Source organism: Thiemannella venezuelensis, assembly GCF_014203605.1.
Classification (GTDB): domain Bacteria; phylum Actinomycetota; class Actinomycetes; order Streptosporangiales; family Streptosporangiaceae; genus Planomonospora_A; species Planomonospora_A venezuelensis.
In genome coordinates this window covers 56,175-113,349 of record NZ_JACHJJ010000016.1, presented here as the reverse complement: position 1 = coordinate 113,349, position 57,175 = coordinate 56,175, and the positions used below count along the sequence as shown (strand labels likewise).

The window sequence follows — 57,175 nt, the reverse complement described above, 5'->3', positions numbered from 1 at the left end:
GGCTCGCGGAGCACGGCTCCCCGATCAGGCTCGGCCTGATCGCCGACACCCCGGACCTGCCCTCCGCCGAGGACCTCGACGGCCTGGAGGTCGAGCTGGTCGAGATCCCGGGCGCCCGGTTCGCGACGCCGGCCGGGCGCGTCGAAGTGCCCGCCGCGCCGCCCGGCCTGAAGGCCCGCCGGTTCGTCGAGGTCACCGCGGGGCAGCTCCCCGTCCACCTGCCCGAGGGGACCGGGCTGAAGGTCAGGTGCGGCGGCCTCACCGCCGAGTCCTTCCCCGGCGCCCACGACCTGGGCGCCTTCATCGCGTACTGCGCGGCCGAGGGCGTGCCGTTCAAGGCCACCGCCGGGCTGCACCACGCCGTCCGGCACTTCGATCCGGCGCTCGGCGCCGACCGGCACGGCTTCCTCAACCTGGTCCTCGCGGTCTGCGAGGCGGTCGGGGGCCGCGATCCGGTGCCGGTGCTGAAGCTCACCGACGTGGGCGAGCTGGTACGGCTGGCGCGGGCCGTACCCGAGGAGACCGCGCGGCGGGCCAGGGAGCTGCTGGTCTCCTACGGCTCGTGCAGCACGAGCGCCCCGGTCGAGGACCTGCGCGCCCTCGGCCTGACCGAAGAACCGCTCGAAGAGGAGAACGTGTGATGGCGGCGAGCCCCTGGGGCATCGACAACCTCCCCTACGGGGTCTTCTCCCGGTCCGCCGGCGAGACCCCGCGCGTCGGCGTCCGGTACGGCGACCACGTGCTCGACCTGGCCGGGGCGCTGCACGACGAGGTCTTCGCCACCGGCTCGCTCAACGCCTTCATGGCGCGGGGCGCGGCGGCGTGGCGGGACACCCGCGCGCTGATCCGCAACAAGCTGGGCACCGACCCGTCCGCCGTCGAGCCGCACCTGGTCCCGCTCGGCCGGGTCACGATGCACCTGCCGATCGAGGTGGGCGACTACGTCGACTTCTACTGCTCGCTGGAGCACGCCTCCAACCTCGGCCGGATCCTCCGCCCCGGCGACGAGCCGCTGAAGCCGAACTGGCGGCACCTGCCGGTGGGCTACCACGGCAGGGCCGGGACGGTCGTCGCCTCCGGCACCCCGATCGTGCGCCCGTGCGGGCAGCGCGGCGCCGGGGTCTTCGGCCCCTCCGCCAAGCTGGACATCGAGGCGGAGCTCGGCTTCGTGGTCGGCGCCCCGACCGAGCTGGGCTCGCGCGCCGGCCGGTTCGCCGACCACGTGTTCGGCGTGACGCTGGTCAACGACTGGAGCGCGCGGGACATCCAGGGGTGGGAGTACGTCCCGCTCGGGCCTTTTCTCGGTAAATCATTCGCGACCTCGATCTCGCCGTGGATCACCCCGCTGGAGGCGCTCGGCGCCGCCCGCGTGCCGGGCCGGGCGCAGGACCCCGAGCCCCTGGAGTACCTGCGGCGCGACGAGCCGTGGGGGCTCGACCTGACCCTGGAGGTCGCGCTGAACGGCGAGGTCGTCTCGCGCCCGCCGTACCGGGAGATGTACTGGACGCCCGACCAGATGCTCGCCCACATGACCGTCAACGGCGCGTCCCTGCGGACCGGCGACCTGTTCGCCAGCGGTACGGTCTCCGGCTCCGAGGCGGACCGGCGGGGCTCCCTCATGGAGCTGACCTGGAACGGGGCCGAGCCGGTCAAGCTCTCCGACGGGTCGGTGCGGGGCTTCCTGGAGGACGGCGACACCGTCACGATCACCGCGACCGCGCCGGGTCCCGGCGGGGGCGTGATCGCCCTCGGAGAGGTGTCCGGAACCGTCCAGCCCGCCCGTTAGGTCCGTGATGCGGCTCAGCGTGCTTTGGTGACTACACAGCGCTACCATTTGCAGCCGACCGTTCGCGAACCTCACGAAGGCGGGAACCGATGCGGCGCGCCGCGGGCCCTCTCACGATCCTTCTCCTCCTGCTCGCCCTCGCGGGCTGCTCCCCGGCCGGTGACGACCGGGGGGCGGGGACGGCCGCGCCCGTGCTCCGGATCGAGCCGCGACCCGGGACGGAGCAGGCCCCGACCGGCCAGGGGCTGACCGTGCGGGCCGGGTCGGGCGTGCTGACCGGGGTGGTCGCCTACGCGGGCGACGCCCCGGTGCCGGGCCGCTTCGACGCCACCCGGACCGTATGGCGCTCCGACCGGCCGCTGGCCCCCGGGCGGGACTACTCCGTGAGCGCCACCGCCACCAACGCGGACGGCGTCCGGGCGAGCACCACCGGCCGGTTCCGCACCTTCACCCCCGAGCAGACCTTCCGGATCGTGTCCGTCACCCCGGAGCCCGGCGAGACCGTGGGCGTCGGCATGCCGATCATCGTCGACTTCGACGTGCCGGTGCGCGACCGGGCCGCCGTCGAGAAGGCCCTGGAGGTCCGCTCCTCCAGCGCGGTCGAGGGCGCCTGGCGCTGGGTGGGCGAGACCCGGGCGATCTACCGCCCCCGCCACCACTGGCCGGCCGGGGAGAAGGTCGGCTTCACCGCGTACCTGTCCGGCGTCCGCGCCGCCAAGGACGTGTACGGCACCGCCGACCACGCCGTGCGCTTCACCGTCGGGCGCGCGCAGATCAGCACCATCGACACCCGGACCCACCGGATGACGGTCAGCCGGGACGGCAAGGTCGTCCAGCGCATGGCCATCAGCGCGGGCATGGCCACCACCAGGGAGTACACGACCACGAGCGGCGCCCACCTGACCATGGACAAGGCCAACCCGGTCCGCATGGTCTCCCCGAACCGCCGCGAGGGCGACCCCGGCTACTACGACGTGATGATCGACCACGCCGTGCGGATCTCCGACAGCGGCGAGTACATCCACGCCAAGGACAACGTCTGGGCGCAGGGCCGCACCAACGTCAGCCACGGCTGCATCAACGCCCGCCCCGACCAGGCCGCCTGGTTCTACACGAACGCGCTGCGCGGCGACCCGGTGATCATCCGGGGCACCGACCGCCAGCTGGAGTGGGACAACGGCTGGGGCTACTGGCAGCTGTCCTGGGCCGACTGGCTCAAGGGCAGCGCCCTGCACTCCGGGTCCGCCGACTCCTGACCCGCGGGCCCGCGCCCCCTCCGGAAGGCGCCCCAGGCCCGCGTCCGGCCCCTGACAGGTACGGCGACGGCGACATACCGTGGAGATGGGAACCTTCGCGGACGCCGGGCCCGTTACACGGATAGGAGGGCCGGAGCATGGATGATTGGGTCATCTGGCTGATTCTCGCCGTGGCACTGGGAGTCGCCGAGCTCTTCACGCTGACCACCGCCCTCGGCCTGCTCGGCGGTGCGGCGCTGTTCGCCTCCCTCGCCGCCCTGGTCGGCCTGCCCGTCCCGCTCCAGCTCATCGTCTTCGCCGGCTCGCTCGCCGCCGGGATCGTCGTGGTCAGGCCCATCGCCAGGCGGCACCTCCGGCCGCCCCCGCCGGGCCAGCGCTTCGGCGTGCAGGCCCTCGTCGGGAAGACCGCCTACGTGACGAGCGAGGTCACCGGGCGGGACGGCCGGATCAAGCTCGGCGGCGAGGAGTGGTCGGCCAGGGCCTACGACGAGACGCTGGTCATCCCGGCCGGGGCGGCCGTCGACGTCATCGAGATCGAGGGCGCGACCGCCCTCGTCTATCCCAGGGAGTAGCCCATGGACCCGCTGTTGATCGTCGGGGTGCTCATCGTCCTGTTCGCCGTGTTCACGGTCATGAAATCGGTGCGGATCGTGCCCCAGGCGCGGGCCAGGAACGTCGAGCGGCTCGGCCGGTACCACACCACGCTCAAACCCGGCCTCAACTTCGTGATCCCCTACATCGACCGGGTCTACCCCATGATCGACCTGCGCGAGCAGGTCGTCTCCTTCCGCCCCCAGCCGGTGATCACCGAGGACAACCTCGTCGTCGAGATCGACACCGTGCTCTACTTCCAGGTCACCGACCCGCGCGCGGCGGCCTACGAGATCGCCAACTACATCCAGGCGATCGAGCAGCTCACGGTCACCACCCTGCGCAACGTCATCGGCTCCATGGACCTGGAGATGACGCTCACCTCGCGTGACACGATCAACAGCCAGCTCCGGGGCGTGCTCGACGAGGCGACCGGCAAGTGGGGCATCCGGGTCAACCGGGTCGAGATCAAGGCCATCGACCCGCCGAAGAGCATCAAGGACGCGATGGAGAAGCAGATGCGCGCCGAGCGGGACAAGCGCGCCTCGATCCTCAACGCCGAGGGTCAGCGCCAGTCGCAGATCCTCACCGCCGAGGGCGACAAGCAGAGCGCCATCCTGCGCGCCGAGGGAGAGCGCAGCGCCGCCATCCTCAAGGCCCAGGGCCAGTCCCAGGCCATCGACGAGGTCTTCCAGGCCGTGCACCGCAACGACCCCGACCCCAAGCTCCTGGCCTACCAGTACCTCCAGGTCCTTCCCGAACTCGCCAAGGGCCAGGGCAACACCTTCTGGGTCATCCCCAGCGAGGTCACCTCCGCCCTCCAGGGCGTCTCCAAGGCCTTCACCGAGTCCCTGCCCCAGTCCCCGGCCACCCGCGAACTCTCCCGGGAGGAGCACTCCTCCGCCGCCAAGGAGGCCGCCGAGGCCCAGCAGGCCGCCGCCGAGGCGGTCGCCGAGGCCGCCGAAGCCGACCCCACCACCGGCCCTCGCCAGCTCGGCCCCGGCGCCGTGACCCCCGACGCCCTCGCCCACCTCCAGGAAGAGCACCTCCGGCAGGAGCAGCGGAACCCCGCCCCCTGACCGCCCGCCGGTCCGCCTTCCCGCCCCGCCGTCCACCGTACGGCGGGGCGGTTCTCTTCCCCGGTCCCGTACCGCCCCGCCCGGCCGCGCCCGCGATGAAACTTTCATCCGCGCCGGCGGCGGCCCGCCGTACCGGGAGACCGCGCGTGAGCAGGGACAAGAGCGGGCTCGGCGGATCCTCCGCCGCCGGATCGGCAATCGGCCATATCCATTCAAATGCTGCTCGTGGCTATCGAACTGGTAGAAACCCCTCCGAACTTTGCAGCGCTCGGGGGCCTCCCACGGCCCCTGCCCATACGGTCCGCGAGGGGCGGTGCGCCCGGGAAACCATGGCGCGGTCCCTCCTCGCCGGGGCCGGACCAGAACACGAAAGGCCACCGTCGTGAAACCTCTCGCGCGTCCGCGCCGCGGACTGCTGGGGATCGGCACCACCGTCGCGCTCGCCCTGGGCTCGCTGGCGGCCATGCCGGCCGGGAACGCCATGGCCACCGCCGCCGGCTGCGCGGTCACCTACACCACCAGCAGCTGGCAGGGCGGCTTCAGCGCCAACATCGCCATCAAGAACCTCGGCGCCCCCGTCAACGGCTGGAAGCTCGGCTTCTCCTTCCCGAGCTCCGGCCAGAAGGTCGGGAACGGCTGGTCGGCGGTCTACGAGCAGAACGGCACCGCCGTCACCGCCGCCAACGTCGGCTACAACAAGTCGCTGGCCACCGGGGAGTCGGCGCACATCGGGTTCATCGGAAGCACGACCGGCGGCAACCCGATCCCGGCGACGTTCACCCTCAACGGCGTCACCTGCAGCGACACGGCCACCAGGCCGCCCGCGCCGCCCACCCCCACGCCCACCCCCACCCGGACGGCCACGCCGACGCCCAGCCCCACCGCGACCCGGACGGCCACGCCCACCCCCACGCCCACCCGGACGGCCACCCCGACACCGACGCCGACCGCCACGAAGCCCCCCGCCACCGGTACCCCCGTCGGGATCAACGGCAAGCTGCACGTCTGCGGCGTCCACCTGTGCAACCGGTACAACCGCCCGATCCAGCTGCGCGGCATGAGCACCCACGGCATCCAGTGGTTCGCCAAGTGCTACAACGACGCCTCGCTGGACGCGCTGGCCGGCGACTGGAAGGCCGACCTCTTCCGGATCTCGATGTACGTGCAGGAGGGCGGGTACGAGACCAACCCGGCCGCCTTCACCGAGCAGGTGAACAAGTACGTCGACATGGCCACCGCGCGCGGCCTGTACTCGATCATCGACTTCCACACGCTGACGCCGGGCGACCCCAACCACAACCTGGCCCGCGCGAAGACCTTCTTCGCCTCGGTCGCCGCCCGCAACGCGGGTAAGGACAACGTCATCTACGAGATCGCCAACGAGCCCAACGGGGTGAGCTGGGCGTCGATCAAGAGCTACGCCGAGCAGGTCATCCCGGTGATCCGGGCGGCGGACCCGGACGCCGTGATCATCGTCGGCACCCGGGCCTGGTCGTCGCTGGGCGTCTCGGAGGGCTCCAACGAGACCGAGATCGTCAACAACCCGGTCAAGGCCGAGAACATCATGTACGCCTTCCACTTCTACGCCGCCTCGCACAAGGACAACTACCGGCACGTGGTGAGCCGGGCGGCCGAGAAGCTGCCGCTGTTCGTCTCCGAGTTCGGCACGGTGACCGCCAGCGGGAACGGCGAGGTCGACCTCGCCGGCACCGCCGCCTGGCTCGACATGCTGGACCAGCTGAAGATCGGTTACGCCAACTGGACCTACTCCGACGCCGGTGAGAGCAGCGCCGCCTTCAAGCCCGGCACCTGCTCGGGCGGCACCTACGCCGGCACCGGGGTGCTCAACCAGTCCGGCGTCTACATCCGCGACCGCATCCGCACCGCGGACGTCTTCCCCACGAGCTGACCCTCCCCCACCGGCCCACCCCCTCTTCCCCCCACCGGCCGGTCCGGCCCTCCGGGCCGCTTCACAGAGAAGGCCCCTCCCCCGGGAGGGGCCTTCGTGCTTCCCGTCGATCCCCCGCAGACCGCGGGCGGCCGGAGCCCGTCCTACGCGCGCCGGCTCGATCTCGCCGCGAGCATGGTGGCCGCCCCCCGGATCCTCTTCCTCGCCGACCGCATCGCGGTGATCCACGGCGGCCGGGTCGTCGCCGACGACACCCCGGCCGCGCTCAAGCGCCAGGTGGGCGCCGACCGGCTGGAGCTGCGCCTGGCCCGGTCCGAGGACGTGCCCCGCGCCGGCGCCGCCCTGTCCGCGAGCGCGGAGGGCGGGAGCGGGATCCGCCACGAGGTACGCACCCCCGACGCCCTCATCGTGAACATCGCCCTGCCAATGATCATCATCATCCTGTTCCTCTACGTCTTCGGCGGTGCGATCACCATCGGGTCCAGCGGACTGGACTACATCGACTTCGTCGTCCCGGCCGTGCTGCTCATGGCCGTACGGCACGGCCGCCGCCCCGGCGTGAAGCCAGGCTGTCGCCCGGGTTAAGAAAACCGCGATGGACACCTTCGGAGATGACCGGGCACAGTGCGTAAGGTCGTATCCGAGGGGGGATTTCCGATGAAGGCGCTGGTCAAGGAGAGGGCCGAACCCGGCCTGTGGCTGACGGACGTGCCGGAGCCGCGGCCGGAGCCGGGCGAGGTGCTGATCAGGGTGCTGCGCACCGGGATCTGCGGCACCGACCTGCACATCCGGAACTTCGACGCGTGGGCCCGGCAGACCCTGGAGCTCCCGCTCATCGTGGGGCACGAGTTCTGCGGCGAGGTCGTGGAGGTGCCCCCGGGGGTCGAGGACATCGCGGTCGGCGACCTGGTCAGCGGGGAGGGGCACATCGTCTGCGGCAAGTGCCGCAACTGCATGGCCGGGCGGCGGCACCTGTGCCGCAACACGATCGGTCTCGGCGTGAACCGCGACGGCGCCTTCGCCGAGTACGTGACGCTGCCCGCCTCCAACGTCTGGGTGCACCGGGCGCCGGTGGACCCGGACATCGCGGCGGTCTTCGACCCGTTCGGCAACGCCGTGCACACCGCCCTGTCGTTCCCGATGGTCGGCGAGGACGTCCTGATCACCGGCGCCGGGCCGATCGGGCTGATGGCCGCGGCCGTCGCCGCCCACGTCGGCGCGCGCAACGTGGTCGTAACCGACCTCAGCCCCGAGCGCCTGGCCATCGCCGGCAAGCTCGGGGTCAGCCTGGCGCTGAACGTGGCGGAGACCACCATCGCCGACGGCATGGCGCGGCTCGGCATGCGCGAGGGCTTCGACGTGGGCCTGGAGATGTCCGGGCACCCGCAGGCGCTCCGCGACATGATCGCGAGCATGACGCACGGCGGGAAGATCGCCATGCTGGGACTGCCCGCCGAGGAGTTCGCGGTCGACTTCGCGACGATCGTGACCTCGATGATCACCATCAAGGGGATCTACGGGCGGGAGATGTTCGAGACGTGGTACGCCATGTCGGTCCTGCTGGAGAAGGGTCTCGACCTCTCCCCCGTCATCACCGACCGCTTCTCCTACCGTGACTTCGACGCGGCCTTCGACACCGCGGCGAGCGGCAGGACCGGAAAGATCATTATGGATTGGACCGCCTGATGTTCGACAACGTCCGCGACGACCTGCGCGCCGCCCTCGGTGAGATCGCCTCGGCCGGCCTGCTCAAGCCCGAGCGGGTCATCACCACCCCGCAGCGCGCCGGCATCGCCGTCTCCGCCGCGGGCGGGCCCCGCGAGGTGCTGAACTTCTGCGCCAACAACTACCTGGGCCTGGCCGACCACCCCGAGGTGCTGGCCGCCGCCCGGGAGGCGCTGGACCGCTGGGGCTACGGCATGGCCTCGGTCCGGTTCATCTGCGGCACCCAGGAGGTGCACAAGGAGCTGGAGGCGCGGCTGTCGGCCTTCCTCGGCCAGGAGGACACCGTCCTGTACAGCTCCTGCTTCGACGCCAACGGCGGGGTGTTCGAGACGCTGCTCGACGACCGCGACGCGGTGATCTCCGACGCGCTCAACCACGCGAGCATCATCGACGGCATCCGGCTGTGCAAGGCCCGCCGCCTGCGCTACGCCAACCGCGACATGGCCGAACTGGAGGCCCGGCTCAAGGAGGCCGACGGCGCCCGGCGCAAGCTGGTCGTCACCGACGGCGTGTTCTCCATGGACGGCCACCTCGCCCCGCTGGACGAGATCTGCGACCTGGCCGAGCGCTACGGCGCCATGGTCATGGTCGACGACTCGCACGCGGTCGGCTTCGTCGGCGAGGGCGGCGCGGGCACCCCCGAGCTGTACGGCGTGCGCGACCGGGTGGACATCATCACCGGCACGCTCGGCAAGGCGCTCGGCGGGGCGAGCGGCGGCTACACCGCGGCCCGCAGGGAGATCTGCGAGCTGCTCCGCCAGCGCTCGCGCCCCTACCTGTTCTCCAACTCGCTCGCCCCGGTGATCGCCGCCGCCTCGCTGCGCGTCCTGGACCTGGTCAGCGGGTCCGGCGAGGCCCGCGAACGGCTGCGCGCCAACACCGCGCGGTTCCGCACGAGGATGACCGAGGCGGGCTTCGACATCCTGCCCGGCGACCACCCCATCGTCCCGGTGATGATCGGCGACGCGGCGGAGGCGGGCGCGATGGCCGAGCGCCTGCTCGAACAGGGCATCTACGTGATCGGCTTCTCCTACCCGGTGGTCCCGCACGGCCAGGCCCGCATCCGCGTGCAGCTCTCGGCCGCGCACTCCACCGAGGACGTCGACCGCGCGGTGGAGGCCTTCGTCTCCGCCCGGGGCTGAGCCGCCGGCCCGTGGAGCCGCGCGGGGGCGGCCCGGGCCCCGGAAGGACGAGGCGCGCAGGGCGGCCCTGCACGGCTCGGCAGGGCCGCCCTGCGCGGATCAGGACAGGAGCCCGGCGAGGGCGCGGGAGCGGGAGGGGTGCCGGAGCTTGCGCATGCCCGCGGACTCGATCTGGCGGATGCGCTCGCGGGTCACGCCGAACCTCCTGCCGATCTCGTCGAGGGTCTTGGTCTCGCCGTCCTCCAGGCCGAACCTGAGTGAGATCACACCCGCCTCCCGCTCCGTCAGGGTCCGCAGCACCGCGTCCAGCTGACCGCCGAGCAGCGAGGCGGCGACCGCGTCGGCCGGGTCCGGCGCGTCGTCCTCGATGAGGTCGCCCAGCTCGGTGCCGCCGTCGTCCCCGATCCCGACGTGCAGCGAGACCGGCTCGCGGGCGTGGCTCAGCACCTGCTCCACCTTCTCGGGGGTCAGACCGAGCTCGGCGGCCAGTTCCTCCGGGGTGGCGTCCCGGCCCAGCGTCTGCAGCATCGCCCGCTGGGCGCGGGTCACCCGGTTGAGGACCTCGACCACGTGCGAGGGGAGGCGGACCGTCCGGCTCTGGTCGGCCAGCGCGCGGCCGACCGCCTGCTTGATCCACCAGGTGGCGTAGGTGGAGAACTTCAGCCCGCGCCGGTGGTCGAACTTCTCCACCGCGCGCATCATGCCGATGGTGCCCTCCTGGACGAGGTCCAGCAGCGGCATCCCGCCGGAGGCGGCGTATCTCCTGGCGATCGAGACGACCAGCCGCAGGTTGGCCTCGACCATGTGCTCCCTGGCCCGGCGGCCGTCGGCGGCCAGCCGCTCCAGCTCGCGCCGCTCCGCCGGGGTGAGCGGGCCGCCCCCGGCGTCGAGGCGCTCCCGGGCGAGTCTCCCGGCCTCGATGCGCTCCCCCAGCTCCACTTCCTGCTCGGCGGTCAGCAGCGGGGTGCGCCCGATCTGCCTGAGGTAGTCCTTCACCTGGTCGGCGTCGACGGCTCCGTTCACGTGGCGGGAGGGGCGGGAGACGAGGGCGGTGGCGCTCAAAGGCAGGTCCTTTCACCGGATACGGGTTGGCGGGAACGCCGGGAGGCGGAGTTCGATTCCCGGCGCCGGGGACGGTCAGCCGCGGCCGGGCACGCGGCGGGGGCGGTGCGCCGGGACGGGGTTCCCCCGCCGCGTGCCCGTGAGGCGGTGGTCGCGCCCGCCCGCCGCACGGGCGGAGCGGTTTCCGGGCTGCGGCGCGGCGGCGGGCACCCGCGCGGACGGGAGCGCGGCGGGCCTGGCCTCGGGTCGCAGGGCGTCCGGTCCGAGGCCGACGGCCCGGCGGATCTGCTCCGCGACGCGGGCGGTGCTGGTGGTGCTGGTGGTGCGCTCGGCCATGTCGGCGGTCCCTTCGGTCACTGCTCGTTTGTCTGACCTAAATTTAGGTCAAACCTAGAATCATGTCAACACTAAATTTAGGTCGATTCGATGTAAGGTGGGGCCATGAGCACGCAGACGACGGGTCTCAGAGAGCTGAAGAAGCAGCAGACCAGGGAGAACATCTCCCACCAGGCCACCCGGCTGTTCCTTGAGCGCGGATTCGACAGGGTGACGATCGCCGACGTGGCGGCGGCCGCGCAGGTGGCCAAGATGACGGTCACCAACTACTTCCCCCGCAAGGAGGACCTCGCCCTCGACCTGAGCGAGGTGTTCGTGCGGTCCCTGGCCGGGACCGTCCGCGCAAGAGGGGCCGGCGAGTCGGCGCTGGCCGCGCTGCGCCGCGCCTACCTCGCCGCGGTCGCCGAGCACAGCCCGGTCATCGGCTTCTCCGGCCCCGAGTTCGCCCGCATGATCGTCGGCAGTCCCGCGCTGACCGCCCGGCTGCGGGAGTTCCACGACGAGCGCGAGAAGGCGCTGGCCGACGTGCTCGCCGAGGAGACGGCGGCCGGACCCGGCGACATCCTGCCCAGGGTGGCCGCCGCCCAGCTGGGCGGCGTCCACCGGCTGCTGTTCGACGAGACGCTCCGGCGCACCGTCGGAGGGCAGCGCAACGAGGAGATAGCGGCGGCTCTCACCGGCTACATCGGCACCGCCTTCGACGCCCTGGAGCCCTCGCTCGGGGACTACGCCGTCCGCCCGGCCGGATGACGCCCGGCGGGGACGGTCCGTACGCCCCGCCGGGCGGCGCGGGGCCGGTGGGGGAGCGCGTCCCGGCGGCCCCTCCTACGTGCCGAGGTAGGCCAGGACCGCCGCCACGCGCCGGTGGGTGTCGGGGCTGTTCTCCAGCTCCAGCTTCATGAAGATCGAGTTGACGTTCTTCTCCACGGCCGAGACCGACAGGTGGAGCGCCCGCGCGATGCCGCCGTTGGACCTGCCGCGGGCCATCTCCCGCAGCACGTCGCGCTCCCGCGGGGTCAGCTCCTCTCCCCGGCCGCCCCGTACGGCGCGGCGGGCCAGCAGGCCCTCCACGACCTTGGGGTCGATGACCGAGCCGCCCCCGGCCACCGCCCGCACGGCGCCGAGCAGCTCCTCCAGATCGCCGACGCGGTCCTTCAGCAGGTAGGCGAAGCCCTCGGTGCCGTGTTTGAACACCTCGAAGGCGTAGAGCGCGTCGGAGAACTGGGAGAGCACCACGACGCCGACCGCCGGGTGCTCGGCGCGGATCCGGTGGGCCGCGTCGATGCCCTCGAAGCCCGGCCGGAAGGAGCCCCCCGGCATGCGGATATCGGTGATGACCACCTCCGGCCGGAGCCTGCGCACGGCGTCCAGCAGCTCGTCGCCGGTGCCCACCGCTCCGGCGACGACGGCCTGCCCGGACGTCTCCAGCAACCGCCGGACGCCCTCGCGGACGAGGTAGTGGTCGTCCGCGACGACCACGCGCGGAAACCTCTGCGGCTGCTCCGGTGACGGCCGCGCCTCCGGCGGCGTGCCCGGCTCAGTCATGGACCGGCACCCAGGCTCGCACCCGCGTCCCCTTCCCCTCGCCGCTCACCACGTCCAGCCCGCCGCCGAGGGCGGCCATCCGGTCGGCGAGGGCCACGAGCCCCCGCCGGACGGCCGTCGCCGGGTCGAACCCCGCCCCGTCGTCGGCGACCTCGACCTGCAGCCGCCCGCCGGCGAGCGCGAGCCGTACGTCCAGGGCGGAGGCCCGGGCGTGCTTGAGCGCGTTGGCGACCGCCTCGCTCACCGTGAAGTACACCGCCCCTTCGACCTCGTCGGGAAAGCGTCTCACACGCACCTCCGGATCGACGTGCACCGTCGAGGCCACCGGCAGGCGCGAGCAGCGCTCCTCCAGCGCCTCGGCCAGCCCGCCCTGGCTGAGCACCGACGGATGGATGCCCGCCGCCAGCTCCCTCAGGTCGTCCAGGGTCTGCCGGGCCTGGTCCCGCAGGAGCGCCAGCATCGCGGAGTCCCCGCCGGTGGCCCGGGCCAGCTCCAGGCCCGCGATGAGCGCGACGATCTCCTGCTGCACCCCGTCGTGGATGTTGCGCTCGATCCGCCGTCGCTCGGCCTCCTGCGCGTTGACCAGCCGCGCGGCCAGGCCCGCGCTCTGGATCGCCAGCCCGACCGGTACGGCCAGCGCGCGCAGCAGCCGCCGGTCGTCGCCGGTGAACCGTCCGGCTCCCTTCGGACCGCACGCGATGCGCCCCTGCCCGGCGGGGACGGTCAGCTCCGCCGCGCCCTCCTCCGATCCGGCCACGACCCGGGTGCCGTCCGCCAGCGTGACGGCCGCCCACCTGGCGTCCAGGGCCGTCCGCACGGCTCCCGCCAGCCGCCCGAGCTGCTCGCCGGGCTCCGCCTCCTCCAGGCCCGGCGCCAGCTCCGACAGCAGCTCGTCGACCGTGGGCCGCAGGTCGAAGACGAGGAAGAACCGCGAGCCCCGGATGCCCACCCGGATGTCGAGCAGGTTGTGCCGGAACACGGCCGCCGCGATCGCGGCGGGCATCGCGCCGAGCAGCGTCACGAGGCCGAGCCAGAGCGCCGCCGAGTCCACGATGAGGAAGACCGAGGTGAGCAGGAACCCGCCGAGGGTGCCGGCGAGCCCGGCGGTCATCCAGCGGAGCTGGCGGCGCTCGGCCCCGGTGCTCCGCCGGGTGCGCGCGACGAGGGAGCCCAGCACCACCAGCGCCACGGCGAAGGTGGCGAGCTGGCCCAGCCCGCCCAGCCCGGCCACGACCAGCTCGCCCGGACCGGTGATCCCGAGGGGGCCGCCGATCGGCGAGATGACGTAGACCTCGTCCGAGGCCAGCAGCACCCCCAGCCAGTGCATGGTGATCGCCACCCCCGCGGTCCACGCCGCCACGCGCCAGCGGCGTGAGGGAAGCCGCCCGTCCGGGAAGAACAGCGGGACGAACACCCAGGAGAGCCCGTAGAAGGGGACGAAAAGAGAGGCGAGCAGGACACCGAGAACGGTCACCGGGACGGGCCGTCCGGAATCCGACACGATCAGGAGGCCGACGCCGAGGGCGCCCAGGCCCAGGCAGTCCGCGGTCGCCAGGAGCAGCCAGCCGTACAGGTTGCCGGGCCGCCGGTCGGCGACGAGCCAGCCCAGCGCGGGCAGGAGCAGGGCCAGGGCGGTGAACGCCCACTGACCGGGCGGCATCGGGAACCCGGTCTCCATCGCCGCCCCGGCGGCGGCCCCGAGGACCGCCACCGCCGCCATGGACGCGGCGAGGAAGCGGGCCGAGGTGGGGGAGATCACGGAAGGCAGTGTGTCCCCCTCGGTGGCCGGCGTCTATGAGGTTGACCGCACATCCGGGGAGGACGGCCGCACCCGGGAACGCGGCGGCCCTCCGCATACCCCGTCACCGGCGCCCTCCCTAGCGTGGAGATCGAGGCCGCCGCCGTGCAGGTGGCGGCGTACCGCAGCTCGCAGAGGAGATTCTCGTGCACCTTCGGCCCCGGATGACACGCGCTCTGGCACTGGCGACCCTCGCCGTGACCGCCCCCCTGGCGGTGGGCGCGGGCGGCGCGCTCCCGGCCGCCGCCCAGACCGCCCAGACCACTCAGGCCGCCCTGGGGGCCTCCGCCGCTCCCGAGATCCCCGACAGCCCGGCCGGGCGGCAGCTCCGCTGGTTCCTGGAGGCCTCCGGACGGGCGCCGCTCGCCGCGAGCGAGATCGAGGAGCACCTGAGCGCGGAGTTCCTCAAGCACGTGACCGTCGACGGCTTCAACGGCTTCCTCAAGCAGACGGCCGGGCTCAAGCTCGACACGCTGACCCAGGTCACCCCCACCTCCCTGACCGGCACGGCGACCCTCGCCGGGCAGAAGTTCGACCTCCAGCTCGCCGTGGACGCCGACGGGAGGATCGCAGGGGTGGGGGTGGCACCGGCGATCCCGTCCGCGCCCACCAGCTGGGCCAAGCTCGACGCCCGGCTCGGCAAGGTCGCCCGCACGACCGGTTTCCTCGCCGCCGAGATCGACGCGCGGGGCCGCTGCGAGACCGTCCACGCGGTCAAGGCGGACACCCCCCGGCCGCTGGGCTCGATCTTCAAGCTCTACGTGCTGGGCGCGGTGGCCGAGAAGGTCCGCGCGGGCAAGCTGAGCTGGGGCACCAAGCTCACCGTCACGCCCGAGGTGAAGCTGCCCGCCCAGGACGGCCTGGGCGTCCGCCCGGACAACAGCACCGTCACGGTCCACGAGGCGGCCAAGCTGATGATCTCCATCAGCGACAACACCGCCACCGACCTCCTCATCCAGACGGTCGGGCGCAAGGCCGTGGAGAAGAAGGTCCGCCAGTGGTCGGACCACGCCGAGCGGAACATCCCCTTCCTCACCACCCGTGAGTGGTTCCTGCTGAAGACCGTCGACTACCCCCGGCACGCCCGCGCCTACCTGGCGCGCGGCACCGAGGGCCGCCGCGCCTACCTCAAGGGCACCGTCGCCGGGCTCCCGCTCTCGGAGGCCGACTACTCGACGTGGAAGGGCCCCCGGAAGATCGACAGCATCGAGTGGTTCGGCTCCCCGCGCGACGTCTGCCGCGCCTACGCCGGCCTGCTCAAGCTGAACAGCGACAAGCTCCACGACGTGATGTCGGCCAACGACGCCGGGCTCCGCCTCGACCCCGGCGCCTGGCCGTCCGTCTGGTACAAGGGCGGCTCCGAGGCGGGCGTGCTCGCCATGGCCTTCCTGGGGCGCACCGCCAAGGGGCGGACGTACGTCGTCACCACGCTGGCGAGCGACAGCCGCGCCCCCCTCGACGAGACCGCCGCCGCCGCCGAGATGATCTCCCTCAGCAGGGGCGGGTTCGGCCTGGTCCGCTGACCGGCCCGCCGTCCGGGCGGCACGGCCTCCGCGGTCCGGGCGCCGGAAGACGGTGAACGGGAAGACGGTGAACTGGAAGACAATGAAGAGGTGATTGACACGCGGCGGCTGAGGACACTGCGCGCGGTGGCCGACCACCGGACGGTCACCGCCGCGGCCGCCGCGCTGCACCTCACCCCCTCCGCCGTCTCCCAGCAGCTCCTCGCCCTGGAGCACGAGGTCGGCCACAAGCTGCTGGAGCGCGACGCCCGGGGCGTCCGGCTCACCGCCGTGGGCCGCATCCTGCTCGGCCACGCCAACGAGGTCCTGGCCCAGCTCGAACGGGCCGGGGCCGACATCGCCGCCTACACGACCGGTACGGCGGGCGAGGTGAAGGCCGCCTCGTTCGCCACCGCGATCGGCCTGGTGGTGGCCCCGGCGGTGGCAGGGCTCCGGGAGAAGGAGCCGGGCATCCAGGTGCGGGTGCTGGACGCCGAGGGCGACCAGAGCCTCACCATGGTGCTGGACGGCGAGGTGGACGTCGCCGTCGCCGTCGAATACCGCGGCGCCCCGGCCGAGGACGACCGCCGCCTGTCCCGCATCCCGCTCTACGCCGAGCCGTTCGACGTCGTCCTCCCTCGCGGGCACCGCCTGGTGGACGGCGAGATCGCCGTCGCGGACCTGGCGGGCGAGACGTGGATCGGCCCCTACCCCGGCAACCCCTGCCATGACGTGATCGCCCTGGCCTGCGAGCACGCGGGGTTCACCCCGGAGTTCGCGCACTCCTCCGACGACTTCAGCGCGGTGGTCGCGCTGGCCGCGGCGGGAGCGGGCGTGGCCATGGTGCCGCGCCTGGCGCTGCGCGGGACGGACCTGTCCGGCGTGGTGGTCTGCCCGGTCGCGGGCCCCCAGCGCCGGGTCTTCGCCGCGGTACGGCGCGGCGCCGAGCGCCACCCCCTGCTCGTCCCCCTGCTGGACGCCCTCCGCGCGGCCGCCGCGGAGCTGCGCCGGCCCCCGCCGCCGTGACGGGAGCCGCCGTCCCGTCCCGCGGGGCGCCCGGCGATGCGGCGCGTCGCGGCGGCCCCGGGGAAGGTCACCGCGCCGCGCTGGGGGTGAGCTCGTCGGCCACCCGCCTGGTGGCCATCCGGCCGATCAGCGCGACGAGCTTGCGCGGCCGCCTCGGCATCAGGTGGGCCACCGCGAAGTTGCTCCGGCCGGGCACCACGTAGCCGCGGTCGCGGTCGAGCGCGCGCAGCGCCGAGGTGACGACCTTCTCGGGCGTGTTCATCTTCGCCCCGATCGCCGCCTTCCGCGTGCCGATCCTGTCGAAGAACGCCGTCTCGACCGGGCCGGGCGCGACGGCCAGCACCTTCACCCCGGTGCCGCGCAACTCGCTCCACAGGGCCAGGCTGAAGTTCAGGACGAAGGCCTTGGAGGCTCCGTACGTCGCGAAGTAGGGCGCGATGTTGAAGCCCGCGGTGGAGCCCACGTTCACCACCGCGCCGGAACCGCGTGCGAGCATGCCGGGCACGAACGCGTGGGTCAGCCCCACCAGGGCCACGACGTTGACCATGAGCTCCTCGTGCTCGCGCTCCGGCGCGATGCTCTCGAACCGCCCCGCCGTGCCGAACCCCGCGTTGTTGACCAGCAGGTCGACGGTGATCCCCCGCGCGGCGAGCGTCTCGGCGACCCGTGCGGCGGCGTCGGGCGCGGACAGGTCCTGGACCACGACCTCGGCCCGCACCCCGTGGGCGCTCCGCACCTCTGCGGCCAGCGCTTCCAGGGCGGCCGACGAGCGGGCGACCAGCACGAGGTGGCATCCGCGGGCGGCCAGCCGGCGGGCGAACTCGGCGCCGATGCCGGAGGAGGCACCGGTCACCAGGGCTGTGGTGTTCTGCAGCTTCATGAGACTGACAGTATCAAATCAATCGATATATGCAACATAAAGTCTCAATTATTCGCGAAGCCGCACCACCGTGTAACGTTCCCGTATGGGCACCCCGACCGGCAGACCACTGCGGGCAGACGCGGAACGCAGCATCAAGGCGATCATGAAAGCGGCCGAGGACCTGCTCGGCGCCAACCCGGCGGCCACCATGGAGCAGATCGCCGAGGCGGCCGGCGTGGCGCGGGCCACCGTCCACCGCAGGTTCGCCAGCCGCGAAGCACTGATCGAGGCGATGGAGGTCGCCGCCTGGCGTGAGCTCGAGCAGGCCGTCGAGGCCGCCCGCCCGCACACCGCGCCCCCTCTGGTCGCCCTCCACCAGGCCACCGCGAACATCCTGCAGATCAAGCCGGGATGGCGCTTCACCCTGGCCCGCCCGGTCCCGCTCAGCCCGCAGGCGCAGGCCGTCCACGCCGGGGTGATGGCCGCCTGCGAGACGGTCTTCGCCCGGGCCAAGGAGTCCGGGCTGCTCGGTCCGGACGCCGACACGACCTGGGCCAGGCAGGCGTACCTCGCCCTGCTGTCCGAGGCCGCGCACGGCGCCGCCCGGGACTCCGGTCCCGGCCCCGACGCGCTGGCCACCCGCGTGATCGACACGCTGATGCACGGCATAGCCGCACCGCCCGCGGACCGGGACCGCCGCAGGGCGTAGGACGAGGCGGCGGGAGGAGCGGGCCCGGCGCAAGAAGTGACACGGGTGGACCACCGGATTCAACACTTCCGCCCCTGAACCCGTCTGGGAGGTGACGGAACTCAGGAAGGCGGAGGTAGTGGACGACGACTCCCGCTTCGCGGACTTCGTCGCCGAGCGGGCCGACGCGCTGCTGCGCTACGGCTACGTGCTCAGCGGCAACCCGCACGACGCGGCGGACCTCACCCAGGAGACGCTGATCCGGCTGCACCGCGCCTGGCCGCGGGTGCACCGCAAGCACGATCCGGAGAGCTACGCCCGGACGACGATGGCCCGGCTGCACGTCAGCGCCTGGCGGCTGCGCCGCCGTGAGCGGCTCGTCTGGGACCTGCCGGAGGGCTCCCACCTGGACACGCTCCCCTCCGGCGTCGAACAGGAGCTCTGGCAGGCCCTCGGGGCCCTGCCCCGCAAGCAGCGGGCCGTGCTCGTCCTGCGCTACTACGAGCAGCTCACCGACGAGGAGATCGCCGGGGTGCTCGGCGTCTCCCGGGGCACCGTCCGCAGCCACGCGTCCCTCGGACTGGGCAGGCTCCGCTCGGCCGTACCGGACCCGGCCGGGACCGGCACGGCGGGCCCTGCCGGTCCCGGCCCGGCGGGCTCGACCGGCCCCGGCGCACCGAATCCGACAACCACCGGCGGGAGGACCCGATGAACGACCACCTGGAAGACCACCTCCGCACGGCCCTCGGCCACGCCGCCGAACACGCTCCGCGGGCCCCGGGCACTCTGTCGGCGCGCGTCGTGACCCGCTCCCGGCGACGCAGGGTGCACGCGCAGGCCCTGGTCGCCGCCGCCGTCGTCGTGCTGGTGGCGGGCGGGGCCGGGATCGCCGTGCGCGGCACCGGCACCGTGGATCCCGCGGCGAACCCGCCCCCGGCGCCGAGCGCCGAGAGCACCCCCGGGACGCCGTCCCCCTCCGACGAACCGGTGGCCGAGGTGCCCGATCCGGTGGAGAAGGTCTGGCCGGAGGCGCTCTGGAAAATCCCGGCCGAGCTGCCCGGCGGGCGGAAGTTCCAGCCGCAGGCGTTCATCGACGACCACACGCTGCTCCTGGAGGCCTGGAAGAGCTTCGAGAAGGCCAACGCGATCTACTCCTACGACCTGGAGAGCCACCGGGTCCGCAAGCTCGCCGACATCCGCACGCCGAAGGGGGTGTTCGCCTCCAAGTACACGGTGGGTGACGGGCTGATCGTCTGGCAGACGATCGACGAGGCCGACGGCGACGAGAACACGGCGCCCAGGACCACGAAGTTCTGGTCGATCCCGGTCGGAGGCGGCGAGCCCACGGCCATCCGCATGGACCGCACCCTGAAGGGAGGCGCCGACCGGCTCGTCGTGACCGGCGGCAAGCTGGCCTTCTCCCTTGAGCGGGGCGGCGTCTTCACGGTTCCTCTCGGGGGCGGGACCATGGAGCCGGTGCAGGGGGCCGACCGCCACCACATCGTGCGCTGGCCCTGGGTGGGCACGCCGGGCAGGTACGCGCCGGACGGCGCGGCCGTGTTCAGGGAGTTGTTCAACGCCGAGAACGGCGACATGGACGAGGCGGTCGTCCGGCCCGGCGAGCGCAACGTGAGATGCGGCGTGACGACGTGCATCGGCACGAGGCCCGACGGCAGGTCCACCTTCTTCCGGCTGCGCGACGGCTCCCGGGAACGCGAGATCCCCGGTCAGCCGTTCCTCGAAGGACTGGCCGCCGACCGCTTCCACGCCGTGCACCTCCCCCGGCCGCCCGGCGGCCAGTACCTCCTCGACCTGGCCACCGGCAGGTCCGGCGACCTGGGACTGCGGCCCGACGCCGACGGCGGGATGATCAGCGTGATCCCCGGTGCGACCGACGGCCGCCTGGTGGCCTACCCGGTCGAGGACGAGTACGTGATCATCGACCTCGCGAGGATCGATGAGTGACGTTCCCCGGAGGACCGCTTTACGTACGGCGAACGCCATGAGATATCGGGAGGTACGCCCATAGGAACTCCGACACTCCATGAGGCGGACCGCTCCGCAGGCTCGGAAGCGGTGCGGGGCCGGGCCCCTGACGAGGCCCCGGCCCCGCCGTCCGGCGGGGCGCACAAGGAGGAGGCACCGACATGCGGATCGATCTGCTGGAGGACACCTGGGCCCGGGAGGTCCCGCACGACCAGTTCGCGTATCTGCGCCGCGAGGCGCCGGTCCACTGGCACGACGTGCCCGACGACACGGGCTTCTGGGCCGTCACGCGCTACCACGACGTCCGCGCGGTCAGCCGCGACCAGCACACCTGGTCGACCGAGGCGGGGAGCACCTTCATCCGCACGCCGGCGCCGGAGGAACTGGCGGTCGCGCGGCTGATGCTGCTCAACATGGACCCGCCCCGGCAGACCCGCTACCGCAGGCTGGTCAGCTCCGGGTTCACCCCCCGCATGATCGGGAAGCTCGGGGAGGGCATCCGGGCCCGCGCCGCGCGGATCGCCGACGCCGTGGCGGACAAGGGCGGGGAGGTCGAGTTCGTCACCGACGTGGCCCAGCACCTCCCGCTCCAGACGATCTGCGAGATGGTCGGCGTGCCCGAGTCCGACCGGCAGCAGGTCTTCGACTGGTCCAACCAGATGATCGGCTTCCAGGACCCCGACTTCCCCGCCGCCCCCGGCGACGGCGACATCGCCGGAGGGGAGATGTTCCTCTACTGCGACAAGCTGGTCGAGCAGCGGCGCGCGCACCCCCGCGACGACATCCTCACCCTGCTGGTCCAGGCCGAGATCGACGGCGACCGGCTCACCCGGGAGGAGATCGACGCCTTCTTCGTCATGCTGACCGTGGCCGGGAACGAGACCACCCGCAACCTGATCGCGCACGCCGTACTGGCGCTGATCGAACGCCCGGACGTCTACCGCGAGCTGGCCGCGAACCCCGGCGACGACGACCTGTGGCGCTCGGCCACCGAGGAGTTCCTGCGCTGGGGCTCCTCGATCCAGAACTTCCGCCGTACGGCGCTGCGCGACACCGAGCTGCACGGCCAGAGGATCGCCGAGGGCGAGAAGGTCGTCACCTACTACGCCTCGGCCAACTACGACGAGGAGGTCTTCACCGACCCGCTGACCCTCGACATCCGCCGCACCCCCAACGAGCACGTGACCTTCGGCGGCGGGGGCGCCCACTTCTGCCTGGGCGCCGGGCTGGCCCGCGCCCAGATCACCGCGATGCTCCGCGAGCTGCTCCGCCGGTTCCCCTCCGCCGAGCTCACCGCCCCGCCCCGGCGCATGCGCTCGGACTTCATCAACGGCATCAAGCACATGCCGGTCCGCTTCCACCCGCGGCGGTGACGGGCGCCGGCCAGGACGGCCGGACCGGCCTCCCTGCGACAGCGCCCTTGAGAGCCCTACGCGACCTTGGCGGAGGAGGCCGTCCAGGTGTTGCACGCGCCGGGCCCGCCCGCCTTGTAGCCCCGGGTGAACCAGGCGACCTCGCTCGCGGTGACCTTGTGGGTGAAGTGCTTGCTGAAGCCCTTGTCCTTGGTCTCGGGGTCCTCGGCGTGCAGCAGGGGCTTCCAGTTCCTGGCCGTACGACCCAGGCTCTTCACCGCCGCGCCCGACAGGCAGTACCCCTGCAGGGTGAAGCGGCGGTACTGCTCCTCGTACTCCTTCTCGTCGGGCGTGCTCAGCGCCCACCACGCCTTGCCGATGCCGGTCTGCCCCTGGACGACCCCGCCGAACGCCTCGGTGACCTGGAGGAAGATGGGGAGGTCGTCCTTGGCCTTGATCCAGTCATCGCCGAGCTGCACCGTGATGGAGGTCAGGCAGGCGATGGCGTAGGAGTTGACCATCTCCGTGCCGCTGGTGCACATGGGGTCCTGCTTGCGCTTGATGTCCACGGAGACCGGTCGGTAGTCGTCGACGATCGGCTTCCAGGCGTCGTTCAGGCACCCGACCAGCTTCGTCAGGTACTTGCGGGTGGAGGCCTCGGTCGTGCCCTTGCTCAACTTGCAGGAGATCTTGGGGAGCTTGCCCTTCTTGTACAGCGGGTTGTGGGTGAGCTCGGGGGCGCCCTGGATCGGATAGGCGGCGGCCGGAGCGGCGAAAAGCGCGATTCCCACCGTTGCCACAGCAAATGCTCTAATGATCACATGAACGGATGTTAGGGGAGTGACGGAAGAAACCATAGGGGTATGGTCTCCACCGGCCCAGGTGCCCGCCTCGACCCACGTCACCGGCGCCTGCCTGTTCTTCACCGCGGTCGTGGTGGGGGAGGTCACCGGTCTCCGGAGGGAGCCCGCCGTCATCCGCGACCCGGACGGACCTCGTCCCGAGCCTCCGATACCGCCTCGGTGAAGCGGCGGTGGCGGGACAGCTCCTCGGTCACCGGCTCCAGCACGAGCGCGCGGGCCACCTGCTCCACGCTCGCGCGCAGCGCTCTGGCCGCCTTCCGCGCCCTGCGGCGGCCGCCGAGCCAGGCCACGGCCCGCGACAGCAGCGCGAGCACGATGCCGGTCAGGACGCCGCCGAGCAGCAGCACCGTGGGCCAGGGCGCCTCGCCCGCGGTCGGCACCGGCGGCTCGGGCAGGCGCAGGTAGTCCATGGCGAACAGGCCGAGCAGCCAGAGCGCGCCCGCCGCCGTCGCCGCGAGCACCAGCCACTGCGCCGCCCCGGCCACCCGCCACCACACGGGCCTGCGCGAGGCCCCGAGCGAGGTGGTGGCCACGGCCCGGTCGAGCCCGTCCTCCAGCTCGTCCGCGCGTGAGCGGGCCGCGTGCCGTACGGCCGCCGCCCACGGTTCGGGGAGTCCCGCGGAGGCCGCGGCGGCCGCGTCCCGGACCGCGGTGTCCGTCTGGGAGCGCTGCACCGTGGTCGCGGCCGGGATCGAGGTCCGCCCCACCGCGTCCCCCTCTGGCGCGGAGGCCGCGCCCAGGCGGAGGCGGCGGAGCGGGTCGGGGCGGAACCGGCGGATCCACCGGGTGACCGGCCAGCCCGTGGCGGCGACCGAGCGGTGCCGGTGCGCCTTCGCGACGGCGGCGACGACGAGCGGGACCCCGGCCGCCTGGGAGAGCGCCGAGGTCAGCGGCCCGGCCAAGGCGTCCGCAGAGGTCTCCGGGGCCTTCACGGGTTCAGCGGCCCGCGGTGCTCCGGCCCGGTCGCCGGAGTCCCCGGCCCCCGCTCCGGCCGAGGCGCGGGCCAGGAGGTCGGCGGCGGCGCCCGCGTCGGCGGCCAGCCGGTCGGCCCAGGAGCGCCGGTCGGCGACCCGGGACTCCAGCAGGGCGCGCAGCTCCGCGACGCCCGCCCCGGTCCGGGCCGAGACGCCGAGCACCGGCACCCCCGTCAGCCCGTCGGCGTCGAGCAGCCGCCGCAGGTCCGCCAGGCACCGCTCGGCGGCTTCCGGGGAGAGCCGGTCGATCTGGTTGAGGACGACCACCGTCACGTCCCTGTGCCGGGCCAGGGGTGCGAGGTAGCGGTCGTGGACGGCCGCGTCGGCGTACTTCTGCGGGTCGAGGACCCACACCAGCAGATCGACCAGGCGGGCCAGCCGGTCCACCTCCAGCCGGTGCGCGAGCTCGATCGAGTCGTGGTCGGGCAGGTCGAGCAGGACCAGCCCGGCCATGCCCTCCGCCCCCTCCGGCCCGCCGCCCGCCGTACCGTCCACCTCGTGGCGGTTCGGGATCTCCAGCCAGTCGAGCAGCGGCCCCGACCCGGCTCCCTCCCACAGGGCGGCCTGGGCGGTGGAGGTGGTCGGCCGGGTCACCCCGACCGTGGCGAGCGCGGTGCCGGAGAGCAGGTTGAACAGCGACGACTTGCCGCTCCCGGTCGCCCCGGCCAGAGCCGCCACCGTGTGGTCCACCGAGAGGCTCCGCCGCGCCCCCGCCCGGGAGACCACGGCGCGCGCCCCGGCGACCGCGGCGGCCTCCAGCCGTCCGTCGGCCAGGTCCGCCGCCTCCTCCAGGGCCGCCAGCCGGTCGTCCAGCGAGACCGCGCCCCTGCGCCGCAGCAGCTTCACCGCCCGTCCCCGCTCCCCGGCGGGAGTCCGCCGCCCGGATCGCGGAGCGGGCCGCTCCCGTCCGGGAGCTCGCTCCGGTGCTCCCGTACGGCCTGCGCCGCGGCGCGCAGGGCATGGGCGGTCTCCTCCGGAGGCCGGACCGCGTCGAGCAGGCCGGTGAAGCGGGCGGCCTCGTCCTTCAGGACGCCCTCGACCCGGGCGCGCAGGTCCTCGCGGGCCCGGGCGGTCAGGGTGCGGACCGCCTGGTCGCCGAAGACGGCCTCCAGCAGCTTCTGGCTGAGCACGCTGGTGCCCCCGGCGATGCCGACCTCGATCCCGGTCAGTCCCCCGGTGGAGGCGAACACCGCGATCATGAGCAGCAGCCCGGCGCCGTTGACGCCGAACGAGGCGATCCTGGCCGTGGTCCGCTTCTCCGCGCCCTCCTGGCGGACCAGGTCGAGCACGTACCCCTGCCAGCCGCGCACCGCCGCCTCCGCGGCCGGGCGCAGTCCCGGCGAGGCCCGGCCGAGGCGCCCGGCCTCGACGGCCCCGGCCTCCTCCAGCAGGGCCCGCCCGGCGGGCAGGGCCGACCACGACTCCAGCGCGCGCTCGGCCGAGCCGTCGGCCGCCGCCCTGACCAGGGCCTCCACCCCGTGCTCCAGCGCCACCCGGAGCTCGCTGTCGGGCGCGGGCCGGCCGGTGAACAGCGAGACGACGCGGTCCCGCAGCCATCCCACCCGGCTCTCCAGGGAGCGCATCAGATCACCGGTGCCGATGAAGTCCTGCCAGCGGGCCAGCACCTCGCCGCGGAGCAGCGAGCCGTCCAGCATGCCCTCGTCGAAGGAGGCCAGCCCGGCGGCGTAGGCGGCGGCGACCGCCGCGCGGAGCTCCTCGGCCCCGGCACGCTGGCGGTCCACCGCGTCGGCGAGCGCGGGCACGCGCGTGGCGAGGCTCTCCAGCGCCCCCGACAAGGTCTGGCGGACCACGTCGTCCCTGGCCTGGACGTCGGCCGCGATGCCGGCCAGCCAGTCGGCGACGGGCCCGACGGCGGCGCGGGGCAGCCGGGCGTTCTCCTCCGGCAGGGGCAGCTCCGCCACCTCGAACAGGCGCGTCCCGCCCAGGCCGTTGGCCTCCAGCAGGCGGGCGAGGTCCCCGGCGACCACCCCCATGGCCTCCGGCGGGACGCGGGACAGGATCACGGCCAGCGCCGTGCTCCGCTCCCGGGCCGCGCGCAGGAAACTCCAGGGCACCTCGTCGGCGTAGCGGGAGGCCGTGGTGGTGAACAGCCACAGGTCGGCGGCGGCCAGGAGCTGGGCGGCCAGCTCGCGGTTGGCCGCGACGACCGAGTCGATGTCCGGCGCGTCGAGCAGGGCCAGGCCCGGCGGGAGCGTCCCGGCGACGACCACCCGGAGCGTGCCCGGCTCGCCCGCCCCTCCGGAACCCCCGGGGCCTCCCGTGACGCGGGGCAGGCCCGGCAGGACGTGCTGGGCGGTGAACCAGGTCCGGTCGGCGGGACTGGTCACCAGCGTGGGGGCCAGGGTCGTGGGGCGCAGCACGCCGGGCTCGGTGACGTCGGCGCCGACCAGCGAGTTCACCAGGGTCGACTTGCCCGCGCCGGTCGAGCCGCCGACGACGGCCAGGAGCGGGGCGTCGATCGCGCTCAGCCGGGGGATCAGGTAGTCGTCGAGCTGGCCGGTCAGCTCCCGCAGCGCCCGGCGGTCGGCTCCGGCATCCCCGACCGCGAACGGGAAGAGGTCGCGGTCGAGGTGGCGCCGCAGCCTCCGCAGCGCCTCCAGCAGACCGCCGTTCCCGTCCACAGGACCGGTCATTCCCCGCAGAACGGGCCCTAGACGTCATCGTGCCCCACCGCTCGACCGGGTCACGGGGGCGAACCCGGTAGAGCGGTGGGGCCCGTACCCCGGATTCTCGGAAGGTCCGTGGCGGACCCGTCTCCCCCGCAGCTGGAGACGGGCCCCGGGCCTTCCTCGTCTTCCGGGGCGATCTGGGGTCGTACTCCCCTCATTGGACCGCACCAAGCTCAGGGGCAGGTCCGGCCAACCTGAAGATAAGCTGAAAATTCAATCACTTTGCGGCGGCCGGAGGACGTACCCCACGCCGCGCAGGGTGTGGATGAGCCGGGGCTCGGCCGTGTCGATCTTCCGCCTGAGGTAGGAGACGTAGGACTCGACGACCCCGGCGTCGCCGCCGAAGTCGTAGTTCCACACGTGGTCGAGGATCTGCGCCTTGGACAGCACCCTGCCAGTGTTGATCATGAAGTAGTGCAGGAGCTTGAACTCCGTCGGCGAGAGCCGCACCATCGCACCGCCCTTCCACACCTGGTGGGCCTCCTCGTCCAGCTCCAGGTCGCCGACGCGCAGCCGCACGGGCAGGTCGAGGTCCCCCCGGGTACGGCGCAGCACGGCCCGGATCCTGGCCAGGACCTCCTCCAGGCTGAACGGCTTGGTGACGTAGTCGTCGGCCACCTTCAGCCCGGTCACCTTGTCGTCGGTGCCGTCCCGCGCGGTCAGGAAGAGCACGGGCATCTGCCCGCCCATCTCCCGCAGCCTCCCGGCCACCGCGAACCCGTCCATGTCGGGCAGCATCACGTCGAGAACGACGAGGTCGGGGCGGATCCGCTCGGCGAACTGCACGGCCTCCCTGCCGTCGGCCGCGGTCATGACCTCGAACCCCGACAGGCGCAGGCTGGCCGAGAGCAGCTCCCGGATGTTCGGTTCGTCGTCCACCACCAGCAGGCGGGCCTCAACTCTGTCCAGCACATCCATGAGGCTTGCTCACCTCCCTGGGGAAGGGCTCAGCATCGGCTGAACGTTTCCTGAGAGCCAGGTCACCGGCCACGGGCGGCCCCCTCGCTGATCGACGTGGCGGTCACCGACCCGTCCTCGCCCCTGGCCCCCTGGACGACGACCGTCTTCCCGGCGCCGAGGTCGGCGACCTTCCCCTCCCGGCTGATCCGCACGGCCGTCTCACCGGTGGTGGTCACGGTGACGACGGAACCGTCCGCGGCCTGGACGTAGACCTTGTCCCCCTCCACCTTCTGCACCGTGCCGACGGTCATGCCGCCCGGACCGCCCTGCCGGCCGTTCTGGCCGCCCTGCTGCCCGCTCTGCTGGCCGCCCTGCTGTCCGCTCTGTCCGCCGCGGAAACCACCGGACCCGCCGTATCCCTGCGGGACGCCCTGCCCGCCCGGGCCCTGCGGCGCCGCGGCGTTCCCCGAGGCGCCGCCCACGGCCTTCTCCAACTGGATGCCCGCGACCACGCCCGCGACCAGCGTCACCCCGGCGGCGAGCGCCACGGTCAGCGCGGAGAAGCTCCGCCCGGGCCGTACGGCCAGCTCCCGGTCCAGGTCCCCGGCGAACGGAGAGGTCTCCAGCAGCTCCGCGTCGTTCTTCTTCTCGACCATGTCTCTCCTACTCGTGGCGCAGGGCCTGGATGGGACGGAGCTTGGCCGCCCGGTTCGCCGGGTAGCTCCCGAAGAACAGGCCGATGCCGACCGAGACGCCGAGTGCCAGCACGATCGAGGAGGGCACGAGCACGGGTTCGATCCCGGCGATCGTGAACCGGGTGCCGGCGAAGGCGACGGCGAGCCCCGACAGGCCGCCCACCAGGCTCAGCACCGTCGACTCCACCAGGAACTGGCCGAGGATCGCGCCCCGGGGCGCCCCGATGGCCTTCCTGATGCCGATCTCCCGGGTCCGCTCGGTGACGGTGACCAGCATGATGTTGGTGATTCCGATCCCGCCGACCAGCAGGGAGATCGCCGCGACCGCGCCGAGCAGCGTGGTGAAGACCCCGATCGTCGAGCTGACGGTCTCCTGCAGGGCGGCCTGGTTGAGGATGCGGTAGTCGGCGGTGCCGGTGGGGGTGATCCCGTGCCGCTGGTCGAGGATGGCCGTCACCTCGGCCTGCGCCGAGTCGGCGGTCTCGGCGCCGGTGGCCTGCACGATGATCGAGCCGAGCGGGCCGAACCCGGTCAGGCTCTGCTGTACGGCGGGCAGCGGCACGACGGCCACGTCGTCGGCGTCCTGCATCCCGGAGGATCCCGACTCCTTGAGCACACCGACCACGGTGAACGGGACCCCGGAGACGCTGACCTGCCTGCCGACCGGGCTCACCGCGCCGAACAGCGCCTCGGCCACGGTCTTGCCGATCACCATGACCTTGCGGGCGGCGAGCACGTCGTCGTTGACGAAGTAGGTCCCGGTCTCGACCGGCTTGTTCGTCGCCTCGAAGTAGCTCGGGTAGGTCCCGACGAGCTGGGAGATCGTGTGGCTCGCGCCCTCGTGGACGGCGGCGGAGGAGTTCGCGGTCACCACCGGGGAGACGCTCTTGACCGACGGGGCCTGCTCGGGGTCCGCCAGCGCCCTGGCGTCCTCCAGGGTGAGCTGCCTGGCCTGGGTGCGCGGCCCGGACTGCCTGACCCCGCCGCCCCCTCCGAAGCCCCCGCCGCCCCCGGCGAAGGAGGCCGAGACGGTGAGGGTGTTGGCGCCGAGCCGCTGGATGCTCTGCTGGATGCTCTGCGAGGCGCCCTCGCCGAAGGCCACCAGGAGGATCACCGCCGCCACCCCGATGAGGATGCCGAGGGTGGTCAGGAAGCTGCGCAGCTTGTTGGCCGCCAGGCCGCGCAGCGCGAAACGGAGGATCTCCAGCGGGCTCATCCGGCCGCCTCCGCGCCCGCCGCCGTATCCGCCGCCGTGCCCGTCATCGTGCCCGTCATCGTGCCCGTCATCGTGCCCGTCATCGTGCTCTTCCGGACGGCCATGCGGGGCGGGAGCCCCTCGGCCGGGGCCTGCCGGCGGTCCTCGACGATCCGCCCGTCCACCAGGCGGACGACCCGCTTGGCGTGGGCGGCCACGTCGTCCTCGTGGGTGATGATCACGATCGTCCTGCCGGAGGCGCTCAGCCCGTCGAGGATCTCCAGCACGTCCTCGGTCGACCGGGAGTCGAGGTTGCCGGTCGGCTCGTCGGCGAGCAGCAGGGCCGGCGAGGTGACCAGCGCCCTGGCCACCGCCACCCGCTGCTGCTGCCCGCCGGAGAGCTCGTTCGGCTCGTGGTGGATCCGGTCGGAGAGCCCGACCTGCTCCAGCGCGGCCAGCGCCCGCGCCCTGCGCTCGGCGGCGCCGACCCCGCCGTAGGCCATGGGCAGTTCCACGTTGGCCAGCGCGCTCATCCTCGGGATCAGGTTGAACGACTGGAACACGAACCCGATCTTCCGGTTCCGCAGGATGGCGAGCTGCTTCTCGTTCAGGGCTCCGACGTCGGTGCCGTCGACGAGGTAGGCGCCGGACGTGGGAACGTCCAGGCAGCCGAGGATGTTCATGAGCGTCGACTTGCCGGAGCCCGACGCGCCCATGATGGCCACGTAGTCGCCCTTCTCGACGGTGAGGGAGACCCCGCGCAGGGCGCGCACCCGGGCGTCGCCCTCGCCGTAGACCATGACCAGGTCGCGGACCTCCAGGACCGGGGCGGTCACCGGCCGACCCCGCTCATGCCTGGCCCGCCGAAGCCGCCGCGGTTGCCGCCGGTGCCGCCGAGGCCGGGGAGGCCGCCGCCCTGCTGGGTGGTACCGGTGGCGGCGGCCGGCCGTACCACCCGGTCGCCTTCGGCGAGCCCCGAGACGATCTCCGTGAGCTGGTCGCCCTTCACGCCGAGCTCGACCGGGGCGGAGACCTGCCGGCCGTCGCGCAGGACGGTCACGGTGCTCTGCCCGCCCGCGGTGGAGATCACGGTGGAGGAGAGTGCGAGCACGTTCCCGGCCTCCTCGACGACGACCTTCACGGTCGCGGTCTGGCCGAGCCTGACCTCGTCCGGCACCTCGGTGAAGGAGATCGTCACCGGGTACTGGACCACGTTGTCGCTGGTGGCCGCGGTCGGCTGGATCTGAGTGATCTTCCCGGTCGCGGTGACGCCGGTCAGCGCGTCGAAGGTGATCGAGGCGGTCTGGCCGACCTTCATCCTGATCACGTCCGACTCGGTGAAGGAGCCGGTGACCTGGAGCTTCCCGGTGTCGGCGAGCTCGATGAAGCCGCCGGCCGTACCGGTGGAGCCGCTCGATCCGCCCGAGCCGCCGGACGCCCCCGTCGAGCCCGACGAGCCGGAGGGCCCCGAAGAGCCGCCGACGGTGCCATTGACCGCGATGACCGTGCCCGCGAAGGGAGCCTTGATCACCGTTCCGGCCACGGCGCGCTTCGCCTCCCGGTAGGCGTTCCTCGCCTCGATGTACTGGGCGTACCCGGCGGCGGTGGAGGTGTCGTCGTCCGCGGTGCCGAGGGCGGCGGCGGCCGCGTCCAGGCTCTCCTGCGCCGCGGCGTCGTCCAGCCGGGCGAGGATCTGCCCCTTGCCGACCTTCTCCCCCGCCCTGACGTAGACCTTCTCGACCGTGCCGCTCGATCCGAAGGCCAGCGCCCGCGCCCGGCCGCTCTCCACGGTTCCGGAGGCGGTCACCGAGGCGGTCACCGTGCCCCGGCCCACCGTCACGGTCCGCACCGCGGCGCCGGACTCGGCCCCGGCCGGCGAGGCCGGGGCGCCGAGGGACGAGTAGGCGACCCCGGCCCCGCCCAGCAGCAGGACCCCCAGGGCCCCGTTCACGATCAGCGCTCTGCGCTTGGTCGACACCTTCACAGGGGCAGACCCTCGCGCACGATGCTTGGGCCAAGCCCGAGTGAAGCTGAAGGTTCACTCCAGACGCCGGAAGGGGGAGAGGGCACTCAGGCAACCTTCAGGCGCCCCTGAGGGGGAAATGAATCACGCGGGCCAGGATGGTCCGCCATGAGACCGAGCAATCTCCCGAAGACCCTGCGGACGGGCGGACCGGTCCTGGCCGCCCTCGTCCTGGCGGGAGCGGGCGCGATCTACGCGACGGGCGGCGACACGTCCGAGGCGCCCCGGGTCGAACTCGCCGCGGCCAGGCGGGGAACGGTCACGGCCGCGGTGTCCGCGGCGGGCGGCACCGTCGATGACGACACCCGCGAACTGGCCTTCGGCTCTTCGGGGAAGGTCACCCGGGTCTACGTGAAGGCCGGGGACGAGGTCGGCGAGGGCGACGTGCTCGCCAGGATCGACTCCACCGCCGCCCGGGAGCGCCTCGCCGCCGCCCGGGCCCGGCTCGCCGCCGCCCGGGAGTCCCTGCAGGAGGCGGAGAGCGGCGGTTCCTCCAGCGGTTCCGGCGGTACGGCCACCGCCCGGACGCAGACCGGGTCCGGGCCGTCCCCTCAGGCGAGCTGCCCGCCCACGGGCGGGGCGGCCGCCACGAGGACCCCCGCAGCCACGAGGACCCCCGCCGCCACGGGTGGCCCGGCCCCGTCGGGCCGTCCCGCCGCCACCGCGGCCCCCGGCCCGACCGGGTCCGGGTCCGGGTCGGCGGCGCCGTCCGGGCCGGCCGCGGCGGAGCAGCCGGGGCGGATCCCTCCCGCAGGCGGCGCCGTACCCGCCGCCTACACCCACGCTCCGGCCACGACGCCCGGCCCGGCGTCGCCGTCCCCCTCCGCCTCCGTTCCCCCCGAGCCCCGGCCCGTGCCGACGGTCACGGTCACGGCGACCCCCACCGTGACCGTCACGGTCACCGCCACCGCCACCGCCACCGCCACCGCCACCGTCACGGCCACTGCCACCGTCACGGCCACTGCCACCGTCACGGCCACTGCCACTGCCACGGCCACGCCGCCCGCGCCCCCGTCGGCGGCGCCGGGCGGGGGCCCGTCCGCGAGCCGGGAGCCGGCCTCCCCCGCGGCCTCCTCGCGGCCCACGGCGCAGACCGGCGCGGGCGCCACGCCGAGCGCGACGCCCACGGCCGGCGCGGGTTCCCGGCCGACCGCAGGGGGCACCCCCGCGCCGGACGCCTCCACCGCCTGCGCGGGGCAGGGCAGCGGCACCGGCACGACCCCCCGGACGAGCGGGACGGGCACCGCCGGAACGGCCTCGCCGACCGGCACGGGCGGCACGGCGGCAGGCCGCGACGGCACCGGGACCACCGCCGCCGGCGGGACCGGCGGCGCGCGGCGCGAGCCCGGCGTGGAGCAGGCCGAGGCCGAGGTGAAGCGGGCGGAGGCCGAGCTGACCGACGCCGAGGAGGAGTTCGCGGGCGTGCGGATCGTCGCCCCGAAGGCGGGGACGGTCCTGTCCGTGGCCGGAGCCGTCGGCGACAGCGCGGGCACCGGCGCGTTCGTCACCCTGGGCGACCTCGACGAGCTCCAGGTGTCGGCGCTGTTCACCGAGTCCGACATCGGGAAGCTGAGACTCGGCCAGCGGGCGACGATCACCCTGGCCGCCCTCCGCGGCGAGAAGCACCCCGGCACGGTCACCCGCATCGATCCCGCCGCGACCGCCACGGACCGGCTCGTCCGGTACGCGGTCACCGTCGCCTTCGACGACCCGCCGAAGGACCTCCTGGTCGGCCAGAGCGCCACGGTCACGGTGACGGTCGAGGAGTCGGAGGAGACGGTCTACGTCCCGGCGCAGGCCGTGAGGACCGGTTCGGACGGCTCGCCGGTGGTCACGATCCGGGACGGCGAGCACCGGGCGGTGAAGACCGGCGTCCGCGGCGACCAGTACGTCGAGATCGTCGAAGGGCTCTCCGAGAACGACCAGGTCATCATGGCGAACACGACCGGCAGTGCGTTCCCCGACGGGAGCTGGCCGCAGAGCTCCCCGTGATCCGGGGTCCCGCCTCCGTCCCGCCTCTCCGCGCGGGGCGGGACCCGACGGGGAAGCCCCTCGTCAGTCGGGGCCGGGGGCGAAGTCGACGTCGGGGGCGAGGGGGAGGGCGACCCGGAAGACGGCGCCCCCGCCGGGGGCGGACTCGACGCCCACCGTGCCCCCGTGGGCCTCGACCATGGCCGCGACGATGGCGAGGCCGAGACCGCTGCCGCCGCCGCCCGGATCGCGGCGGCCCCGGGCGGAGTCCACCCGGTAGAACCGTTCGAAGACCCGTTCGCGCTGCTCGGCGGTGAGGCCGGGCCCCTCGTCGGCCACCTCGACGACGGCCGTCTCGCCCCGCGCGCGGAGCACCATCCGCACGGGCGTGCCCTCCGGGGTGTGGGTGAGGGCGTTGGTCATCAGGTTGCCCACGACCTGGCGGAGCCGTACCTCGTCGCCGGAGACGATCAGCGCGGCGCCGTCGACCGAGAGCGTGATCCCACGGTCCGGGGCCAGGATCCGGGCGTCGTGCACGGCGTCCGCGGCGATGGCGAGCAGGTCCACCGGCCGCATGGCCATCGGGCGCTGCTGGTCCAGCCGGGCCAGCATGAGCAGGTCGTCCACGAGCGTGCCCATCCGGACCGCCTCCGACTCGACCCGGGCCATCAGCGGCCCGGGGTCGGTGCCGGGCGCCTGGCGGTAGAACTCGGCGAACCCGCGGATCGACGTCAGCGGCGTGCGGAGCTCGTGCGAGGCGTCGGCGACGAACCGGCGCATCCGCTCCTCGGAGCCGCGGGCCGCGCGTTCCGACTCCGACCGCGCCCGGAACGCCGTCTCGATCTGGGCGAGCATGCCGTTCAGCGACCGGCCGAGGCGGCCGACCTCGGTGGTCGGGTCCGTGTCGGGGACGCGGCGGCTCAGGTCTCCGGCGGCGATGGCCTCGGCGGTGCGCTCGATCTCCTCCAGCGGGCGCAGGCTCCGCCGGATGACCGCCACGCCCACCGCCGCGAGCACCAGCATCAGCCCGCCGCCGCCGAGGACCACCACCAGGGCGAGCTGCCCGACGATCTGCCGGACCTCCGCCATGTCGACGGCCACCACGAGGCTCCCGCCGCCCTCCAGCGGCTGGACGCGGACCCGCCATCCCCTGACCTCGACGGGCTCCGTCCCCATGCCGGGGGGCAGCGGCGGCAGCGGCTTGCCCTCCACGTCCACCCCGCTGAGCGGGACGATCACCCGGCCCTGCGGGCCGCGGAGCTCCGCCCTCATGTCGGGCGGCATGATCTTGTTGGCCAGGTCGAAGGGAGCGGGGCGGTTCAGGCGGCGGAGCAGGTTCTCGGTGGTGATGTCGATCTGGTTGTCCACCCGGTCGATCAGGTAGCCCCGCATGATCGAGACGCTGCCGATGCCGATCAGGGTCAGCGCGACGGCCAGCAGCAGCAGGACGACCAGGATGAGTTTGACCCGCAGGGGCGGACGGCCGAACATCAGGGGCCCGGGGGGAGGCGGAGCACGTAGCCGACCCCGCGCAGGGTCTGGATCATCCGGGGGTCGGCGTTGTCGATCTTCCGGCGGAGCACGGAGACGTAGGACTCCACGATCCCGACGTCGCCGCGGAAGTCGTAGTCCCACACGTGGTCGAGGATCTGCGCCTTGGAGAGCACCCGCCCCGCGTTCGCCATGAAGTAGCGCAGCAGCTTGAACTCGGTCGGGGAGAGCGGCACGGCCCTGCCCTTGCGCCAGACCTCGTGGCTCTCCTCGTCGAGCTCGATGTCGGCGAAGGTGAGCCGGGGCGGCCGGGTGTACTGCTCCCTCCCGCCGGTACGGCGCAGCACGGCGCGGATCCGGGCGACGACCTCCTCCAGGCTGAACGGCTTGGTCACGTAGTCGTCGCCGCCCGCGGTGAGCCCGCGGATCTTGTCCTCGACGGCGTCGCGGGCGGTGAGGAACAGCACGGGCGTGTCGGTGCCGCCGCCGCGCAGCCGCCGGACGACGTCGAAGCCGTCCATGTCGGGGAGCATCACGTCGAGCACGATGAGGTCCGGGCGGTGCCGCTGGACGGCGGCGACCGCGTCGGTGCCGGTGCCGGCGGTGTTCACGCCGAACCCGGCGAAACGCAGGCTCGCGGCCAGCAGTTCGAGGATGTTGGGCTCGTCCTCGACGATCAGCAGGCGGGCCTCGGATGATTCGCTCACGAGAATTATCTTCACCCGCCCACATGAGAAAGCCGTTAAGAAGTCAGATCAGAGGTTATCCCTACCAAGTGCCTGGCTATGGCCAAGCTTGACGTCGCGGCAGGGGACGGGGCGTTGCGGATCAAAGTGACCCGGCCGGAGGTGTCGATGACGAAGTCGTCCTTCATGCTCCCGTCGCGGGCCACGGCCTGCGCCCGCACGCCGCCGTCGGTCCTGACCAGGTCTGCCGCGGTGAGCGCGGGGACGTAGCGGCGCGCCGCCCTCAGGAAGGCGCCTCTGGACAGGGAGCCGAGCACCTCCCTGATCCCGGTCCGCCAGTGCTGTGCGGCCATCCGCCGGGTGCCCGCCCAGGCCGCGATCCGGCGCAGGTCGGCGAGGTCGACGTCGCGCCAGGAGTAGCCCTCCAGGGCGAGCGCCATCACCGCGTTGGGGCCGACGAGCACCTCGCCGTCGATCCTGCGGGTCAGGTGCACGCCGAGGAACGGGTAGCGGGGATCGGGCACCGGGTAGACCAGCCCTCGGACCAGGTCCTTCGCCTGGCCCGCCAGCGCGTAGTACTCCCCCCGGAAGGGGATGATCCGCACGTCTCCGGCGGCCCCCGCCATCCGGGCGACGGCGTCGGTGCCGAGCCCCGCGCAGACGATCAGCCGGTCGAAGCCCATCCTGCGCCGCCCGGCCGGGCCGTCCACCAGCGCCTCGACCCCGTCCGCGGTCTGCCGCAGCGCGCGGACCGGGTGCGAGAGCCGTACGGAGCCGCCGTTCTCCTCGACGTCGCGGGCCAGGCGGCGGGCGACCGCCGGGAAGTCGGCGATCGCGGTGTGCGGGGAGTGCACGGCGGCCACCCCGACGGCGTGCGGCTCGACCTCGCGCAGGGCCAGCGCGTCCAGCTCGGCGATGCCGGGCACGCCGTTCTCCCGGGCGCGCGCGGCGATGGCCCGCAGGCCGGGCCGCTCGGCGGGGGTGGAGGCGACGACGAGCTTGCCGACCTCGTCGTAGCCGATGGCGTGCTCGGCGCAGTACTCGCGCAGCAGGGCCATCCCCTCCCGGCAGAGCGTCGCCTTGAGCGAGCCGGGCCGGTAGTAGATCCCGGCGTGCACGACCCCGCTGTTGTGCCCGGTCTGGTGGGCGCCGACGCGGTCCTCCTTGTCGAGGACGGTCACCTCGGCGCCGCGCGCCAGCGCGAGCTCCCTGGCCACGGCCAGGCCGACGATGCCCGCGCCCACGATCCCGACTTTCATCGCGTGTCCTTCCGAGAGTTCATGACGCGGCCCGGTGCGTTCACGGCGCGGCCCCGATCACGGCGCGGCCCCGATCACGGCGCGGCCCCGATCACGGCGCGGCCCCGCCCGCGAGCCGGCCGGCCTTCGCCGGGGCGAGGTGGCCCTCCGCGGCGAGCCAGCGGATCGCGTCGGCGACGCTCTCCCGGACCGGCCGGAGATCCACCTTCAGCTCGGTCAGGGTGGGCCCGTCGTCGGCGCGCACCATCGTGGTCATCATTTCCGCCGCGTCCCTGGTCAGCGGGTAGGCGAAGGGCCTGACCCGCTTGAGGAGGTCCAGCACCGCCGCCGCGCCCAGCAGCAGCCGGCCGGGCACGCCGAACCTGCGGCACCGGCCGCCGGTCACCTCGTCGCAGACGTCGGCGAGCTGCGCCCAGGTCAGGAAGTGCCCGCCCAGCATGAACCGGCGCGGCCCCCGGCCCGCTTCCAGGGTGCGGGTCAGGACCACCGCCAGGTCGCGGACGTCGACCACGCCGACCCCGCCCGAGGTGATCGGCCAGCCCTGGCCTAGCCCGGCGCGCAGCCCCTCCATCAGCGCGTCCGGCGAGGGCTGGTGCGGCCCGACGACCCCGCCCGGGTAGACGATCACGACGGGCACCCCGCGCCCGGCCAGCTCGCGCGCGTACAGCTCGCCGGAGACCTTCGACCTGCCGTAGGCGTTGCGCGGCGAGGAGAGCGGGCTCCCGGTCGTGATCACCTGCCCGGACGGCGGGACGAACACCGCGACGGTCGAGACGTGCACGATCGGGTCGAGACCGAGCTCCGCGGCCTGCCCCAGGACGTTCCTGAGCCCGGTCACGTTGGTCCCCGCCAGGTCGTCCGCCCGGCCGACGACGCCGATCTCGGCGGCGGCGTGGACGACCGCGTCGCACTCTCCGAGCCCGGCCCGTACGGCCGCCGCGTCGCGGATGTCGGCCGGGTGCAGCGGGACCGGCCCGGTGACCCCGACCGCGGCCAGGACCCTGCGTGCCTTGTCCGGGTCGCGCACCAGCAGGAGCGGCTCGTGCCCGGCGGCGAGCAGCGCCGCCACCGTGTGTGAGCCGACGAAGCCGGACGCTCCGGTCACCAGAACGCGCATCCCCGAAAGCTAGCGGCAACCCGCCCGCGGGAGAAGAGGAACCGGGGCGGATCACCGCGCCCGGCACCCGGCCCGTCGCGCCCGACGGCCGCCGCGCCCCGCGCCCGCGTCACCGCATCCGCCCCACGGCCGCCCGCAACCGCCGCACCTCCCGCAGGCGGGCCTCGTAGGTCGCCCCGACCACCACCAGGAGCAGCCCGCCCAGCGCCATCGGCACCCAGCGCGGCACCGCCAGGACCGCCTGGGCGATCCAGGGCGCCAGCTCGTGCAGGGCGACGGCGGCCAGCGTCAGACCGCCCAGCACCGCCGGCGCCTGGAGCCGGAAGCGGGTCCCGGCCAGGAGCACCGCGAGCGCGAGCGCGCCGAGCAGCAGCGGCCGGGTCCAGCCGCCGCCGGGCAGCGCGACCACGCTGGGCAGCAGGCCGGAGACGAGCCCTGAGCCGTAGGCGGCCCAGGAGGAGGACGCCCCGCCCCGCGCCCTCCACCAGCCGAAGGCCAGCAGGACCAGCGCGAACGGCGCCGTGTACGCCTCGACCACCGTGATGTCGGAGGCGAGCAGCCGCAGCCAGGTGGCCGCCAGCAGGAACCCGGTCCCCGCGTACGCCGCCTGCCGCCGGTCGGGCCGCAGCGCCGTACCCGCCAGCAGCACGCCGACGACGGCGCAGGCCAGGCTGATCATCGGCAGGTCCCGGACACCGGGGAGCAGCGAACCGTGGACGGCCAGCGCCAGCCCGCAGGCCGCCAGCAGGTAGCCGGCCGCCTCCAGTCCGGTCGCGGCGTCCGCCGCCCGGAGCCGCCACCCGGTCCCCGCGCCGGTGCCCGCTCCCTCCTCCCGCGCCGCCGGCAGGCCGTACGGCCCGCGCCGCCATCCCGCCACCGCCGCCGCCAGGCAGGCCGCGGCGAGCAGGCCGAACGCCGCGTACCGGGGCTGCAGGCCGAGCTCCGCCTCGACCGCCAGGACCTCCCCGCCCGCGAGCAGCGCCGCGATCCCGGCACCCGCGGCGCGCACGGTCCGCGTCCGGCCCCCGCAGGCGGCCGCGGTCCAGGCGAGCGCCAGGATCGTGAGCGCGACGTGGGTGGCGGTCCGCTCCGCCAGGGCCGTGACGGCGGCCTGCAGGGTGACCGCCCCCGCCGTGACCGCGAGACCTCCGGCCGTGAACCCCCCGGCCGTGAACCCCCCGGCCGTGAACCCCCCGGACGAGGAGGTTCCGGCCGTGCGGTTCCCCGCCCGCCCCAGCCCGCCGGTCCCGGCCGCTCCGGTGAGCGCCGCCCCGGCCACGAGCGCCACCGCCGGCACGAGGAGGGCGGCGAGCCCGCCCGGGAGGCCCCAGCCGAGGGCCGCCGGCGCGAGCGCCACGCCGAGCGTGCCGAGCACCAGCGCGGCGGCTCCGGACAGCGTCCGCCCGCTCACCCCGGCCGCCGGCTCATGACCGTCCGCCGCGGATCCCGCGGGCTCGGGCACCGGTCCCCCGCCCTCGTGCGCCGCCCCGGGAGCGGCCCTCCTCCAGGCCGCCGCCGAGGCGGCCGCGAGGAGCCCGAGGACGACCACCGGCGCGGGGGACGCGGCGGACCACTCCTCGCCGTACCCGTGCGCCCCCGACCAGATCCCGTCCAGGCGGGCGAACGGCCCGGACAGCGTGCGGGTGATGTCGTCCCAGGACGGGAGCAGGGTCAGCGCGGCCACCGCGGCACCGGCGAACGCGCCGGCGGACCGGACCGAGGGCTCTGCCCGGCCGGGCAGGTACAGCGCCGCGGCGGCGACCGCCAGCCCCGCGACCGTGTACGGGAGCACCTGCCACGCCGGGCGGACGAGCGGGAGGACGGCCGCCGCGGCCCCGGCGGCCAGCGCGGACGCCGACACCGCCGTGAGGATCTCGCGCACTCCCGCGGCCGCCCGGAGCGCCACGGCGACCCCGGTCACCGCCAGTACGGCGAGCAGCGCGCCCCCGGCCAGGGAGGACGGCCACGCACCGGAGGAGAAGTCCGGCACCAGACCGGAGTCCAGGAGACCGACCAGCACCCCCGCCGTCCACACGGTCCCGAACGACACCGCCGCCGTCCCCCGGACCCCCGGCAGGCGCCTCTCCCGCCGAGCGGTGGACACCAGCAGAGCGGCGTCGGCCGCGGCCGTCGCCGCGAGCGCGGCGGTGACCCAGGCCGCCGTCCGGTCCACCGCCAGCAGCGGGAGCGGGAACTGGGCCAGGGCGATCGCGACCGGCAGCGGCAGCTTCAGCGGGACCAGCCGGGAGTATCCCGCCAGGGCGAGCGCCACCGCGGCCAGCGACCCGGCCGCGTAGTCGTTCCCGGCGAGGTCGCCGAGCCCGGCGGGTCCGGCCTGCCGGGCCGCGTAGCAGTCCAGGAGGAGCAGGGCGGCGCCGAGCACCGCGACCGTCTCCGCGGTGGCGGCCAGGCCGCGCCGCACCAGGAGCTTCGGCACGGCCAGCGTCACCGCGGTGAACCCGGCCAGGACCGCGGCCCGCCCGCCGATGCCGAGCCGGCCCCAGCTCACGACCGTGAACACGACCGCCGCGACGACGAGCAGCAGCCCGCTTGCGGTGAACTACTCAGTTCGACCTGAGTATCCGCTTCCCCCGGCGGCTCAGGTACCGGATCCCGCTGCCGATGGGCAGTCGCAGCCCCTCTGTCCTGCGCTGCTCTCCGACTCACCGAACTCACATTAAGGACCCGACCGTGAACGACTCCGCCGCCCGCGCCGCCGAACCCGTGGCGACCGTACGCCGCAATCCGGTGCTGGGCTGGTTCGCCGACCGCCGCATCAGTACCAAGATCCTTGTCACCGTGCTGATCATGGCGGCCATGGGCGCAGGCGTCGGCGTCGTCGCGCTCACCCGGATGAGCGGGCTGAACGACGATCTGAACACCCTCAAGCAGGGCAACGTCGAGCGTCTCATCCACCTCAGCGACATGCGCGGCAACATGGCCGACATGATCGACGCCACCCTCGGCTACAGCACCATCCCCGACCCGCAGATCAAGGCGGAGGCCAAGAAGAACGTGGAGGACTACACCTCGGCGGTGACCTCCGAGTTCGAGGCGTACCGGGCCGCCGCTCCCTCCGACCCCGCGTGGCAGAAGGCCGTGGCGGACTTCGACGAGGCGTGGACGCGTTTCCGGTCCATGCGCGACGCGGTCATGTTCGGTGAGAACCCGGCGGAGGGGATCGGCACCCCCGCCGAGATCCGGACGCTGCTCGCCGAGTTCGGCACCGTCACCGCCGAGTTCAAGGACGCCCTCAAGCGGCTGGCGGAGTACGAGCAGAAGGGCGCCGAGGCGACGACCGCCGCGGCCGCGGAGGAGTACGGAAGCGCCCGCGACCTGATCCTGGTGCTGCTCGGTGTCGGCCTGCTGCTCGCCCTGGGACTGGCGCGGATCGTCTCCCGCCAGATGACGCGTTCGGTGGACACGCTCTCCCGGAGCCTGGAGGCCGCCGCCCGGGGCGACCTGACCCTGGAGGCCGAGGTGACCTCCCACGACGAGATCGGCCAGATGGCGGTGGCGGTCAACCAGGCCCACGCCGCCATCCGCCAGGCGATCGCGGCACTGGCCTCCAGCGCCGACACCCTGACCGCCAGCTCCGGTGAGCTCTCGGACGTCAGCACCCGCATCGCCGCCTCCGCCGACGAGGCCTCCACCCAGGCCAACAACGTCGCCGCGGCCGCCGGGCAGGTCTCGCAGAACGTGCAGACCGTCGCCGCGGGCAGCGAGGAGATGGGCGCCTCCATCCGGGAGATCGCGCACAACGCCAACGAGGGCGCCAAGGTCGCCTCCCAGGCGGTGTCGGTGGCCACCTCCACCAACGAGACCGTCGCCAAGCTGGGCGCCTCCAGCGCCGAGATCGGCTCGGTCATCAAGACGATCACGAGCATCGCCGAGCAGACCAACCTGCTGGCGCTCAACGCCACCATCGAGGCCGCCCGCGCCGGCGACGCCGGCAAGGGCTTCGCGGTCGTCGCCGGGGAGGTCAAGGACCTGGCCCAGGAGACCGCCAAGGCCACCGAGGACATCGCCAGGCGGGTCGAGGCCATCCAGGCCGACACCGAGAGCGCCGTCGCCGCGATCGCCGAGATCAGCGACATCATCGCGCGGATCAGCGACTACCAGCTCACCATCGCCTCGGCGGTGGAGGAGCAGAGCGCCACCACCAACGAGATGAACCGCAGCGTCGCCGAGGCCGCCCAGGGCAGCGCCGGCATCGCCACCAACATCTCGGTGCTGGCCGACGCCGCCCAGGTGACCGCCGAAGGCGTGTCGGAGAGCCGGAAGGCCGCGGCCAACCTGGCCGAGCTGTCCACCCGCCTGCACGACCTGGTCTCCCGCTTCCGCTACTGAGACGCCGCCCGGTGACGGGGCCGCCGCCGTACGGATCACGAGGCGCGGCCCCGCCCCGGAGGCCGGACGGGTGGCGGCCGGCGCCGGGAGCGCGGTGCGTCCGCCGGTCCCGGGGGCGTCAGCGGGTCCGGCGCGCGATGAGCGCGATGACGCCGGTGGCCCCGGCCGCCACGGCCAGCCAGAGAGCCACGGCCCCGGTCGGCACCCCGGCGTCGCCCCGGTCGTCCGCGGCGGCCGTACCGCCCCCCGCCGCCTCCGTACCGGTGCTCGGCTCCGGGGCGGTGCTCGGCTCCGGGGCGGTGCTCGGCTCCGGGGTGGGCGTGGGCGCCGCCGCCCGCAGGACCTCCTCGGGCAGCGGAATCCGGTGGACCGGGCTGCCGGCCCCCTCGGTGCCGGTCAGCAGCGCCGTGCCGTCGGCCGTGTACGCGATCGACTCGGCCTGCTCCAGCTGCGGCATCGCCACCTTGGCGAGCTGCTCGCCGGGGGCGCTGTAGACCGTGGCGGAGAAGTAGGTGCGGATCACGAAGCTCGACCCGTCGGGGGCGTAGGCCGCGTCGGTCGCCATGATCGGCGCGGGGCCGACCCGGCGCAGGATGTTGGCCCTGCCGGTGCGCAGGCGCTTCGGGGCCTCGTAGACCGAGCCGGAGAACTCCTTGCTCACGATGTAGAGCCGCCCGGTACGGGGGTGGACCATGATCCCCTCGGCGTTGTGCCCGCCGTCCTCGTAGCGGAAGCGGTACCGCACGGCCGGGAGGGCGGCGTCCCGCAGCGAGGCGGGCTCGGCCACCCTGTAGACCGAGATGTCGGGCCACGCCCCCTCGAAGTTGTCGCCGATGTCGGCGAACCAGAGCACCCCCCGCCCGGTCTCCGGGTCCGTGGACGCCGCCATCCCCTCCCAGTCCCGGGCGGCCGCGCCCCGCAGGGTGAACGTCGCCCGGGTCCGCCCGTCGCCCCCGACGGCGAAGAAGACCGGCCCCGCCTCGCTGTCGTTGTGGGTGTAGTAGACGTCCTCGTGCGCCGGCGAGACCGCCAGTCCGCTCGACTCGGTGATCCGCTCGTCCTCGAACCGGAAGAGGACCCGCTCCTCCTCCCCCTCGACCGGTACGGCCCCCACCCGGACCCCGGCCGCGCCGGCCGTCCGGGTCCCGGCCTCGATGCCCGCCCGCGCCGCGGATCCCGTCTCCGCCCACGCGCCCGCCCCGGCGAACACGGCCGCCGTGACCATCCCGGCCGCGACACCCCCTCGAATCAGGACATCCCTCGCTCTGCTGCGCACTCAGCCATCATGCCTCGACTGTGCCGCGCACACGTGCAACGACAAGCGGCGAGACCTCTGACCAGGCGTCCCCATTCAGCGATCATGCCCTGACAGCAGCTCGCGCAGGCGCCGCAGGAGGCGCTCGTCCGCGTCGAGGATCGCCGCGGCGTTGTCGAACAGGGCGGCCGCCATCGGGGAGATGCCCGCTTTCAGTTCCCGGCCCCGCTCGTTGTGTCGCCTGACCCGGCCAGTTCCTCCTCCGCCTTCCCCAGCTGCGCGAGGGCCTCGTCACGGGGGAGCAGGTGGATCCAGGACGCGGCCTACATCGCCACCGAAGGCTTCACGCAGATCATGGGCACACCGCGGACGCGCGATGAGCTGATCGCGAGCTTCCGGGACCGCCCCGCGCTCTTCGCCCCCGGCGAGCGGATGAGCTACAGCAACTCCGGCTGGGTGCTGCTCGGCGCCGTGGTCGAGAGGCTCACCGGCCAGTCCTACGACGGCTACGTCCGGCGGGAGACCCTCACCCCGCTCGGCATGGACGGGAGCGGGCTGGGGCGCCAGGGCGACGTGCTCACCGGCCACGCCGAGGGCTACATGGCCCAGGGCGGACGGGTCGTCCGCATGCCAGAGGTATATCTCTTAGGGTTATAGTTCTAAGAGGTATACCTCAAGAATGTGCCCGATGATCCACAAACCGACCATGTCTTCGCGCGGGACGCCGAGTGGGCCGCGCTGAGCCGGTTCGCGCTGAGCCGGGCACCCAGCACCCGGCTGGGCGTGGTCAGCGGCCGGCACAGGCAGGGCAAGACCTTCCTCCTCAACGCCCTCGCCGAGCAGGTGGGCGGTTTCTACTTCGTGGCCACCGACGACACCGAGACCGAGGGCCTGCGCCGGTTCGGCGAGGCACTGGCCCTCCACGCCAGCGGCGGGGGCCAGTACCACTTCGACAACTGGGATCAGGCCGTTGACCGGCTCTACGCCACGGTCCCCGAGGGCATCATCGTCATAGACGAGTTCCCCTACCTGGCCAAGGCCAGCCCCGTCCTGCCCTCACTGCTCCAGCGAGCCCTGGATCCGGGCGGTACGGCACGGCGGTCGGAGGCCAGACTGCTGCTCTGCGGATCCGCAATGTCGGTGATGGGCGGTCTCCTGGCGGGCAACGCCCCGCTCCGCGGCCGGGCGAGCCTCGAACTCGTCGTGAATCCCATGGACTACCTCACCGCCGCCCGGTTCTGGGGCTGCGACCACGACCCCGAACTGGCGGTCCTCCTCCACGCCGTCGTCGGCGGCACCCCGGCCTACCGGCACGAGCTCGTCTACTCCGACGCCCCCGCCTCACGCGACGAGTTCGACGACTGGGTGGTCAGAACCGTGCTCAACCCGATGGTCCCGCTCTTCCGCGAGGCCCGCTACCTCCTCGCCGAAGAGGCCGACATCCGCGACCCCGCCCTCTACCACGCCGTGCTCGGGGCCATCGCCACCGGGCACAACACGCGCGGCGGCGTCGCGAGCCACCTCGGGCGCCCTTCGACCCACATCAGCCACCCGCTGACGGTGCTGGAGGACAGCCGCCTGATCATCCGCGAGCAGGACGCGTTCGCCTCCGGCAAGTCCGTCTACCGGATCGCCGAACCGCTCATCACCTTCTACGAGAGCGTCATGCGCCGCACGTGGAGCTTCCTCGAACGCGGACTCGCCGAGCAGGCCTGGGCCGTCTCCGGCAGCGGCTTCCGCTCCCAGGTCGTCGGCCCCCACTTCGAGGAGCTGTGCCGCGAGTTCACCATCCGCAACAGTCTGGAGCTGTTCGGCGAGCTCCCGGCGCAGGTGGCCTCCGGCATCGTGCCGAACCCCGCGACGAGGAAGCAGATCCAGGTCGACGTCGCCGCACTGGCCCCGGGCGAGCCCGGCAGGCCTTCCCGCCTGCTCGCCCTGGGCGAGGCGAAGTGGGGCAAGACCATGGGCCTGCGCCACCTCGAACGGCTCCGCACGGCCAGGGACCTGCTGGCGGTCAGGAAGTACGACACGGAGGGCACCCGGCTGATCTGCTACAGCGGCGCCGGTTTCGACGCCGACCTCCGCGCCGCGGCGGCGGGCGACGACAGGATCGTCCTCGTCGACCTCCCCCGCCTGTACGGCCGGACGGCCTGAGCGTGCCCTGTCCCGACGCCGGTGAGCCCGCCGTCGGTGGATCGGTGACGGACGCGCCCGGAACGGAACTCGCCTGGAGTGCACTCCAGGTACCTAGGGTGGGTCCCATGGATTACACGCAGCTTGGCCGTACCGGCCTGAAGGTCAGCCGCCTCTGCCTGGGCACCATGAACTTCGGCCCCGCGACCACGGAGGAAGACTCCTTCGCGATCATGGACCGGGCCCACGAGCTGGGGATCAACTTCTTCGACACCGCCAACGTGTACGGGTGGAAGAAGGGCGAGGGCATCACCGAGAACATCATCGGCCGCTGGTTCGCCCAGGGCGGCGGCCGCCGGGAGAAGACGGTCATCGCCACCAAGCTCTACGGCGGGATGGGCGACTGGCCCAACGAGGACCGGCTCTCGGCGCTCAACATCCGCCGGGCCTGCGACGCCTCGCTCAAGCGCATGCAGACCGACTACATCGACCTGTACCAGGCCCACCACGTCGACCGGAACACTCCGTTCGAGGAGTTCTGGGAGGCCATGGACATCCTGAAGCAGCAGGGCAAGATCCTGTACGTCGGCTCGTCCAACTTCGCGGGCTGGCACATCGCCAAGGCCGAGGAGGCCGCCCGCCGCCGCAACAGCGTCGGCCTGGTCTCCGAGCAGTCCCACTACAACCTGATCGTCCGGGCCGCCGAACTGGAGGTCGTCCCGGCCTGCGAGGACTACGGGCTCGGCCTGATCCCGTGGAGCCCGCTCGCGGGCGGCCTGCTCGGCGGCATCCTGCGGAAGATCGACAAGGGTCGCTCGGCCTCGGAGACCATGGTCAAGGAGCTGGACAAGCACCGCGACAAGATCGAGCGCTACGAGGCGTTCTGCGACGAGCTCGGCGAGGACCCGGCCAACGTCGGCCTGGCCTGGCTGCTGCACCAGCGGGCCGTCACCGCGCCGATCATCGGCCCGAGGACGCTGGAGCAGCTCGACGGCACCCTCAGGGCGCTGGAGATCGAGCTCGACGAGAAGGCACTGGCCCGCCTCGACGAGATCTTCCCCGGCTTCAAGACGGCCCCCGAGGAGTACGCCTGGTAGCAGGCGCTCAGGAGAGCAGGGAGCCGACCACCACGAAGAGCACGAGCAGTGCGAGCACCATGGGCAGCAGCCAGCGACGGGGACGATCCACGTCCTGGAGCCTAGCCCCGACCACCGGGTGCCCGTGCCGCAAGGGGCCATTCCGCCACGGTCTCGTACCGGATCTCGGCCCCGAGGCGGCTCCGCACCAGGTGGACGGCTCCCGCCTCCCAGGGGGTCCCGGCGAACGGGCCGAGGGCCCCGACCAGGGGGCTCACGTCGGCGTCGAACCGCGACCTGGCCAGGGTCAGGTGCGGGCGGAACCGCTTGCTCTCGTCCACCTGTACGGCTCCCGCCCGCCGGGCCCCCGCCCTGACGGACTCGGCCAGGCGGACGATCCGGGGACGTCCCCGCCGCGGGTCCGCGCCGTCCCGCGGGCGGCCGCCCCACCGGCCCGGCTCGCTGTGCGGACCCGTCTCGCCGGGCGGGTCCGCGCAGTCGCGCAGCCCCGCCCAGAGGACCCGCGCCCGGCGGGCCGAGGGGAACGCCCCGGCACCGGTGAACGCCAGCGTCATCGGCGCGTGGCGGGAGGCGGCGCGCGCGAGCCGGACCTCCAGCTCGGGCAGGACCTCCTCGGCCACCTCCCCCAGGAACGCCAGCGTCAGATGCCAGTTCCCCGGATCGGCCCAGCGCAGGCGCGGCCAGGCGGCGCGGTGGGGTTCCAGCGCGCGCGCGAGCTCATCGCGCGCCCGCTGCGGCGGCAGCAACGCCGCGAACAGTCGCATGCGACCTCCTGCCGATCACCTTCGCCAGCATTATCGCCGCACCGACCCCGGCCAGCGTGAGCGCCCCGCCGATCACCACGCCTGCGCGCGGACCGCCCAGATCGGAGATCCAGCCGATCAGCGGCGCGCCGATCGGGGCGCCGCCGGTGAAGACCAGCACGTAGATGCCCATCACCCGGCCGCGCATCTCCGGCGAGACGGCGAGCTGGACGCTGGAGTTCGCGGAGGTGTTGACGGAGATCAGCGCGACGCCGGCGGGGACGAGCAGGAGCAGGTAGAGCGGGTACCACGGGGCCAGGCCGGTGAGGATCTGGAGCAGGCCGAACGAGACCGCGCCGCCGATCAGCAGCCTCCTGCTGGGCCTGACCCGCCGGGCCGCCATGAGCGCGCCGCCCAGCGCGCCCACCGCGAACATGCTGGAGGCCAGCCCGAAGGAGGCCGCGCCCGAACCGAAGACCTCCCCGGCCATCAGCGCTATCGACATCGAGAACGACTGCGTGACCAGCGACACGAAGCCGATCAGCAGGATCGGCATGAGCAGCTCCTGCCGCTCCAGGACGTAGCGCAGGCCCTCGCGGAGCTGGCCCTTCTCCCGGGGCACCGGCTCGGGGGTGGTGAGCTCCGAGGCGCGCATCATCGCCAGGCCGCCGAGCACGGCCAGGAACGAGACCGAGTTGATCAGGAAGATCGGCCCGGTCCCGCCGAGCACGGCGATCAGCACACCCGCGACGGCGGGGCCGACCACGCGGGCCAGGTTGAAGCTGGAGGCGTTCAGCGCGATCGCGTTGGACAGGTCCTTGCGGCCGACCATCTCGACCACGAACGACTGCCGGGTCGGCACCTCGACGCAGGCGATGAGGCCGAGCGCGAAGGCCATCACCCAGACGTGCCAGACCTGCGCGACGCCGGTCACGGTGAGCACGCCCATGGTCAGCGCGAGCAGGCCCAGGAGCGACTGGGCGACGAAGAGCAGCTTCCGCTTGGGGTAGCGGTCGGCGAGCATGCCGCCCCAGAGCCCGAACACCACCATCGGCAGGAACTGCAGCGCGGTGGTCACGCCCAGGGCGACGGCGGCGGAGCTCCCGTCCGCGAGGTCCAGGACCAGCAGGTCCTGCGCGGTGCGCTGCATCCACCCGCCGACGTTGGAGACCACGCCGCCGATCGCGAAGAGCCGGTAGTTGCGGTTGCCCAGTGACCGGAACATCCCGCCCCGCGCCTCCGGCACGGCCTGGACGCTCCCGGTCTCGACGGCCTGCACCTCGCGCGCGGCCGCCTGCCTCGCGGCCCGCCGCCGGCGCAGCCGCGCCCGTATCCCGAGCCTCTTGCCGGGTACGGCGTCCGCGTGCGCCCCGGGTACGGCACGCGGCCCGGTGACTCGCGCCTCTGCGGCTTGCGCCTCTGTGACTTGCGCCTCGGCCCCTGCGGGGACGGCCGAGGCGCCGGGTTCCTCGGGGTCGGCTAGATCCGGCTGAGCTTCTCCAGAATCGGAGCCGCCTGCCGGAGCACCGCCCGCTCCTCGGGAGTCAGCTCCTTCAGCCGCTGCGTCAGCCACGCCTCCCTGCGGCGGCGCTCCTCCTTCAGCAGCGCCGAACCCTCGGCGGTCACGCTCACCGTCACCTGCCGCCGGTCGGTCGGGTGCGGTGTACGCGACACCAGCCCCCGCTCTTCCAGCGCGGCGATCACGCGGGTCATCGAGGGCGGCTGCACCTTCTCGTGCTCGGCCAATTCGCCGGGGGTTATCCCGGAATGCAGTTCCACGGCGACGAGCGTCGCGACCTGGGTGGGGGTCAGCGAGTGGCCCGTGCCCTGCCTGCGCAGGCGCCTGGTCAGGCGTGCCAGTGACACGCGCAGCGCCGATGCCAGACCGGCGTCGCTGCGCAGGTTCGCGACGGGGTCCTTCCTGGGTGTGTTCATTCGCAAGACTCATTACTCTTGCTAACGATATCCGACCGCGTCACATTCCCTCCAGCTCAGGTTTCATTCCCGCGAGCCGTACAGCGTGCCAGACAGAGTTCACATACCCAACAGGAAGGGTGCCGCTCCGGGCGTGAGATCGGTCTCAGGGACCGGCCGGCGCCGGAGCGCTGCCGCCGTCACGGCGCGGCCGGGATCAGGGCGCGGCCGGCACCGCGACGGCGGCGTGCATCAGGGGTGCCGGGTGTCAGGGCGGCGGGTAGAGGCCGATCAGCTTGCTGATCAGCCTGCCGAGCGTGGAGTCGCGCATCGGCCTGTGGTGGAGCTTGAACGCCCACCCCTTCTCGGGGTCGCGCTCCAGCTTGAACTCGGTCCTGACCGCGATCAGCACCAGCGCGCCGACCCCGATGAGCGCCGGATCGAACCGCTCGGCCCGGCCGGTCGCAGCGATCTCGGCGGCCCGGGCGACCGTGCCGGGGTCGCTCTCGGCCAGGTACAGGAGCGCGGCCCTGGCCGCGTCCCCCGGCGTGGCCTTCTCGTCCGGCCCGATCTCCGCCCGGATGTCCTCCCTGCCCGCCGCCTCCGCGACCCTGGCCTCGTCGGCCCGGAGCCGCGCCGCGTCGAGCGGCGATCCCTGCTGCTCCAGGACCAGCCAGAGAGCTGAGACGGCCTCGCCGTCCGACAGCGCCATGACCCGGTTCCCGACCATGTGTCCCTCCAGGGGTTGGGGTTCTACGGGAAGAACGGACGGAAGACGGCGGACGTTTCAGCCCACCCCACCTCCCGTCAGTCCGGGGAGCCGGCGGCGGTCGTGACCGCTTCGATGATCTGGTCGTAGGTGTGCCGGAGGGTGCCGGGATCGGTGAGGACGGCGAGCAGCTCGGCCAGGCTGACGCCGGGGACCTCCTTCACCAGGCGGCACAGCGCCGCGCCCGCCCGCGCCATCACCCCGACCCCCCGACGAACCGCTCCGGCTCGTCCGGGAAGCCGTCCATCCGGAGGGTCTCACCGCCGAAGACCGGCTCCCCGCCGCCGCGCACCCCGAGCCGCAGGTCTCCGGCCGCCGCGCCGAACAGCGCCGGAGTCCCCGCCGAGAGCGCCGGGCATTCAGGACTCGGCCCTTCCACCAGCGTCTCGCGGATCGCGGTGGCCAGCGCGGCGGGCAGCGTCTGCCCGTGCCTGACCATGCCCTCGTACAGGCCCCGGCTCAGCGCCACCGCGAAGTCGTCCACGACCGGGAACCGCATCGCGACCACCGCGCAGCCGAGCCGATCCACCAGCTCCACCGCCAGCGCGGGGACCTCTCCGGCCTCCTCCGCGTCCACGGAACCGACCCGGTCCGCCCGGTCCGCCGCGTCCACGGCGTCCACCCGGCCCGCCGGATCGGCCCGGTCGTCCCGTACGGCGGGCCCGAGGCCGAGCAGGCGCAGGTGCTCCGCCGCGGTCAGCGCCGCCGACGAGCAGGCCGAGGCCGTCACCAGCTTCACCCGCCCGGCCAGCGGCTCCAGCCACTCGGCGAGCAGACTCCCGGTGATCTCGCGGGACGAGCCGTCCTCCCGCTCCAGCAGGAACGTCCCCCCGCTCCCATGCCCGGAGACGTGGACGACGTCCCAGCCCTCGTCCTCCTTGACGACATCGCGCAACCGCTCCTCGGTCACGCCGTACTGCAGCACCCGCAACTCGATCTGCGCTCCGCGCGTCGCGGCGATCCATCCCATCACGCCGGAAAACCGTGTTCCGAAAAATCGGCATTCAGCAGAGCCGTACCGGACCGTCACCCCACGTCATGGCGGCGGGTTCCCAGCGTCCCGCCCGCACCCGGCCGTCAAGCACCGGATCCACCAGCGCCTTCGCGATCCCGAGCGCCTCGTCCAGATCCTTCGGCACGTCGGCGTCGCGTGCGACGCTCGCATACCCGGCGCGCCAGAGCTTCTCATCCGGAACGTCGAGCGCGACGACCTCGGGCAGCGCGCGGCGCAGCCGTTCCGAGGCGAACGCCGCACGGAGATCCCGCGCCTGGAGCGGGCAGTTCCGTGCGACCAGCACGATGTCCACCAGATCACGAAATCGGGTGCTGGGCCGGTCCTGCTTGCGCTCGCTCATCGCCGCGACCTTGTCGGCGACAGTGTCCACCAGGGGATAGAGCAGGTAGTCAGGCTGGACGACCCCGGGGACCGCCATCGGCACGAGCGGTGCGGCCGTCTCCGGGATTCCGGTGATGAAGACGCCGGTCACCAGGTCGACACCGAACCGCTCGAACATCCGCGGCCCCAGCCGTGCCTCCACCGCGACCCGGACGCCTTCCACTCCCTGGACCAGCCGCCGGGGCCGGCCGATCACGAAGGTGAAGAAGTCACCGAGATCGGCGGCGGCGTGTTCGCGCAGAACCTCCAGCCCGGCCTGCGGAGAGTCCGCTCGGGCGACCAGATCGACGTCGGCGGAGTGCCGGGCCACGCTCAGCCGGGCGAGCATGGCGACGCCGCCTTTGAGAATCCAGCCGCCCTCCGGGTCGGAGAACAGACGGGCGAGCAGCCGGTCGTAGGCGAGCTGTTTGCGGAGCTGGCTCATGGTGTACGGCGACGCGGCGGCCATCGTCTTGAGCCGGTCGGTGATGGCGGCGCCGAACGCCTGCGCGCTCCGGTAGGGGAACGCCTCCTGTGGTTCCGGCACCTCGAGTTCTCCTGTTCAGCCGCTCAGAAACGTGAGGAACTCCCTTCCGGTGGCGAATCCGTACGCCTCCGCGTGCCGCTCCAGCGCGGCGGCCAGCTCCGCCTCGTCGACCAGTCGTCTGGTCAGCGCGTCGGCCACCACGCCCGACAGATGCTCTCCGTCGATACGGATTCCACACAGATCGGTCACGGTCCGGATTGGAGTCGTGACCAGGAGTTCATCGGCCCATTCCACCTCATCCGGGGAGAGTCCCGCCCGGTGAATGACCACATCCGTCCGACGGCTCCGCACCCGGCGCGGAGGCGGAACGGTGAACTCGTGGGTGAGTGGTTCGAGCAGCCCGAGCTGATGGACGAGGGCGGCGCTCTGATGGGAGACCACGCCGTGGTCCACGTTCCGTTCGTCTACGGGAAGGGCGGGGGCGAGCTGGAGCCAGGCCGCGCGGAGCTCCTCCCAGCGGGGCCGTGGCGCTCCGGCGATCCGGTAGACGCCGTAGGCGAGCCGTTCCAGAGCACTGGCCGCGACCAGTCGGCCGAGATCGCGACGGGGCACACCCAGCTGCTCCGCCTGGGCGGTCGTCATCATCCCCTGCTGCGCCTCGGCAACAGAAGAAAGGCGCCCAAGACTACCCCCCATCGCCATGGCACAACTGTCTCATTATTGAGACAGTTGTGCCATCCGGCGGCCTGTCGGCCCTACTCTCCCCTTACACACCCGTCCCCTTGGTCTTGCTGCGATGACGCCGGTACGACGAGACATGACATGGGCGTTAACCCCCTAACCGCTTCCGCCATACGTGCGCATCCTTTGACGACGCCGGTACGGCGGGACGTGGGGCGGTCGTTTGCGGCGCCGCCGTACGGCGGGCGGCCCGGGGAACGGCTACGGACGCAACGATCGCATCAGCCCGGGGAGCCGGCGGCGGTCGTGACCGCTTCGATGATCTGGTCGTAGGTGTGCCGGAGGGTGCCGGGATCGGCGAGGGCGGCCAGCAGGTCGGCCAGGCGAACGCCGGGAACTTCCTCCACCAGGCGGCACAGCGCCGCCACATCGGCGGGGACCTGGGCGGGATCGGGCAACTGCCGGAGGTCGTGCTCGGCCGCCCACAGCGAGTCCTCCAGTCCCTCCCCTCCGATCACCGCACACACCAGAGCGGCCGCCAGATGATGCGCCAGCCCCGCCGCCACCTGCCCGGCCTGCCAAGTCAGGTAGTTCCCCAGGTTGTGGTGGCTGACCGCCAGTGCGGCCACATCCCGTGCGGCGTACTTGTAGCGCAGCGCATCGCGCTCCAGGCCGATCGCCCGATCCCCGTGCCCGCGCGCATCCTCCACATCGGCCAGCGCCGACAGCACCTTGCCCAGCCCCTGCCCATCCTGGTGGCGTTCGAAGACCTCCCGGCAGCCGGCCAGCAGCTGCCAGGCCTGCTCGATGCGGTCCAGCCGCAGCAACGGGAAGTAGTCGTTGAACCGGGAGCGCGCCATCTCCGTCCCGGCCGCCCCGCGCGCCCGCATCGAGGCCAGCATCTCGTCGCTGAACGCCAGCGCCCGCTCCCAGGCCCCCAGCCGCGCCGCCGCATCCCGGCCGACACTCAGTAGCAACTCGCGCACATTCCACGCCTCCACCACCTCATCCGCCCCGGCGCGCGCCGGTAGTGCCGCCATCTGCTCCCACAGCCGCTCGACCTCGGCCAGCGCCTGCTCGGACTTCCCCATCGCGGCCAGCACCTGCACCCGCCTCCCCTCATCGGCCAGCAGCGTCCACGGCCCCCACCCGGCCCGCCGGGACGCCGCGATCTTCTGCTCGGCCAGCTCCAGCGCCTCACCCAGCCGCCCCGACCCCAGGCACAGCTTCACCAGCTCGCCCAGCGCCACCGACACGGTCCGATCGTCTTCTGCGGCGCGGGCCCGCTCAGCCAGCTCGCGCAGCTGCGCCTCGGCCGCCGACGCATCCACCACCTGCAGCGCCCAGGCCAGGGTGAACACCGTCCCCGCCTCTCCCGGCCCGCCGCGCACCGCTGCGGCGATGCGCCGCAACGCCGGCAGCGCCACCACGGCCACCGCCCGCGAGTCATCCCGATACAGCACCCGCCCCAGCAGCCAGCCCGCCTGCGCCCACGCGTGCCGCCGCAGCAGGTACGGCACCGCCCCCAGCCCCGCCCGCACCACCCACTCTCCCAGCTCCTGCCCGCCCTGGCCCTCCACCGCCTGATCGAAGATCGCTTGCCAGAAGGCCGCCAGCTCGGCATCCACCGCCGCCCGAAAAACCTGCCCGGCCGCCGCCCGGCCCGCCGTGGCCACCCCCGGATGCACCCCCAGCCGCCCGCCGGCCTCCGGCGAGGCCAGCCCTCGCCGGACCAGCACCCCCAGCACGGCCTCCGGCTCCGGCACCGCTCCCTCGCGACCCAGCCGCCGCCACAGCACCGGCCAGACCGCCTCCAACACGAAGCCCAGCCGGTCGTCCTCTTCCAGGCAGCACACGAACCCGAACAGATCCCGCTCCGCCGCCGACAAACCCCCGGCCACCACCTGCGTCCACCGCTCCAGCACCCGCAGGTAGTCCTCCCCGCTCACCCCCGCCGCCCGGTCGACGACCGTGAAGAAGTCCTCCGGCAGTCCACCCGCCGTCTCCCGCCAGGCCGCACCCCCGGCCTCCAACAGCCCCCGCAACCGCCCCGAATCCGCCGCCTGACCGTCGGCCAGCTCCAGCAACTTCGGATGCCCGTGTGCCATCTTCACCGCCCGTACGGCCAGCTCGCGGGCGTCCGACGGCTCCACCCCACGGGTCCGGCCGTCCATCAGCGCCCGCAGCCCCGGCAGTTCCCGGGCCAGCAGCAGTGCCTCGGCCGCCGGGAGCGCGTCGATCGCGATCTGCTCCACCCGGCCTTCCAGCGCGGCGGGCCGGACCCGGCTCGTCACGACCAGCCGCGAGAAGCCGCCGTGCCCGGTCAGCGCGTCGACCACCGGCCCCCACCGCCGGTCCCGCCACCCGCCGTCCGAGGTCAGCAGCGACTCGGCGTTGTCCAGCACCACCAGCACCCGATTCCGCTCGAAGAACTCGGTCAGCAGCGGCAGGAAGGCGCGCAGCGCCTCCTCGTTCTCGGCCAGGTGCACCAGCTCCAGCCCGGAGATCTTCCGCTCGAGGTCCGTGAGGAACGCGGTGAACGCACCGGTGGTGTCCGTGCCCTCGTCCGGGGCCTTGTGCCAGGCCACGATCCGGAACGACTCGGCGTGGGTGTAGGCCAGCTCCAGCGCGCAGGCGGTCTTGCCCGCGCCCGGCATGCCGTACAGCAGCACCCCCGCAGCCCCGCTCCGGGGCGCCAGGGCCGCGCTCGCGTCCGTTATCGCCTTCGTCCGGCCGACGAACCGGGGCGGCTGCGGCGGCAGGCCCGCCAGCTTCAGCGACCCGGGCCGGAACGTCACCGGCTCGCCTTCCGGGGCCGTCAGTTTCAGCTCCAGCGCGCGGGCGCCGAACAGCGCCGGGGTGGTCACCGACAGGGCCGGGCAGTCCAGGGTGGGCGGGGCGGCGACCACCGCGCGCAGGGCCATGCCGAGCGCGCGGGGCAGCGGGCGGCCCTTCTCGACGAGCAGGCCGTACAGCTCGGCGGCCAGGTCGATGGCGAAGGAGTCGACGACCGGGTAGCGCATGGCCAGCACCGCGCAGTCGAGGCGGTCGGCGAGGTCGGTGGCGAGGGTGCTCAGCGCGTGCTCTGCGCTTACGGACTCAGGACTCACCGGCCCGGGACTCGCGGACCCGGACCAGCCGGCGGGCGGGGTGACGCCCAGGGCGCGGAGCTGGTCGGCGGCCTTCAGCGCGGCGGAGGAGCAGGCGGAGACGGTGACGAGCTTGAGCCGTTCGGCGGTCGGCTCCAGCAGGTCGACGAAGTCCGCGGCCGGGACCGGGTCCGGCGAGCCGTCCGGGTGTTCCAGCAGCAGCTCCCCCGGGTTGCCGTGCCCGGAGACGTGGACGACGTCCCAGCCCTCGCCGTCCTTCAGGATCTCGGCCAGCCTCTCGCGGGTCACCCCGTACTGCAGCACCCGCATCTCCACGGCCCGGCCGCGCACCGCGCCGAGCTCGGAGAACAGCGTGGACATCGCGTGCCGTTCACGCCGCAGGTTGAGCACGCCCCCGCCGGTCGGCAGGCTGAACAGCCCCAGCACCCGCAGCCGCTCCCCGACCGGTTCCTTGGCTCCCGGTTCCGCGGCGCCGTCGCACATCACCAGCGGGATGTTGCGCAGCGCCAGCGGCGTGCCGTCCACTCTCGCCAGCTCCAGCGGGCGGAAGGCGAGCACCCGGGCCTCGGGCGGCAGGACCACCCGGACCGCTGAGGGGCGGGCCTTGATGAGCGCCGGGCCGACCGGGCCGAACACCTCGGCGCCGATCCAGTCGCCGACCTGCGCGACCAGCTCCGCCTCGGCCTCGATCCGCCGGTCGGGCGCGGCGTTCCAGCGTAGGTACCTGCCCAGATCGGAGAAGGCCGTGAAGCGCCAGTCACCGGCGTCGAGCCGTACCTCGTGGTCGGCCAGGAACGCTCCCCCCGCATCTCGGAGCGTCCACCGCCACCGCTCCGGGCTCCGGAAGTCATGGACCTCGAGACGCAGTTCTCCGGCCACGGCATCACCTCAGGGGGGAGGGCTTTCCCGTGATGTTAAGTCTCCGCCACTCAGTGTGCGCCGGACATCGGCGATGTGTGATGGAACGCCCACCGGCCGGCGATGCGGGGCACCCGGGATCTCCCTGTGACGGTCCCGCTATGACGGAGCGTCGTACCGCTTCGTCTCTTTACCGATCCAGGCCAGATACTCGGCGCTTCCGGCGGCGATCGGTGTCGCGATGATCTCTGGGGTGTCGTACGGGTGATTCGCCTTGATGTGCTCTTCCAGAGCGGGGAAGGCCTCGGCGGTCGTCTTGATGAGAAGCTGCCACTCCTCCACCTGCTTGACCCGCCCCTCCCACCGGTACACCGACTGGATCGGGCCTACGACCTGCACGCAGGCGGCAAGCCGCGCCCCTGTGATGCTCCACGCCAGCTTCGTCCCCTTCCGGTAGCCCTTCACCGTCGTCAGAACCTGCAGATATGTCGCCATGGCTTGATTCTTCACGGCATTGAAAAGGCTGAGGCCCCCGTGCCGGAGATCAGCTCACCGAACCGGGCCGGGCGACCCATTCCATCTCGACGCCCGCCGCCTTCGCGATTGTCTCGTAGTCCCGGTCATAGTGGAGCACCTTGAGCCCGTGAGCCTGGGCCGTGACCGCCACCAGCAGGTCCACCGCGCTTGGCCCTTGGTGTGCGGAGGACGACGCCAGCTGATCCTGAAGTTCGTGCGCGAGACGGAAGACGTCCTCGGGCATGGGAACCCATCCGAATGTCGACCCGAGCACTTTCGCCGCACGATCACGAGCCGCCCTGCCCCCGGCGGCCCGCAGCATCTCCAGCTCCACAACAGGGCAGACTCCAATGAGCCCGGCGGCTATGTGCTGCGCCC

The 57,175-nt window shown here is 73.3% G+C and carries 51 protein-coding genes (2 of these 51 only partly in view); 21 read left to right on the top strand and 30 right to left on the bottom strand.

Features of this window, described 5'->3' with window-relative positions; genetic code table 11:
* The 9 genes from FHS22_RS22815 to FHS22_RS22775 all read left to right on the top strand — a co-directional run.
* On the top strand, positions 1–641 hold the 3' portion of the coding sequence (locus tag FHS22_RS22815) for a hypothetical protein (protein ID WP_184944630.1). It extends 178 nt beyond the left edge of the window; the window shows 641 of its 819 coding nt (coding positions 179–819); its start codon lies off the left edge, out of view; the stop codon is at positions 639–641.
* On the top strand, positions 641–1,786 hold the full coding sequence (gene fahA, locus FHS22_RS22810) for a fumarylacetoacetase (protein WP_184944629.1): 1,146 nt from the start codon (positions 641–643) through the stop codon (positions 1,784–1,786). The genes FHS22_RS22815 and fahA overlap by 1 nt, the downstream gene beginning before the upstream one ends.
* An 89-nt stretch (positions 1,787–1,875) precedes the next feature.
* Positions 1,876–3,042, top strand: a complete 1,167-nt coding sequence (locus tag FHS22_RS22805; RefSeq protein ID WP_184944628.1) for a L,D-transpeptidase — start codon at positions 1,876–1,878, stop codon at positions 3,040–3,042.
* 137 nt (positions 3,043–3,179) lie between these two features.
* Positions 3,180–3,614 carry an NfeD family protein gene (locus tag FHS22_RS22800; RefSeq protein WP_184944627.1) on the top strand — a complete coding sequence of 145 codons (435 nt, stop codon included), beginning with the start codon at positions 3,180–3,182 and terminating at the stop codon, positions 3,612–3,614.
* Between the two features lie 3 nt (positions 3,615–3,617).
* Complete coding sequence (locus FHS22_RS22795; RefSeq protein ID WP_184944625.1) at positions 3,618–4,712, top strand: SPFH domain-containing protein; 1,095 nt, start codon at positions 3,618–3,620, stop codon at positions 4,710–4,712.
* Positions 4,713–5,094: 382 nt separating this feature from the next.
* Positions 5,095–6,621: a cellulase family glycosylhydrolase gene (locus FHS22_RS22790; RefSeq protein WP_338047890.1), complete on the top strand. Its 1,527-nt coding sequence runs from the start codon at positions 5,095–5,097 to the stop codon at positions 6,619–6,621.
* A gap of 96 nt (positions 6,622–6,717) precedes the next feature.
* The gene (locus tag FHS22_RS22785) at positions 6,718–7,206 is read left to right on the top strand and encodes a hypothetical protein (RefSeq protein WP_184944623.1); all 489 of its coding nucleotides are present in this window, start codon (positions 6,718–6,720) and stop codon (positions 7,204–7,206) included.
* Between the two features lie 72 nt (positions 7,207–7,278).
* A complete protein-coding gene (gene tdh / locus FHS22_RS22780) occupies positions 7,279–8,307 on the top strand; it encodes an L-threonine 3-dehydrogenase (RefSeq protein WP_184944621.1) in 1,029 nt (342 codons plus the stop codon).
* A complete protein-coding gene (locus FHS22_RS22775) occupies positions 8,307–9,488 on the top strand; it encodes a glycine C-acetyltransferase (protein ID WP_184944781.1) in 1,182 nt (393 codons plus the stop codon). Before tdh ends, FHS22_RS22775 begins: the two co-directional genes overlap by 1 nt.
* Before the next feature lie 99 nt (positions 9,489–9,587).
* Here the strand turns inward: FHS22_RS22775 and FHS22_RS22770 are convergent, their stop codons facing one another.
* Both FHS22_RS22770 and FHS22_RS22765 read right to left on the bottom strand, forming a co-directional pair.
* Entirely contained in the window at positions 9,588–10,550 is a 963-nt protein-coding gene (locus FHS22_RS22770) for an RNA polymerase sigma factor (RefSeq protein WP_338047889.1), read from the bottom strand.
* A gap of 75 nt (positions 10,551–10,625) precedes the next feature.
* Positions 10,626–10,907, bottom strand: coding sequence for a hypothetical protein (locus FHS22_RS22765; protein ID WP_184944619.1), 282 nt, complete (start codon positions 10,905–10,907; stop codon positions 10,626–10,628).
* Between the two features lie 84 nt (positions 10,908–10,991).
* On the opposite strand from FHS22_RS22765, the gene FHS22_RS22760 reads away from it, so the two are divergent.
* Positions 10,992–11,636, top strand: coding sequence for a TetR/AcrR family transcriptional regulator (locus FHS22_RS22760; protein ID WP_184944618.1), 645 nt, complete (start codon positions 10,992–10,994; stop codon positions 11,634–11,636).
* A 75-nt stretch (positions 11,637–11,711) separates the two neighbouring features.
* On the opposite strand, the gene FHS22_RS22755 is transcribed toward FHS22_RS22760, so the two are convergent.
* Both FHS22_RS22755 and FHS22_RS39325 read right to left on the bottom strand, forming a co-directional pair.
* The gene (locus tag FHS22_RS22755; protein ID WP_338047888.1) at positions 11,712–12,365 is read right to left on the bottom strand and encodes a response regulator transcription factor; all 654 of its coding nucleotides are present in this window, start codon (positions 12,363–12,365) and stop codon (positions 11,712–11,714) included.
* A 58-nt stretch (positions 12,366–12,423) separates the two neighbouring features.
* On the bottom strand, positions 12,424–14,190 hold the full coding sequence (locus tag FHS22_RS39325; protein ID WP_184944614.1) for an ATP-binding protein: 1,767 nt from the start codon (positions 14,188–14,190) through the stop codon (positions 12,424–12,426).
* Between the two features lie 203 nt (positions 14,191–14,393).
* On the opposite strand from FHS22_RS39325, the gene FHS22_RS22745 reads away from it, so the two are divergent.
* Entirely contained in the window at positions 14,394–15,752 is a 1,359-nt protein-coding gene (locus FHS22_RS22745) for a serine hydrolase (protein WP_184944612.1), read from the top strand.
* Between the two features lie 90 nt (positions 15,753–15,842).
* Positions 15,843–16,757, top strand: coding sequence for a LysR family transcriptional regulator (locus tag FHS22_RS22740; protein WP_184944610.1), 915 nt, complete (start codon positions 15,843–15,845; stop codon positions 16,755–16,757).
* Positions 16,758–16,824: 67 nt separating this feature from the next.
* Here FHS22_RS22740 and FHS22_RS22735 read toward each other — a convergent pair whose 3' ends face one another.
* Positions 16,825–17,637, bottom strand: a complete 813-nt coding sequence (locus tag FHS22_RS22735; RefSeq protein ID WP_184944608.1) for an SDR family NAD(P)-dependent oxidoreductase — start codon at positions 17,635–17,637, stop codon at positions 16,825–16,827.
* 85 nt (positions 17,638–17,722) lie between these two features.
* Between FHS22_RS22735 and FHS22_RS22730 the strand changes: the two genes are divergently transcribed.
* From FHS22_RS22730 to FHS22_RS22715, 4 genes are all read left to right on the top strand, one after another.
* On the top strand, positions 17,723–18,328 hold the full coding sequence (locus FHS22_RS22730; RefSeq protein ID WP_184944607.1) for a TetR/AcrR family transcriptional regulator: 606 nt from the start codon (positions 17,723–17,725) through the stop codon (positions 18,326–18,328).
* Positions 18,329–18,446: 118 nt separating this feature from the next.
* On the top strand, positions 18,447–19,019 hold the full coding sequence (locus tag FHS22_RS22725) for a SigE family RNA polymerase sigma factor (RefSeq protein WP_184944778.1): 573 nt from the start codon (positions 18,447–18,449) through the stop codon (positions 19,017–19,019).
* Positions 19,016–20,272, top strand: a complete 1,257-nt coding sequence (locus tag FHS22_RS22720) for a hypothetical protein (protein WP_184944605.1) — start codon at positions 19,016–19,018, stop codon at positions 20,270–20,272. Before FHS22_RS22725 ends, FHS22_RS22720 begins: the two co-directional genes overlap by 4 nt.
* A 182-nt stretch (positions 20,273–20,454) precedes the next feature.
* Positions 20,455–21,666: a cytochrome P450 gene (locus FHS22_RS22715; RefSeq protein ID WP_184944603.1), complete on the top strand. Its 1,212-nt coding sequence runs from the start codon at positions 20,455–20,457 to the stop codon at positions 21,664–21,666.
* Positions 21,667–21,722: 56 nt separating this feature from the next.
* On the opposite strand, the gene FHS22_RS22710 is transcribed toward FHS22_RS22715, so the two are convergent.
* The 8 genes from FHS22_RS22710 to FHS22_RS22675 form a co-directional block, all read right to left on the bottom strand.
* Positions 21,723–22,436, bottom strand: coding sequence for a hypothetical protein (locus FHS22_RS22710; protein ID WP_184944601.1), 714 nt, complete (start codon positions 22,434–22,436; stop codon positions 21,723–21,725).
* 182 nt (positions 22,437–22,618) lie between these two features.
* Positions 22,619–24,328 (bottom strand): GTPase, encoded by a 1,710-nt coding sequence (locus tag FHS22_RS22705; RefSeq protein ID WP_184944599.1) that lies wholly within the window; start codon positions 24,326–24,328, stop codon positions 22,619–22,621.
* Positions 24,325–26,136 (bottom strand): ABC transporter, encoded by a 1,812-nt coding sequence (locus FHS22_RS22700; RefSeq protein WP_184944596.1) that lies wholly within the window; start codon positions 26,134–26,136, stop codon positions 24,325–24,327. The genes FHS22_RS22705 and FHS22_RS22700 overlap by 4 nt, the downstream gene beginning before the upstream one ends.
* A 249-nt stretch (positions 26,137–26,385) precedes the next feature.
* Positions 26,386–27,090, bottom strand: a complete 705-nt coding sequence (locus FHS22_RS22695) for a response regulator transcription factor (protein ID WP_184944594.1) — start codon at positions 27,088–27,090, stop codon at positions 26,386–26,388.
* Positions 27,091–27,152: 62 nt separating this feature from the next.
* Complete coding sequence (locus tag FHS22_RS22690) at positions 27,153–27,728, bottom strand: hypothetical protein (RefSeq protein ID WP_184944593.1); 576 nt, start codon at positions 27,726–27,728, stop codon at positions 27,153–27,155.
* A 7-nt stretch (positions 27,729–27,735) separates the two neighbouring features.
* Positions 27,736–28,983 (bottom strand): ABC transporter permease, encoded by a 1,248-nt coding sequence (locus tag FHS22_RS22685; protein WP_184944591.1) that lies wholly within the window; start codon positions 28,981–28,983, stop codon positions 27,736–27,738.
* Complete coding sequence (locus tag FHS22_RS22680) at positions 28,980–29,798, bottom strand: ABC transporter ATP-binding protein (RefSeq protein ID WP_184944589.1); 819 nt, start codon at positions 29,796–29,798, stop codon at positions 28,980–28,982. The genes FHS22_RS22685 and FHS22_RS22680 overlap by 4 nt, the downstream gene beginning before the upstream one ends.
* On the bottom strand, positions 29,795–30,946 hold the full coding sequence (locus FHS22_RS22675) for an efflux RND transporter periplasmic adaptor subunit (RefSeq protein ID WP_184944588.1): 1,152 nt from the start codon (positions 30,944–30,946) through the stop codon (positions 29,795–29,797). Before FHS22_RS22675 ends, FHS22_RS22680 begins: the two co-directional genes overlap by 4 nt.
* A gap of 147 nt (positions 30,947–31,093) precedes the next feature.
* Between FHS22_RS22675 and FHS22_RS22670 the strand changes: the two genes are divergently transcribed.
* Positions 31,094–32,977 carry an efflux RND transporter periplasmic adaptor subunit gene (locus FHS22_RS22670; protein WP_184944586.1) on the top strand — a complete coding sequence of 628 codons (1,884 nt, stop codon included), beginning with the start codon at positions 31,094–31,096 and terminating at the stop codon, positions 32,975–32,977.
* 63 nt (positions 32,978–33,040) lie between these two features.
* On the opposite strand, the gene FHS22_RS22665 is transcribed toward FHS22_RS22670, so the two are convergent.
* From FHS22_RS22665 to FHS22_RS22645, 5 genes are all read right to left on the bottom strand, one after another.
* Entirely contained in the window at positions 33,041–34,447 is a 1,407-nt protein-coding gene (locus tag FHS22_RS22665) for a sensor histidine kinase (RefSeq protein WP_184944584.1), read from the bottom strand.
* Complete coding sequence (locus FHS22_RS22660) at positions 34,447–35,154, bottom strand: response regulator transcription factor (protein ID WP_338047887.1); 708 nt, start codon at positions 35,152–35,154, stop codon at positions 34,447–34,449. The genes FHS22_RS22665 and FHS22_RS22660 overlap by 1 nt, the downstream gene beginning before the upstream one ends.
* A 35-nt stretch (positions 35,155–35,189) precedes the next feature.
* Positions 35,190–36,392: an L-2-hydroxyglutarate oxidase gene (gene lhgO, locus FHS22_RS22655; RefSeq protein WP_184944582.1), complete on the bottom strand. Its 1,203-nt coding sequence runs from the start codon at positions 36,390–36,392 to the stop codon at positions 35,190–35,192.
* A gap of 91 nt (positions 36,393–36,483) precedes the next feature.
* On the bottom strand, positions 36,484–37,509 hold the full coding sequence (locus FHS22_RS22650) for an NAD-dependent epimerase/dehydratase family protein (protein ID WP_184944580.1): 1,026 nt from the start codon (positions 37,507–37,509) through the stop codon (positions 36,484–36,486).
* A 109-nt stretch (positions 37,510–37,618) separates the two neighbouring features.
* Positions 37,619–40,030 (bottom strand): SCO7613 C-terminal domain-containing membrane protein, encoded by a 2,412-nt coding sequence (locus tag FHS22_RS22645; RefSeq protein ID WP_184944579.1) that lies wholly within the window; start codon positions 40,028–40,030, stop codon positions 37,619–37,621.
* Positions 40,031–40,200: 170 nt separating this feature from the next.
* Here FHS22_RS22645 and FHS22_RS39000 point away from each other — a divergent pair, with 170 nt between their 5' ends.
* Positions 40,201–41,859 (top strand): methyl-accepting chemotaxis protein, encoded by a 1,659-nt coding sequence (locus FHS22_RS39000; RefSeq protein ID WP_221473975.1) that lies wholly within the window; start codon positions 40,201–40,203, stop codon positions 41,857–41,859.
* A 118-nt stretch (positions 41,860–41,977) separates the two neighbouring features.
* On the opposite strand, the gene FHS22_RS22635 is transcribed toward FHS22_RS39000, so the two are convergent.
* Positions 41,978–43,135, bottom strand: a complete 1,158-nt coding sequence (locus FHS22_RS22635) for a hypothetical protein (protein WP_184944575.1) — start codon at positions 43,133–43,135, stop codon at positions 41,978–41,980.
* A gap of 213 nt (positions 43,136–43,348) precedes the next feature.
* Between FHS22_RS22635 and FHS22_RS22630 the strand changes: the two genes are divergently transcribed.
* The 3 genes from FHS22_RS22630 (at position 43,349) to FHS22_RS22620 (ending at position 46,344) form a co-directional block, all read left to right on the top strand.
* Positions 43,349–43,771 carry a serine hydrolase domain-containing protein gene (locus FHS22_RS22630; protein ID WP_338047886.1) on the top strand — a complete coding sequence of 141 codons (423 nt, stop codon included), beginning with the start codon at positions 43,349–43,351 and terminating at the stop codon, positions 43,769–43,771.
* A 24-nt stretch (positions 43,772–43,795) separates the two neighbouring features.
* Entirely contained in the window at positions 43,796–45,268 is a 1,473-nt protein-coding gene (locus tag FHS22_RS22625) for an ATP-binding protein (protein ID WP_184944571.1), read from the top strand.
* 107 nt (positions 45,269–45,375) lie between these two features.
* Positions 45,376–46,344 (top strand): aldo/keto reductase, encoded by a 969-nt coding sequence (locus FHS22_RS22620; protein WP_184944570.1) that lies wholly within the window; start codon positions 45,376–45,378, stop codon positions 46,342–46,344.
* Positions 46,345–46,445: 101 nt separating this feature from the next.
* On the opposite strand, the gene thpR is transcribed toward FHS22_RS22620, so the two are convergent.
* From thpR to FHS22_RS22565, 11 genes are all read right to left on the bottom strand, one after another.
* Complete coding sequence (gene thpR, locus FHS22_RS22615) at positions 46,446–47,108, bottom strand: RNA 2',3'-cyclic phosphodiesterase (protein WP_184944568.1); 663 nt, start codon at positions 47,106–47,108, stop codon at positions 46,446–46,448.
* Entirely contained in the window at positions 47,062–48,366 is a 1,305-nt protein-coding gene (locus tag FHS22_RS22610) for an MFS transporter (protein WP_338047885.1), read from the bottom strand. Before FHS22_RS22610 ends, thpR begins: the two co-directional genes overlap by 47 nt.
* Before the next feature lie 200 nt (positions 48,367–48,566).
* Complete coding sequence (locus FHS22_RS22605; RefSeq protein WP_184944566.1) at positions 48,567–49,022, bottom strand: MarR family winged helix-turn-helix transcriptional regulator; 456 nt, start codon at positions 49,020–49,022, stop codon at positions 48,567–48,569.
* Between the two features lie 247 nt (positions 49,023–49,269).
* Positions 49,270–49,731, bottom strand: a complete 462-nt coding sequence (locus tag FHS22_RS22600) for a hypothetical protein (RefSeq protein ID WP_184944564.1) — start codon at positions 49,729–49,731, stop codon at positions 49,270–49,272.
* Between the two features lie 77 nt (positions 49,732–49,808).
* Positions 49,809–49,970 carry a hypothetical protein gene (locus tag FHS22_RS22595; protein ID WP_184944562.1) on the bottom strand — a complete coding sequence of 54 codons (162 nt, stop codon included), beginning with the start codon at positions 49,968–49,970 and terminating at the stop codon, positions 49,809–49,811.
* Positions 49,967–50,743 (bottom strand): CHAT domain-containing protein, encoded by a 777-nt coding sequence (locus FHS22_RS22590; RefSeq protein ID WP_184944560.1) that lies wholly within the window; start codon positions 50,741–50,743, stop codon positions 49,967–49,969. The genes FHS22_RS22595 and FHS22_RS22590 overlap by 4 nt, the downstream gene beginning before the upstream one ends.
* 31 nt (positions 50,744–50,774) lie before the next feature.
* Positions 50,775–51,692, bottom strand: coding sequence for a nucleotidyl transferase AbiEii/AbiGii toxin family protein (locus FHS22_RS22585; RefSeq protein WP_184944558.1), 918 nt, complete (start codon positions 51,690–51,692; stop codon positions 50,775–50,777).
* A 15-nt stretch (positions 51,693–51,707) separates the two neighbouring features.
* Complete coding sequence (locus FHS22_RS22580; protein ID WP_184944557.1) at positions 51,708–52,334, bottom strand: type IV toxin-antitoxin system AbiEi family antitoxin domain-containing protein; 627 nt, start codon at positions 52,332–52,334, stop codon at positions 51,708–51,710.
* Between the two features lie 260 nt (positions 52,335–52,594).
* Positions 52,595–56,302, bottom strand: coding sequence for an AAA family ATPase (locus FHS22_RS38995; RefSeq protein ID WP_184944556.1), 3,708 nt, complete (start codon positions 56,300–56,302; stop codon positions 52,595–52,597).
* A 138-nt stretch (positions 56,303–56,440) separates the two neighbouring features.
* Complete coding sequence (cutA, locus tag FHS22_RS22570) at positions 56,441–56,776, bottom strand: divalent-cation tolerance protein CutA (RefSeq protein ID WP_184944555.1); 336 nt, start codon at positions 56,774–56,776, stop codon at positions 56,441–56,443.
* A 49-nt stretch (positions 56,777–56,825) separates the two neighbouring features.
* A protein-coding gene (locus tag FHS22_RS22565; protein WP_184944554.1) for a PIN domain nuclease crosses the window boundary here: on the bottom strand, positions 56,826–57,175 show its 3' portion. Its footprint extends 79 nt past the window's final position; 350 of the gene's 429 nt are visible here — the last part of the coding sequence; its start codon lies off the right edge, out of view; it ends in the stop codon at positions 56,826–56,828.

Bases quoted from the DNA above. Each gene is read 5' to 3' on its own strand.
- thpR (WP_184944568.1), bottom strand. From the start codon at position 47,108: ATGCGACTGTTCGCGGCGTTGCTGCCGCCGCAGCGGGCGCGCGATGAG.
- FHS22_RS22620 (WP_184944570.1), top strand. From the start codon at position 45,376: ATGGATTACACGCAGCTTGGCCGTACCGGCCTGAAGGTCAGCCGCCTC.
- FHS22_RS22605 (WP_184944566.1), bottom strand. From the start codon at position 49,022: ATGAACACACCCAGGAAGGACCCCGTCGCGAACCTGCGCAGCGACGCC.
- FHS22_RS22805 (WP_184944628.1), top strand. From the start codon at position 1,876: ATGCGGCGCGCCGCGGGCCCTCTCACGATCCTTCTCCTCCTGCTCGCC.
- tdh (WP_184944621.1), top strand. From the start codon at position 7,279: ATGAAGGCGCTGGTCAAGGAGAGGGCCGAACCCGGCCTGTGGCTGACG.
- FHS22_RS22700 (WP_184944596.1), bottom strand. From the start codon at position 26,136: ATGACCGGTCCTGTGGACGGGAACGGCGGTCTGCTGGAGGCGCTGCGG.
- FHS22_RS22695 (WP_184944594.1), bottom strand. From the start codon at position 27,090: ATGGATGTGCTGGACAGAGTTGAGGCCCGCCTGCTGGTGGTGGACGAC.
- FHS22_RS22650 (WP_184944580.1), bottom strand. From the start codon at position 37,509: ATGCGCGTTCTGGTGACCGGAGCGTCCGGCTTCGTCGGCTCACACACG.
- FHS22_RS22690 (WP_184944593.1), bottom strand. From the start codon at position 27,728: ATGGTCGAGAAGAAGAACGACGCGGAGCTGCTGGAGACCTCTCCGTTC.
- cutA (WP_184944555.1), bottom strand. From the start codon at position 56,776: ATGGCGACATATCTGCAGGTTCTGACGACGGTGAAGGGCTACCGGAAG.
- FHS22_RS22730 (WP_184944607.1), top strand. From the start codon at position 17,723: ATGGGCACCCCGACCGGCAGACCACTGCGGGCAGACGCGGAACGCAGC.
- FHS22_RS22760 (WP_184944618.1), top strand. From the start codon at position 10,992: ATGAGCACGCAGACGACGGGTCTCAGAGAGCTGAAGAAGCAGCAGACC.
- FHS22_RS22800 (WP_184944627.1), top strand. From the start codon at position 3,180: ATGGATGATTGGGTCATCTGGCTGATTCTCGCCGTGGCACTGGGAGTC.
- FHS22_RS22795 (WP_184944625.1), top strand. From the start codon at position 3,618: ATGGACCCGCTGTTGATCGTCGGGGTGCTCATCGTCCTGTTCGCCGTG.
- FHS22_RS22720 (WP_184944605.1), top strand. From the start codon at position 19,016: ATGAACGACCACCTGGAAGACCACCTCCGCACGGCCCTCGGCCACGCC.
- FHS22_RS22665 (WP_184944584.1), bottom strand. From the start codon at position 34,447: ATGTTCGGCCGTCCGCCCCTGCGGGTCAAACTCATCCTGGTCGTCCTG.
- lhgO (WP_184944582.1), bottom strand. From the start codon at position 36,392: ATGAAAGTCGGGATCGTGGGCGCGGGCATCGTCGGCCTGGCCGTGGCC.
- FHS22_RS22580 (WP_184944557.1), bottom strand. From the start codon at position 52,334: ATGGCGATGGGGGGTAGTCTTGGGCGCCTTTCTTCTGTTGCCGAGGCG.
- FHS22_RS22685 (WP_184944591.1), bottom strand. From the start codon at position 28,983: ATGAGCCCGCTGGAGATCCTCCGTTTCGCGCTGCGCGGCCTGGCGGCC.
- fahA (WP_184944629.1), top strand. From the start codon at position 641: ATGGCGGCGAGCCCCTGGGGCATCGACAACCTCCCCTACGGGGTCTTC.
- FHS22_RS22775 (WP_184944781.1), top strand. From the start codon at position 8,307: ATGTTCGACAACGTCCGCGACGACCTGCGCGCCGCCCTCGGTGAGATC.
- FHS22_RS22745 (WP_184944612.1), top strand. From the start codon at position 14,394: ATGACACGCGCTCTGGCACTGGCGACCCTCGCCGTGACCGCCCCCCTG.
- FHS22_RS22715 (WP_184944603.1), top strand. From the start codon at position 20,455: ATGCGGATCGATCTGCTGGAGGACACCTGGGCCCGGGAGGTCCCGCAC.
- FHS22_RS22600 (WP_184944564.1), bottom strand. From the start codon at position 49,731: ATGGTCGGGAACCGGGTCATGGCGCTGTCGGACGGCGAGGCCGTCTCA.
- FHS22_RS22735 (WP_184944608.1), bottom strand. From the start codon at position 17,637: ATGAAGCTGCAGAACACCACAGCCCTGGTGACCGGTGCCTCCTCCGGC.
- FHS22_RS22670 (WP_184944586.1), top strand. From the start codon at position 31,094: ATGAGACCGAGCAATCTCCCGAAGACCCTGCGGACGGGCGGACCGGTC.